Origin of the sequence: Nonomuraea sp. B19D2 (assembly GCF_040137845.1) — a bacterium.
Classification (GTDB): Bacteria; Actinomycetota; Actinomycetes; order Streptosporangiales; family Streptosporangiaceae; genus Nonomuraea.
Genome location: NZ_JBEFAK010000047.1, coordinates 1 through 55,233, shown reverse-complemented (window position 1 = coordinate 55,233; position 55,233 = coordinate 1). Strand labels below are relative to the sequence as shown.

Sequence of the window (55,233 nt, the reverse complement as noted above, 5' to 3'; positions counted from 1 at the left end):
GAGGAGGGTCGACCCGTAAACACTTCGATGTAGGCTCCGTCGGCCGCGGGCTTCGCCCGCATGTCCTGACCGCCAGATCCCGGCCCGCCAAGAGCACGGCGACACGGCGACGATACGAATACCGGCAGCTTTCGGGCCCCTGACCGGCGGCGACACGCGGATCCGCTGCGCAAGGACGCCCCGGCAGGGATATCGCGGTGTGTGAACAAGACCAACGAGCCTGCCGGGGGCGACACTCAAGCTGTCTACACCTGCCGTCTGCCGGTGTCCACCAAAACTCTCACCTTCGTCACCAGCATGCTGCGCGAGCACCTGCGTCCGGTTCTGCCTGTGGGTGTTCCCGTTTCCCGCCAGGCGGGGGCGCCGTATCTCAGGAAAAGTTTGCGACCCCGCTGTAATTTGAGGCGGCTGGAAGGGATTACTGGTGTGGACGATCCCGAATGACGATTCACCGACCTTTACGACCGTCACTACCGCAGCGTGTTGGGCTATGCCCTGCTGCGGACCGAGCACGGCCTGGCCGAGGACGTGGCGAACGAGACCTTCCTGATCGCCTGGAAGCGTCTGGACGATCTGCCCCATCCGCCGGTGCCTTGGTTGCTCGCCGTGGCCCGGAACCTGCTCGCCCGGCAGCGCGACTCACGTCAGAGGAGCCGTTCGCTGGTCGAGCGTATAACCGAGCTAAGCAGCCCCCAGGACCAGATGATGTGGGACGTCGCGGAGCATGTCGTGGACCGGCATACCGCGCTGGCGGCCCTGGCCGGCCTGCCCGAGCGGTACCTGGAGGTGATGGCCTGGCGACCTGGCACGGTCTGCCACCCGACCAAGCCGCCGTCGTCATGGGCTGCTCGACGCGCACCTACAACGTATTGCTGCACTGGGCGCGCCGCCGGTTGGGCAAGGCCATGCAAGGCGGGACGCAAAGCGCTCGAGCGTATTGGCCACGCGCCCGCCGTGGGCTCCCCGAGGAAGCGTGATGACGCCGTTCCCGATTCCCGCGTATCGCCCGCCCCACCCCCTCAAGGAGGCCTGATGTCGCATCGACCCCGCTCTCCCCACCAGGAAGCCGACCCGACCGATCGCATGTCCGCCCAGCTCAAGCCGGTCGAGCTGGATCAGCTGACCGATGAGATCTACCAGAGGCACCGTTCGGACGACCTCGCCCGCATGTTGCGCTCTCCTCGTGTCCCCGACCATTCCCGGCGGTTCTCCATGTCCCAGCGTCGCCTCCTCGTACTGATCGCCGGTACGTCCGTCGCCGGACTCGCCGCCGCCGCCGCGGTCCTCGTCCGACGGCTCATCACCGCGGACCCCGCGCCGATCGGTGCAGCCGCCACTCGACCGGCCTCGTCGGCACCGGGCATCACGCTGAACGCCCGGGACGTCCTGCTCGCCAGTGCCACCCGTGCGCAGCGCCAGCCGGCCTCCACGCCGGGGAAGTACTGGTACACCCGTGAGCGGACCTCCGAGCGGATCATCGTCCCCCGAGGCGAGCCCGGGTCGGCCAAGACCGGCAAGCCTGCCCCGTTGCCGTTCAACGCATTCGCCACCCACACACAGGACTCCTGGAACGCGCTGGACAAGGGAGACATCACCCGTACCGTGACCAACCAGGACGTGAAGGTCACCTTCGCATCCGCTGAGGACGAGGCCAAGTGGAAGGCCGCCGGATCTCAGCCGCTCTGGCCGCAGAAGCCGAGCACCAATAACGACGATGACATGCCGTACAAGTTCACGCTCGGCTCGCAGGAGATCACCTTCAGCCAGCTGGAAAATCTACCCACCCAGCCGGAGAAGCTGGAAGCCGCACTGTGGCAGGCCTACGAGAGCGAATCCGACGAGAACTGGGAGGGCGGCAGCAAGCCGAAGTTCGAGGACTACCTCTGGTCCGATGTGGCGCACAGCCTGTTGTCAGCTCCAACCACGCCTCAGACCCGTGCCGCCTTCCTCCGCGTGCTCGCCCAGCAGCCGGGAATCACGTCGCTGGGGGACGCGACCGACGCGCTGGGGCGCACCGGGACCGCGCTGGCGATGCAGTCTTCCGACCCCTCCGACGGAGGGGAATACCGCTTGGTCATCAGCAAGAATGCCGCCGAGCTCATCGCGTCGGAGTACCGCGCAAAGGGAGATGCGGAGCCGAGGCTGCGGGTGACGTACGAGAACATGAGCTGGGTTGACGAGCTGGGAGAGCGCCCGCAGGACTGAGTTCACCTGAGCCGGGGGCGGCCAGGTCGAGGAGGTCATCGGCGAATTCGTCGCCCTCGGCCTCGAATTCCATGCCGCGCTGACCCTCGGATACGGAAACTCCCCGCTCGCCAATGTCGTCGGCCAACTCGTCAACGTCGAACGCCACCCCCTATGGGCCCTGGTCAACCAGCAAGGCCTACCCGACGCCCCTCCCGCCAACGCCAGGGCGGTTCTTGAGACGGCTGGACGCAGGTTGACGGGATCTTGTTGTTGTGCGCCCAGCATGGGCGATTGCGCGAGCCAGCCGACGACGATCGCATTCGCTCGCAGGTGCCACGACGCTCGGGGACGCTGCGGCGTCGGTACCTCAAGCGGCAGTTTGCCCCTTTCTACGCGGATATCGACCGGACCCACTTCCAGCCCGTCCCGGCTGGCCGGAGCGTGCCCGGGTCCGGCCGGACCACCGGCGAACGAGTAGTTCAGCGGGCACCGACATGCTGAGTCTTGCGATGGACAGTCACCGAGCGGATCACGGTCACCGTCAGAGCCAGGGTGAGCGCAGCGGTGACGGCCAGCAGACCGAGGCCGAGGCCATAGGAGCCGAGCCGTCCGTAGATGAAGCCCATCACGAGCGGGGGTACGAAGCCGCCGAGGCCACCTGCGGCGCCGACCAGGCCGGTCACCGTGCCGACCTTGTCGGGAGGTGCGACCTGGGCGACGAGGGCGAAGGTGGCGCCGCTGCCCGCGCCGAGCGCCGCGGCCATGGAGAGGAACGCGACCGTGCCGAGCGGCATCAGTCCCGGCGTGAGTGCCTGCACCCCGGCCATGACGGCGATGAGAACGAATACGCCGGTCAGCACGGGGATGGGGCCGAGGCGGTCCGACAGCCAGCCACCGAGTGGCCGGGCCAGGACTGCCAGCACCACGAACCCGGCCATGCGGTTGGCGGCGTCAGCCTGCTCGAGCCCGTAGCCGGTCTGCAGGTAGGCGGGCAGGTAGACGGAGAAGGCGACGTAGCCGCCGAAGGCGACCGCGTACAGCACGCACGCCTGCCACGTGATCGACAACTTCAACGTGGCCGCCATGCGTGCCATCAGGGGCTGGGTCGCGACGGTGCGGCCGGGGGCGTCCCGCAGCACCAGCCACGCGACGACGGCGTAGGCGGCGAGAACCATGGCGGTGATCAGGAAGGGAGTGGCCGCGACGCTGGTTCTCACCAGGGGGACGGTCGTCAGCGCGCTGACCGCGGCGCCTCCCATCCCGGCCCCGAAGATCCCCACCGCCAGTCCGCGCCGATGCGGCGGGAACCAGGCGTTGACGAACGGCACGCCGACGGCGAAGACGATCCCGCCGATGCCGAGGAAGAACCCGCCGATCAGCAGCGCGGCCAGTGAGGTCTGCCCAGCCAGGCCGATGAACAGCACGGGCACGATGGTGGCGGCGGAGATGAGGGGGAACATCACCCGTCCGCCGAAGCGGTCGGTCAAAGCGCCGACCGGGATGCGGCCGAGCGAGCCGACGATCACGGGTACGGCGACCAGCAGCGCCTGCTGCCCAGCCGACAACCCGAGCAGCTCTTTGAAACGCGGCCCTAACGGGCTGAGCAGCGCCCACGCCCAGAAGTTCACCGCGAAGCCCACAGTAGCCAGGCCGAGCATCAAAGCGGGCCTGTGGCCGGTCGGCGTGTTCGTCATGTCGTCCTCACCTGGGCGTGGATTCATGGGTGGCCGCGGCTGAATGCCGCGCAAGTGTCCTCGTCTCATCCCAGCTGACAGGTCCTGTGGCGGCCTATGGACCAAGGTCCTGACCTTCGGGGACTTACGCAGTGCGGATGTACCCGCGCCAGCTGTACGACCTCCGACCGCTCGGTGGCATCCCCAGCCACGTGGCCCCTGAGACGCCCAGTTCCATCCACGAGGGCGGTGAGCTCGGGTATTCGCTCACGCACGCCTTCGGCGCAGCGTTCGACAACCCGCGGCTCGTGGTCGCCTGTGTCGTCGGGGACGGCGAGGCCGAGACCGGCCCGCTCGCCGCCAGCTGGCACTCCAACAAGCTCCTCGACCCCTACCGCGACGGCGTCGTCCTGCCGATCCTGCACCTGAACGGCTACAAGATCGCCAACCCCACGCTGCTCGCCCGGATCCCCGAGACGGAGCTGATCAAGCTCACGGAGGGGTACGGCTATCGCCCGCACCTCGTCGGCCCCGACCACGAGCAGATGGCGCGGACGCTGGACGAGGTGTTCGACCAGATCGCCGCCTACAAGGACGGCCTCGCGGACCGCCTTCCCGTGATCATCCTGCGGACGCCGAAGGGCTGGACCGGACCGCGCGAGGTCGACGGACTGCCGGTCGAGGGGACCTGGCGGGCCCACCAGGTGCCGCTGTCCGGCGTCCGCGACAACCCCGAACACCTGGCCATGCTGGACGCGTGGATGCGCTCCTACCGGCCCGAAGAGCTGTTCGACGCCGACGGCAGGCCGGTGCCCGCGCTGCTGCAGACGGTGCCCGAAGGGACGCTGCGGATGAGCGCCAGTCTGTACGCCAACGGAGGCGAGCTGCTGAAGCCGCTGCGGCTGCCGGACTTCCGCGACTACGCCGTGGTGGTCAAAGCACCCGCGCAGCAGACCAGCGAACCCACCAGGGTGCTCGGTGCCTTCCTGCGCGACGTGATCGCCGCCACGGCCACCACAACCTGCACGTACGCGGCTACAAAGAAGAAGGCACCACCACCACGCCCTTCGACATGGCCATGCTCAACGACATCGACCGCTACCACCTGGTCATGGACGTCTTCGACCGCGTCCCCGGCCTCGGCACCACCGCCGCGCACCTGCGCCAGCGTTCGCCGCGGCGGGGCCCGAACTGGCGCCCATCGCGGTCGGGCACCGCATCGTGCACGGCGGAACCCGCTTCACCGAGGCAGCGCTGATCGACGACGACGTGATCGCCACCATCGAGGAACTGGCCCCGCTCGCTCCCCTGCACAACCCGGTCAACCTCACCGGGGTCAGGGTCGCGCGCAAGGCGTTCCCCGAGGTGCCGCAGGTGGCCGTGTTCGACACCGCCTTCCACCGCACCCTGCCACCCGAGGCCTACACCTACGCCGTGCCCCGGGAGTGGGGCGTGCGGGGCTTCGGCTTCCACGGCACCTCCTGCGGGTACGTCTCCCGCCGCGCCGCCGCCTTCCTCCGCCGCGACCTGACCGACCTCAACCTGATCGTGCTGCACCTGGGCAACGGCGCCAGCGCCACCGCCATCTCCGGCGGGCGCAGCATCGACACCTCCATGGGCATGACCCCCTTGGAAGGGCTGGTCATGGGCACCCGCTCCGGCGACATCGACCCGGCCCTCACCGGCTACCTCGCCCGCGTGAACGGGCTGGACGCCCAGCAGGTCGAGCACGCGCTCACCCACTGCAGCGGCCTGCTCGCCCTGGCCGGCACCAGAGACATGCGCGAAGTACGCGCCCGCGACGACGACACCGCCCGGATCGCCCTGGACATCTACACCCGCCGCATCCGCAAATACGTCGGCGCGTACTACGCGCTGCTCGGGCGGGTGGATGCGATCGGGTTCACCGGCGGCGTGGGCGAACACGACGCCGCCACCCGCGCCGAATCCCTGACCGGGCTCGAACGGCTCGGCATCACCGTGGACCCGGCACTCAATCGAGCCGACGCGGCCGGCGAGCGGCTCATCTCCCCCGCGGGTGCCGAAGTGTCCGTGCTGGTCATCCCGACCGACGAGGAACGGGAGATCGCCCGCCAGGCCCACGCACTCGTTTCATCGATCGTGGTCCCGCCGACCAGCCATGCTTCAGTCCAAGGGGACGTGCCAGCGTAGCCGTGTGCCGCCCTCCTCAGGAGCCTCCAGTTCTGCGGTGCCCCCCAGGCGGGCGGCCCGTTCCTCGATATTGCGCAGGCCGCTGCGGCGTCCTTCCTCTCCCAGGCCGGCCCCGTTGTCGGTGACCACCAGCGTGAGCCGATGGTCGGCCACCTCCGCCGAAACCTCCGCCCGGGTCGCGCGGGAGTGGCGTACCACATTCGACAAGGCCTCGCGCAGCACGGCCAGCAGATGCTCGGCGACCTGCTCGGGTACCACGGTGTCGATCTGGCCTTCCATGCGCAGTCCCGGCATGAACCCCAGATGCCTGCCCGCCCCCTCCACCAGATCGACGATCCGCGTACGCAGACTCGGAGCAGCATCCTGTCGCGGGGTCTGCAGGGCGAAGATGGACGAGCGGATCTGCCGGATCGTCTCGTCCAGCTCGTCGATCGCGTGCTGCAACCGCTTGCCCGCCTCCGGCCGCTCCACCAGCCTTACCGTGCTCATCAACGTCATCGCGGTCGCGAACAACCGCTGAATGACGACGTCATGCAGATCCTTGGCGATGCGATCCCGGTCCTCCAGCAGGCCGAGCCGCTCGGCATCACGCCGAGCCTCGGCCAGCTCCAGCGCGACCGCCGCCTGCCCCGCGAACGACTCCATCATCTGCTGATCGGCCCCGCTGAACGACAGCCGTCCGCTCCGCTTGGCCAGCGCCAGCACCCCGCGCACCTGCGGCGCCGTACCCAGCGGCACCATCAGGGCGGGCCCGTAACCCAGCCGCCGCAACGTTGAGTCAGGGTAAGGACCGCTCGGCAGATCCCGCTCCGACACCGGCGCGCCCCGCCTGAACGCCTCGCCGGCCGGCGTGGCCGAGACCTCGAACGTCATCCCCAGCAGCTCGCCGGCTCCTTCGCCCTCCGCCACATCCACGGTCAGCGTCTCGCCCGATGCCTCGGGCAGCAGCACCTGCACCAGGTCGGCGTCGCACATCTGCCGGGCACGTGCCGCCATCGTGGTCAGCACCTCATGAAGGTCGGCGCCGGACAGCAGGCTCGTGGTGATCTCCGACGACGCCTTCAGCCAGGTCTCGCGCCGCCGGGACTCCTCGTACAGCCGGGCGTTCTCCACCGCGACGCCCGCTGCGGTCGCCAGTGCGATGACGACCGCCTCGTCCTCCTCGTCGAAGTCGCCGCCGCCACGTTTCTCGGTCAGATACAGGTTGCCGAACACCTCGTCCCGCACCCGTACCGGCACCCCGAGGAAGGTGCCCATCGGCGGGTGTCCCGGCGGGAAGCCGTACGACTCCGGATGGTCGGAGATGCGGCTCAGCCTCAGCGGCCGGGCGTCCTTGATCAGCAGACCGAGCAGCCCGAGCCCGTGCGGCCAGTGCTCGATCTTGGCGATCTCCCCCTCGCTCAGCCCCACCGGGATGAACTGGATGAGCGTGCGATCCTCTCCCACCACGCCCAACGCCCCGTAGCTGGCGTCCACGAGCTTGGTCGCGGTCGCCACGATCCGCCGCAGCACGGTCTCCAGGTCCAGGTCACTGCCCACCGACACCACAGCCTCGAGCAGCGCGTGCACCCGATCCCGCGTGGCCAGTACGGCGTTCAGCCTGGTCTGCAGCTCTGCCAGCAGTTCATCGAGCCGCATCTGGGGCATCAGCGGACGATGCTCACTCTCGGACATACCGATCAGTGTCGCAGCAGGGAGGGAACCAGCAACACCACCGCGGGCGTGCGGCGAGCCGAGGGCAGCGTGTTCGAGCCGTCCGCGGCCAGGCGCTTTCGGCGCCGAAGCGGGGGCCGTCCAGCCCTACCGGGGCGGGAGCGTCGGGCGCGGGAGGTGCGTCATGTCCACTCAACCCGCTACCGAGCTCGGTGTCCGGCAGCTGCTGGGCAGGCACCGTCTGCGCTCAACACCCAGCCGTGACGCTTCCGCGCCGTTCGCCACGAGTACGTCGAACTGTACGCCGAACAGGCTGATTGGTGGGAGGGCGGGAGCGCTGCTCCACGCGGGCCACTCACCCACTTGATCCGAACACCGCGACGCCCGCCTCCGATCGTTGGAGGCGGGCGCGTTGCCACGCGCACTACTTCAGGAAGGGGTTGCGCTGGACGATCGGCAGGTTGCCGAGGCCCAGCGTGGTGCCGGCGTTGGCGAGGGCGAGGCCGACCAGGACGATCGAGTAGATGATGTGGTCGTCCATGAAGGGGTTGTTGGCCAGAGGCAGCTCGGCCGCCCACATGAGGACCAGCATGATGCTGCCAGCGGCAGCGGCGATGCGGGTGCCGATGCCGAGGATGAGCGCGAGGCCGATGCCGAGCAGTCCGGCCATGAACAGCCAGTCCACCCAGGCCTGTCCGGCCAGGGAGCTGAAGAAGCCGCCGAGCGCGTTCTCGCCGGTGCCCTTGAGGAACCCCGTCGTCGGGCTGCCGCCGGAGATCAAGGCGCGGTTGGCCGGGGTGGCGAACCCCCAGCCGAAGGTCTTGTCCAGGAACGCCCACAGGAAGATCCACCCGATCGAGATCCGGGCGATCGCCCAGACGTAGTCGACCGGACGGCGCGCCGGCGTGCCCATGCTGGTCGGGGTGACGGGCCTGTTGATGGTGGCGGCCATGACGGCCCCCTTTCGCTGCGGATGCGTCATCGATCTCGCGGTCAGGCGGCTGCTGGTGGCGGCCGGGGAGGCGCGCTGGTGCTGTGCCAGCCTGACCAACTACTCCCGCGCGCCGGGACCTCGGCCTCTACGCGCGCCGACGGGATCACTGCAATGGAGTCAGCATCGAAGGAGGAGCCTGCGATGCGAGTCACCGTCAAAGACCGTCGGCCGTGGTCGAGTACTGCTTGCTGACAGAGTGGCGCCTCCAGCCGGCTCCGGGACCCCAACGGCATGCCGGCTAGGGATGGCCGTCAGAGTTCCTGTTCTCGTGGAGGGAAGGGAGGGGCGCGAGCCAGGCGGCGGGGCCGGCGGAGGTGATCACCTCGCGCTCCTGATCACCGCGAGGGGGCAGAGTGCATGATGGAGCAGTTCCTGGCTGACAGATCCCAGGAGCATCCCGGTCACTGTCCCGTGCCCGTGTGAGCCCACCACCAGCAGGTCGGCGCCGTTCGCGGCCTGCCGCAGCACCTCGACGGGATGGCCGCGCACCTCCTCTTCGACGACGTCGACGTCCGGATGCCGCTCGGCGACCGCCTCCAGTACGTCCTCCATGGCACCCGGCTCGTCGAGGCCCGCCGGGCCCCACTGGCCTGCGGCGGCATGGACGGCACGCAGCCGCGAACCGCGCAGCCGTGCCTCCGCGACCGCGAACTCCAGCACCCGGCCAGACGCCGGCGAGCCGTCGACTCCGGCGACGATCTCACCGCGTGATGACAAGGGCGGCTCGCGGACCACGACGACGTCGCACGGAGCGTGCCCGGCCACGCCGAAGGCGACCGATCCGACCAGCATCCCGCGAAAGCCGCCGATCCCGTGGCTGCCCACCACCAGCAGTTCGGCGTCCTCCGCCGCGCCTATCAGCGCACTGCGAGGGTCATCGGGCAGGAATGTGGTGTTCACGCTGATCTTCGGTTGCTCCCGGCGTGCCCGTTCCTCTGCCACCACCAGCACAGTGGGCCGCCCGCGCGCATCCGCGCGGCCACCTGGGCGTAGCGGCCGGACTCGGTCTCGTACGCCCACCGCGGCATGGCGTGCGCCACGGTCAGCGGCACCTCACGCAAGGCCGCCTCATGCGCGGCCCAGCCGACCGCTTCGAGGGCCGCCCGCGAGCCGTCCACTCCTACCAGGATCATGGCCCCTCCTCGATCTCCCTTACAGGACACGCTTGAGCAGGGCGACGAGGACAGCGCCGAACGGCCTTACAAATGAGGACTTTGGCCCTCCGCATCCAGGACCTGTTGTCTTTCGAGTCATGCCGATCGTCGGATAGCGTCGCAAGCATGATTCGTGTGTTCCTCCTCGACGATCACGAGGTAGTGCGCCGGGGTGTGGCAGCTCTGCTGTCGTCCGAGGACGACATCGAGGTCATCGGCGAGGCCGGCACCGCCGAGTCGGCGATCGCCCGCATCCCGGCGCTCAAACCGGACGTGGCTGTGCTGGACGTGCGGCTGCCCGACGGCAACGGCGTGGACGTGTGCCGCGAGGTGCGCTCCAAGCTGCCCGGGCTGGCCTGCCTGATGCTGACGTCGTTCGCCGACGACGACGCGCTGTTCGACGCGGTGATGGCCGGCGCGTCCGGCTACGTGCTCAAGCAGATCCACGGCTCCGACCTGGTCGGCGCGGTCCGCACGGTGGCGTCCGGGCAGTCCCTGCTCGACCCGCAGACCACTGCTGCCATGCTGCAGCGCCTGCGCGAGCAGGCAGCCAGGAAGGACCCGCTCGCCGCGTTGTCGGAGCAGGAGCGGCAGATTCTCGACCTGATCGGCGAGGGGCTGACCAACCGGCAGATCGGCGAGCGGATGTTCCTGGCCGAGAAGACGGTCAAGAACTACGTGTCCAACCTGCTGTCCAAGCTCAACATGCAACGCCGCACCCAGGCCGCCGCTCTGGCCGCCCGGCTCCGCGACGACCGGCGCGACTGACCGGCTCAGGCACGTGACAGCCGCGACAGCAGAGCGCCGCGAAACATCTCCAACAGCAGGAGTGACCTGCCGGGGTTGATGCACTTCGTAGGCGTCATCGATGAGCTCGGCGCCGACACTCGGTCAGGAACGGCGCCGTGGAAGTAGAACCGCCAGTCGGCCATGGCGGTGTCGAGCGCCAGGCCGCGCTGCAAACAGCTCGCCACGCTCTACGGATCCACCAAGGCGTGCACCTCCTTAGTGGCGGTGCACTCGCTGACCCCCGTCGGCAGCCCCACTGGGCCGAGCGGGGGCGCATGACGCAATGGCGCTCCACAATTTCGCGTCGTGTGCATAAATGTGCATTCTCGGGCCTTGCGACGGTGAGGCAGACTGACCACAAATGCGAGTGCCCGTGGCGGGGAAACGGGCCGGGCAACGCAACGGCGACATGAAGGCCCGCCGCATGATCATGAAATGGCGCATCACGCCGAAGACTCCCATACCGGAAGTTCGCGGAGTGGATCGGCCAGAATCACGAGCGGCACACCAACGAGCGCAAGGTCTGGGACCTCGTCGATCATCACAACAACCGCGTCGGCATGGCCGTTGCGGACCGCCTGCGGGGCCGGAAAGGAATCAACTTCTCGGCCGAAGTCTGGGCGGATCGCGGCAAGTTCGCCTGCGATTACGCCAGAGGTGACGTCAGGTTCTGCTGACCCGTGCGGCGAACGGAGGAGTGCCTTCGCTGGCCATGGACCCCCTGTTCGGCACTCTCGCCGACTTCGACCATCTGCTGGCCGAAGCACACCGCCGCAGGCTGCGCTTGATCCTCGACTTCGTGCCCAATCACACCTCCATCGACCATCCGTGGTTCGTGGCGTCCCGCTCTTCCGCAGACGACCCCATGCGCGACTGGTACATCTGGTGCGATTCAGCGGGCGGCGGGCTACCCAACAACCGGCGCGGTCACCGGCGGGCCCGCCACTCGGGAACAAGCAGATTGCTACGCCCTCACGAGGGACGCATCACCGTGCTCAGCGCCGTGGGGTATGTCTCCGAGGCCGACAAGCTCTGGCGACCTATAGATGACGCGCTCGCTGTCCCCGCCCCGACGAACACCGGAGCCAACTACCGCACAACCACGAGACACGTGACACCGAAGACAACCGCTGACCTGGATTCTCACGCCCGGACGATGTGACCGGAAGGAGAAGCCCTTCCGGTCACATCAAACCTGAGGTTCCATCGCCGTCGGACGTAGCGGCCGCCAGCCGCCGCCGTCCAACTTGGCCAACTCCGCCTCGACATCCTCGGTGATCACACCGAAGAAGTTCACGTTCTCGCTGTGCCGCCGGGGGAGATGTGGGCCAGCAGCTCGTCGGGAATGTCCCGGCCGGTCGCCCGCAACTGCCGTACAGCGAGCGAATAGCACTCCGTCGTCCAGGTAATGACAGCATTGGTCAAAACGGTCAAACACCACGCCCGGTCCGTCTGATCGGCCAAGGCCGGCTTGGTTACGGCGCCCTGCTGGGCATAGTGCAGGTCTCGGCGCAGCGCGTGTAGGCTCTCGCCTTTGTTCAGCCGGCCGGCGGTCTTGCGGCGGTAGGCCGGGTCCGACAGATACTTAGAGCTCGCGCGGGTTCGCGGGGTGGCCTGAGCCTTGGCTCACTGTCCGGCCGACAAGGCGGCCAGTACGGCATGGGCGGTGTGTTCGGGGTCAGGGGTGGCGCCGAGCAGGATCGCCATGTGGCGGTGCCAGAACCGGTGGGCCCCGATCCGGTATCGAGCACCAGGTGCCGCTGTCTCCGGCATCCGGATCAGATCTAGGTGCTCCAGTAGGTAGTCGATACAGGCGTCGACGAACGCGGTGAGCCGCTCGTCGACTGCCGCTCCGAGGCCGAGTGGTGGCGGTCCATGCAGGATTGCCTCCTGCAGCACGCGCTCCCGGGCGTCCAGCAGAGCGGCGGCCAGCCCGGACTTGTCGCCGAACCGGCGGAACAAGGTGCCCTTGCCGACGCCGACGGCAGCGGCCACCTGGTCCGTGGAGACCGCCTCTACGCCCTGTACGGCGAATGGCCGGGCTGCGGCCTCCAGTATCGCCGCCCGGTTACGTCCCGCGTCCACCCGTTCCTTGGGGGGTGGTGTGTGCAGCAGTTCCAACGGCATTGAAGAATCGGACTACGGTCCGCTATTGTCGTGAGCCACAACCGGACTACAGTCCGATCGTCTTGGAGGTAGTGACATGACCGCACTCATCACCCGAAACGAGCTGAAGGCGGCGATCGACGCGGGCACCGTGACTGTCGTCGACACGCTGGGCGGAGAGTACTACGCAAAGCAGCACCTGCCCGGCGCCATCGCACTGATCAGGGACGATGTCGACAACCTGGCAGCCACCTTGCTCCCCGACCTCGACGCCGCAATCGTCACCTACTGCTCCAACCCGGCGTGCTCCAACAGTGGACAGGTCGCCGACCGGCTCACCGCCCTCGGCTACACCAACGTCCGCAAGTACCGCGAGGGCATAGAGGACTGGGCCGGCGCCGGCCTGCCCACCGAATCCGCCTGATCCCCACCCGAGGAAGGGGCAACGCGAGAAGCTTTGCCCCTCCCCCGGTAGTCGCACATCTCTGCGTCACGCCCGAGTCGAGGTGGCCCGCTCGGTAGTCGAGCCACGAACTCGCCCAGACAGCGTGGAGGTCGGCAGCGAGAATCGCATCGTCACAGGCCACCTTTGATCACGAAGCCGCGACACTCCATGATCACTTGGCAGGCCCGTGCCTGTACTGCCGTCCTGGCTCACCGAGCCTTTATGGAACCAGTTCGCCGCGCTCCTGCCGCGGCCCGACCACGACCCGGGCCACCCCTGGGCTGTCACCGACGACGGATCAGTGACCGGATCGTCTTCGACAAGTTGTTGCAGCTTTTACAGATCGCGCTGGCCACCTACGACCGGATCGTCGGCCTGATCCTCGACCAGATCGCGGTCGACGGCTCCATCACCAAGGCTCCCGGAGGCGGCGAGGTCGCCGGACGCTCCCCGATCGACCACGGCAAACAAGGTCTGAAACGCTCGGCAATGACCGACGGTTACGGCATCCCATTGGGCCGCGTCCTGGCCGGGGCAAACCGCCACGACCCCCGGCCGCTCGCCCCGACCTTGGACCGGCTGGACGATCTGGTCCCACTGCCCGAGCCGATCCAGGCAAGCCAAAAGTGGCACGTCGAACGCACGCACGCCTGGCAGGACGCTTTCAACGCCCCGCCCGCCACTACGAACGCCGCGCCACCGTCATCGACGCCTTCTTCGACCTCGCCGACACAATCATCACCGTCCGTAGCCTGATCCGACAGGCATGGACGACCTACTGCTGGGCCCAACGCCCAAACCGCCGACCATGAACACGCGCCTACTCTGCGCGACCCCTACGGCGTAGCATGCCCCTAATGGTCAGGCGCAGGTGTAGCCGGACGGCAGGGCGGTGTTGCCGTTGGGCCTGCTCGCTTGGAAGCCGAAGCTGGTGGTGCTGGCTCCCGGCGCGAGCGTGCCGTTGTGGCTGACACTTCTGACCGTGACGGTCTGGCCGCTGGTGGTGATGGTGGCGTTCCATGAGCCGGTCAGGGTGTGCCCGGCCGGCAGGGTGAAGGTGACGGTCCAGCTGGTGATCGTCGAGGTGCTGGTGTTGGTGATGGTCAGCGGCTGGATCACATACCCGTTCCCCCACTGGGACTGCACGGTCGGGGTGGCCGAGCAGGCACCGGTCGTGCCTCCCTGTGTGGTGAAGTCTCGCTCTGCTGGCGGAAGGGCTTCCCGAGGCCGGCCGGGATCGGCTGGTGGAGTTCCTGCGGATGCACGGCCGTCTGCTGCACAAACTCACCATCGGACGGTACAAGTTCACCACTGCTGACTTCGGTGGGCTCGACTTCGCCGCCTCGTGTCCGAACCTCCGCGAACTGGCCATCCACGGCGGTCTTGTCAACGCGTCGGTGTTCACACACCCGGTGTTGGAAAAGCTGCACCTACGCGAGTCGGAGTATAAGGGCGGTGTCCAGGACATCCGCCTGGACACCGGATCACGCCTGCGAGACCTGCCCTTCGAGGACTGCCTCGTTCACGCCGAGTCGCTTTATGTCGGGCCCGCTTCCCCACTCAGCACATTCCACAACGGGATCGACGAAGACTACGGTGGCGTCTTCCCCGAACGCCTGGAGTTCGACAGCTGCCCGAACCTGAGGGACATCCACATCAACGCCGACGCGGCGGTCTGGCACCTGACTCTGTGCGGCTGCCTGCCCAACCTCTCAAACGTCCAACAGGACGCCAGCCCGTACGGCTCATACACATACGCAGTGGAAGACGCGCTGCCGGGCGACAAGAAGCACTACATGTCCCTGATCAAGCGCGGAAAGGACTACACCAAGCGTTGGTGACAGGCCATCGGGCCTTTCCGGGGGAGGACAGGCCGTAGCCGTACAGGGACAGCGGGGAGGTGGAGGTGCGGCCGGTGGTAGGCCGGCAGGCGCAGCAGTGGCTCCCGGCTGGACAGCAACCACACGCCGCGCCCGATCAGGAGGGCCCCGATGACCAGGGTCGCCCACGGGAGGTAGCCGCCAACCGATACCGCCAGCGTGGTCAGGAGGCAGTGGGCAGGATCAGGGACGTCCACAGCACGGCAGGGGCGATCAGCACCAGGGACATACCCCATGCCATCAGACCGCGGAACATCCTTTCGCGGTCCTCCTCGGCGGAGTTGGCCACGGCAAGGGCGCCCATGGTGGACAGCGGGCTGCAGTCGACGACGGAGCTGCACACGCACAGGGCCACGACCACGGCAGTGACGTTGAGATCGCCGGCCAGCAGGAGCGGGGTGGCCAACGGGATCACGGCGCCCAGCAGGGCTGTGGTGGATGCGAACGCTGACACCACGGCGCCGATGAGCAGGAGGACCAGGGCGGCGATCAGTGGCGTGCCGATGCTGACGATGCCCCGCCCAAGCCACGTGATGGTGCCCTGCTCCTCCAACATGGCGACATATGTCATGATGCCGCCGATGAGCAGGACGGTGGACCATGCCACCTTGTCGACGACCGCCTTGGCGGTGGCAGGGAAGGCCACGGTCAGCAGCACGCCGATCGTCAGTGCTACGAAACCGACGTGCAGGTCGAGTGCCAAGGTGGCCACTATCAGCGCGACGAGTCCTACAAGGGTGGCGACACGCTGCACGTCCAACGTCGGCCGCTCCTCGGCCCACTGGTCGGCGTCCTGCGTCGTCGTGGTGGCTGCGGCCGTTCCGGGGTGGTGGGGTGCCGGCGTACCGCCGGCGACGGCCGCGCCGACGGTCTCCGCCTGGGGCTTGGCCGGGCTCTCGTGCCGACGGCCGATCAGTTTGCGGCCGCCGAGGAGGAGGAACGCGGCTGCGCCGAGGACGGAGGAGGCTGCGAACGTGCCGGCGAACAGGAGCGGGGGATTCGTGGCCAGGCCTGCGCCGTCGGTGACACCGTTGACGATCACGCCGTAGATCCCGATGGGCGAGAAGCCTCCGGCCGTGGTGCCCTGGATGACCATGAGGCTCATGAGCAGTGGGTTGATCTCGTAACGGCGCGCGAACCGCAAGGCCAAGGGGATGGTGATGGCGCAGGCGGCGGGCGCCGCCGCGCCGATGGCGGTGATCGCTGCTGGGATCAGGAACATGACGAAGGGCATCAGGACGATGCGCCCGCCGACGGCGCGAGTCGCGGCATGTACCAGCCAGTCCACCGTGCCGTTGCGCATAGCCAGGGCGAACAGGTATGTGACGCCGACGAGGATGACGAACATCGAGCCGGGGAAGCCGGCCAGGATCTCCTTGTCGGACATGCCGTAGACGAACGTCCCGACGATGAACGTGGCGACCAGGGCCAGTGCGCCCATGTTGACAGGCCTGACCGTGGCTACGAGGAAGACGGCTCCCAGCACCAGGAGCGCGATCACTTCGGGGGACATGCTGCCTCGATTCATCTTGCTGATGCATGGCAGGCCATGCGATTGCCACGATGGTAGGAATGTGTGACGTGGATCACGTCAGCAGAAACTCCAAAAGAGCGGTGTCTCCGTTGGATGAATAGACGACGCCTCGGGCGGAGAGGGATCGGCTACTCTGGGGCGAATGTCGCAAATGGCATATATCTCGGTGAGGGCACCGCCAGCGAGGATCGGCAGTATCAGATGAAGCTCAGTGACCTTCTCGCCACCCTGGGTTCGGAGCAGCTGCACGGGGAGGCCGTCGTTCGTGAGGGTGCCGCGGTCGTCAGCGACGTGACCATCCACGACCCGCAGTCTCCGGTAGAACGCGGGCAACTGGTGCTCGCCGTCGGCGTGGACGCCGGCGCCCCCGCTGCCGGCGACCTCGTCGCCAAGGCAGCTGAGGCGGGAGCGGCAGCCGTGGCGTTCCGGGCCACGAACGATCCGGGGCCGGCGCAGACCGCGCGTGAGTGCGGTGTCTCCATCCTGCGCGTCGCGCCGCGACTGGGGTGGGCACAGCTCGTGATCCTGGTGCGGACGCTGATCTCGGCCACGGCCGCCGACCCCGAGTCCCGTAGTGAACGCCTGGCGCCGAGCAACGTGTATGGATTGGCCGACGCCATCGCCGCGCTGGTCGGGGGCTCGGTGGTGCTGTACGACCGCGCGCACCAGGTCGTCGCTTACTCCGTCCAGGGATACGAGATCGACAGCGTACGGCGCGACACCATTCTGGGGCGAAGGACGCCCGACCAGTGGATCGAGCGGTTCACGGCCGACCGGAGCGCTTACGAGACCTTCCGGCGCCCGGATTCCGTGGTCCGGGTGGAGGGATATCCCGGGCTGCGGACTCGGTTGCGGGTCGTGATCTCCTCCGAAGGCGAGATACTCGGCGAGATATCCGTCGCCGAAGGCCAGTACGCGTTCGGCCGGGAGGCTGAGGCGGCGCTGCTGCGGGCAGCCCGCCTCGCGGTGCCGTTCATGCTCAGGCATCGCCTGGTGGAGGACACCGACCGGGCGACAAGGACACGTATGTTGCGCGGGCTGCTGTACGGCGATGCCGCCTCGGAGAGGCATGTAGCGGCCGAACTCGGGTTGGAGGGCCAGGCGGGTTTCGCGGTGGTCGGGTTCGGGCGGAACGCCGCATCCTCGCGGGCGAGCGCTGGTGCGAAAGTGCTGGAGGAACGGGTCCTGCGCCTGCTGTCACTGCAGATGAGCAGCATCGACCCGGCGGCTGGTGTGCTGCTGGACGGGTCGACCTACTACGCCCTCATCCCCACTCCAGGCGACGGCGCGCACGCCAGGATCGTGCGGCGCGTCAAGCCGTCGCTGAACCAGCTCGAGCACATGGGCGTGGCCTTGCACGCGGCGATCGGGTCGTGGGTGCCGGATTTGGCGGCGATTCCAGCCGCGCGCCGGCTCGTGGACGACTTGCTGCACGTGGCGATGCGTGACACGCGCTCCGCCGCTCACCGAATCGTGACCGTCGAGGACCTTTGGCCGGAACTTGTGCTGCTGCCCGTAGAACGGGCAATCGGTGGCCCGGACTTCACGATATGCGCCCAGTTGCGGCGGCTGCTGGAGCACGACCAGCGGCACAGGACCGACTACCTGCGCACGTTGCGCGTCTATCTTGAGGAGTTCGGATCGGTCTCCAAGGCATCCGAACGCCTCGTGCTGCACCCGAATACGCTGCGACACCGCCTGCAGCGGCTCGGTGAGATCTCCGGGCTGGACATCGGCGACCACACTCAGCGGCTGGCGGTTGGGGTGCAGCTCCGCGTGCTCGAGGTGGAGGGTCGGGAGGGAGCCTCCACACCATGATGGCGGCCTCGCTTGCAGGGGTCTCACCGGCAGCGTCAGGCGTCACTGGAGTCGAGACCATCGGCGAGCAGCTCGGCGAGGTGTCTGCCGCGACGGCCGGCGAGCTGCTCCAACTGGGTGCGGCAGGAGAACCCGTCCGCCAGCACCTCCGTCGTGGGAGCGGCGGCGCGTACGGAGGGAAGGAGCGCGAGCTCGGCTACCGCGACGCTGAGATCGTAGTGGCCGCGCTCGGCGCCGAAGTTGCCGGCCATGCCACAGCAACCCTCGACCACGTTGACGTCGATGCCCGCCCGCTCCAGCAGCGCCCGGTCCGGTGAGAATCCCAGCACCGCCTGATGGTGGCAGTGCGGTTGCACGATCGCCGACCTGCCGCTCAGATCGGGCGGATGCCAGCCTTCGACCGTGGCGAGCAGTTGGGCGAGCGGGCTCACCGCCCGTGCGACGGCGGTGACGTCGGGGCCGGGGCCGAGCAGTTCGAGGGCGTCTCCTGCGAACACCGCGGTGCAGGATGGCTCCAGCCCGACGATGGGGACGCCGTTCCGCGCCGCCGTGGCGAGGGCTGCGACGCTGTGCCCGAGCACGCGGCGGGCGGTGCCGAGCTGTCCGGTCGACAGCCACGTCAGCCCGCAGCACAGCTCGCGGTCAGGGATGGTCACCGAGAAGCCGGCGCTTTCCAACACCCGCACGGCCGCGACACCGATGTGCGGGGCGAAGTTGTTGGTGAAGGTGTCCACCCACAGCAGGACCGGTTTGCCCGGTGCGACCGGATGCCGGGCGAACCATCGCCGAAACGTGCGCGACGCCAAGGCCGGCACGGAGCGCCGGCGATCGACGCCTGCCAGCCTCTTGCCGGCAGAGCCCAGCGGACCGGACATCACGCGATTGGCGAATCGCGGCATGCGGGAGGCCAGCCGGGCCCAGGTGGGCAGCCAGCCCAGCGAGTAGTGCGTGGCCGGCCGCAGTCGGCCACGGTAGCGCTGGTACAGGGCCTCGGCCTTGTACGTGGCCATATCCACCCCGGTGGGGCACTCGGCGGAGCACGCCTTGCAGGCGAGGCACAGGTCGAGCGACTCGAGCACCTCGGATGACCGCCAGCCCGTCACGAGTGCTCCGTTGGCCAGTTCCTGCAGCACCCTCGCCCTGCCGCGGGTGGAGTCCTTCTCGTCATGGGTGGCGCGGTACGACGGGCACATCGCCCCTCCGGAGGAGCCGGCCGCGCGGCACTTGCCTACCCCGGTACACCGATGCGCGGCCGCGCGGAAGTCTCCGCCGTCCGCGTCGTACGCGAAGCCCAATGCTGCGCGGTGCGGTCGCGCGGACACCAGTCGCAGGTCGGCGTCGACGGGCCGGGGCCGCACGATGACTCCAGGGTTCAGCACATCCAGCGGGTCGAACACGCTCTTGACCGCGGTGAAGGCATCCAGGACGGCCGGCGAGTACATGTGGGGCAGCAACTCGCTCCTGGCACGGCCGTCTCCGTGCTCTCCGGACATCGAGCCGCCGTACCTGGCCACCAGCTTCGCGGCGTCCACGAGGAAAGCCCGGAACGATTCCCGTCCGGTTGCGTGGCCCAGCGGGAAGTCGATGCGCGCGTGCACGCACCCGTCTCCGAAATGCCCGTACGGGACTCCCGTCAGCCCGCGTTCTGCCAGGAGCGCCTCGAAGTCGCGCAGGTAGGCCCCCAGACGCTCGGGAGGCACGGCGGCGTCCTCCCAGCCGGACAGGCCAGGCCTTGCGGCGGAGATTCGCGCGGCCAGGCCGGCGCCGTCCTCCCGGATCCGCCACAGCGCTGCCGCCTCGCCGCTGGTCGGCACCGTGCGCGAGCCGAGCGCGCCGGAGTTGCGGACGAGCGCCGCAGCCCGTCCGTCGAGGTCGTCCTCGCCCAGCTCGACGAGCAGCCAGCCGCCACCACGTGGCAGTTCCGGCACGGCTGGGGCTCCTCTGCGCCGACGGACGACGTCCACGATCCGCGAGTCCAGCCCTTCGAGGGCGACAGGGGCGAAGGGGAGGAGCGACGGCACCGCGTCGGCGGCGGACGCGATGTCGGGATAGCCGAGCACGACGAGCCGGGTGGCGGCGGGCGCGCGAACCAGACGTACAGTTGCCCGCCGCACCACCGCCCAGGTGCCTTCGGTGCCGACCAGCGCCTTGGCCACGTCGAACCCCCGCTCCGGCAGCAGGTGCTCCAGCGAGTAGCCGGACAGTTGCCGGGGGAACCGGCCGAGCTCGGTCCGGATCACCGCCAGCCGCGACCGGACGACACCGTCCAGGGCAGCCAGCACGGGTGCGGACTGCGGATCGGCGTCCGGGCCTACTCGGAGGTGGTCGCCGGTGCCGGTCACCACGTCGAGCCCGACCACGTTGTCGGCGGTGCGGCCGTAGCCGAGGGCGCGGGAGCCACACGCGTTGTTGCCGATCATGCCGCCGACGGTGCACCTGCTGTGAGTGGACGGATCAGGGCCGAAGCGCAGAGCGTACGGGGCCGCCGCCCGTTGCAGATCGTCCAAGACCACCCCGGGATCGACCACGGCGACCGCCGACTCCGGGTCGACCTCGTGAATCCGGTTGAGGTGCCGGGAGAAGTCGAGCACGACACCCGGTCCGATGGCGTTGCCGGCGATGGACGTCCCGGCGCCTCTTGCGGTGAGGGGCACCCCGAGCGAGCGGCATACCTCCACCGCCGCGGAAACCTCGTCACCTGCGCGCGGGAACACCACGACGGCCGGCACCACCCGATACAACGAGGCGTCCGTGGAGTACTCGGCGCGACGTCGCGTGGAGTCGTCCACGTCGGTGACACCGGCGCGTCGCAACGCGGCGACGACGTCGGCGCGGGGGCTTTCCGCTGCGCTCATTGGCCGGCGTCCCACGACAGGCCCGCCAGCACCTCGTCGGTGTGCTCGCCGAGCGCTGGAACGCTCGCGCGGCGGTCGGGCAGGCCGCTGAGGTTGAACGGCGGCTTGAGCGCGCGCACCGGCCCGGCTGGGGAACCGATCTCGATCCATCGGGAACGGGCTTCGAGCTGGGGGTGCGCCACCAGGTCCCTCAGGTCGTTGACATCGCCGGTCGGCACGCCCGCGGCGATGAGCCGGGTGGTGACCTCGGCGATCCCGAGCGCCCTGAGCCGGTCCTCGATGAGCGGCTCGAGTTCGTGCCGGTGCCGTACGCGCGCCTCGTTGCCGGCGAACCTCGGATCGTTGACGAGGTCGGGCAGCTCCAGCACCTCCCTGCACAGCGCGCGCCATTGCGCGTCCGTCTGCACCGCGAAGTTGACGTGTTCCTCGTCGCCGACCTTGTAGACGCCGTAGGGCACCATCATGTTGTGCCGGGCACCGGCGCGGCCTGGCTGCCTGCCCGCGTAGAGCTGGTGGTACGCCGGCGCCATCATCCACTCGGCGAGGCAGTCCAGCATGGATATGTCGATGAATCGGCCGCCGCCGTCACGTGACCTGTCCAGCACCGCGGCCAGGATCGACGACAACGCGTAGACGGCCGCACACATGTCCGCGATCGAGATGCCGACCTTCGCCGGACCGTCCGGCTGTCCGGTGAGCGAGAGCAGGCCGGCCTCTCCCTGGATCAGCAGGTCGAACGCTTTGCGGTTCTGATAGGGCCCGTCGGCCCCGTAGCCGGAGATCGCGCACACGATCAGCTCCGGCCACCTGCTCGCGACGGCGTCATGGCCGAAGCCGAGCCGGTCGACCGCTCCCGGGCCAAGGTTGTGCACGAAGATGTCGGCTCTGCCGAGGAGCTCGGCGAGGACCATCTGTCCCCGTTCGCTCTTCAGGTCGAGCGTCACGCTGCGCTTGCCCCAGTTCGCCCACACGAAGTACGCGGACTCGCCGTCGACCACCGTGTCGTACGCCCGGGAGAGATCCCCGCCCTCCGGATTCTCGATCTTGATCACGTCGGCGCCCAGGTCCGCCAGGTGGCGGGTGCACAGCGGCGCGGCAACGGCGTGTTCCAGGGTCACGACCATGAGCCCGGCCAGTGGAAACGCCTTATGAGTGTTCGTCATCGTTACCCTCCTTGTCGCCGCTCCGGTTCCGGAAGACGAATTCTCCCGACGCCACCGGACGGCCGTCCTGCTGGATTTCCGTGCGTGCGAACGATGTTCTACGGGTCACGTGCGTGACCGTGGGCGATGCGGACAGCGGCGAGACCGGCCGGGCCGCCGACAAGAACTGCAGCCGGCCCGACACCAGCCTCGGCCTGCCACCGGCGGCTGCCCCGGCCAGTGCCGCCGTCGCCGCCAGCCAGAACAGAACCCCTCCCTGCACCTGTCCCGAGCGGTTGAGCATCGCGGCGTTCGGGGAGAGCAGGGTGTCACCCGGCATGTCGGGATCATCGGTGCACGCGGCCGCGAGCAGCGCGTCTGTCCAGGAGAAGTCCTTGCCGAGCTCCGGCGCCCCACGGGCGGGCAGGGCGGCAAGCATCGCCCGCTCCGTCTCCGAGAGCGTTTCCGCCGCCCGCCCCTCGGCGCTCCTCGCACCACCTGGCGTCTCCCATGGCATCGGGGCGAGATCCGGTGCCGATTCCGCCACGGCGAAGAGCGCGAGGCAGCGACCGATCGGCCTGCCTTCGTGCAAGATCACGCCGTACGTGCGGCCGAGCCCGGCGGTGACGGGCTCGCTCCAGCCACGCACCGACGTCCCTGTGGGCAGTCGGACCGGGTCGAGCTCGAGCGTGAGGGTCAGCGTGGGCAGCGGGCGCCCGGCACCGAGCCGTGAGCGCAGTGCCGCGCCCAACGCGAGATCGGCCAGCATCGCGATGTCCAGCAGCCCGAGGGACGCGCTGCCGAGCGCGTCGCCTGCCTCGCAACGCAGTTCGTGGGTGGCCGGCCCGACGGTCGGCATCGCTTCGACTCCCATCATGCCGGCGAACCAGGGAGCGCCGGTCACCCGGGTGAGCTCGAAGGCGCGGAGCGCCCTGGCGGCGATGTCGCCTCCTCTGTCGCGTGACTGCATGTGCTCCACGCTTCATCACCCCGCGGCGGAAGGGCCACGTGGGATCTCCCAACGCGACGCGCCTGGGATTGCACGAACACCCGATGTCAGGGCACGTGCCGGCCGCCTAGCTTCGGCTGGACCAACAGTCGTTCTCGCCTTCCAGGAGTATTCGCCATGGAGAACAGGGAAGACGCCGTCCGCGGAGTCAAAGCACTGATGTTCGACTTCTACGGGACCGTCGTGGACATGCAGCGCGGGCTCACCGAGGCCATCGCGCCGTACCTCGCCGCCAAGGGCTACACCGCCAACCCGCCGTCCCGCGTGGTGACCTGGTGGCGGCGGACCCACTTCGAGAACTCGATGATCGACGCCTTGCTCCACCGCGAGCACACCCCGTACCGGGAGATCGGCCGCCAAGCCGTCCACTACACCCTGGACCGGGCCGGCATCGAGCACACCGACGAGGAGGTGCGCGGGCTGGTCTCCCAGATCGAACGGCTCAAGCCGTTCCCGGACGTCGTCGACGCGCTGTCCGACATCAAGGCACACGGCCTCGATCTGGTCATCCTGTCGAACGGCGACGTTGACATGCTGGCCAGCGGCGTGCCGTATTCGGGTACCGAGCACCTGTGGGATCGGGTGATCTCGGTAGCGGAGGCGAAGTCGTTCAAGCCGCACGCCGACACCTACCGGACGGGTGCGCGGCTGATGGAGTTGGAGCCGGAGCAGGTCCTCTTCGTGGCGAATCACGCGTTCGACTGCGTGGGCGCGAAGGCCGCGGGCATGAAGACCGCGTTCATCGACCGGCGCAAGCGGCCCTTCGGCAACTCGACCTACCCGCCGGACCTGGTGGTAGAGGACCTCGCGCACCTGGCCCAGATGGTCATGCGGGGAAGGGCAGGCAGTGGTTTGACCGCTGACCGCTGACGGCGGCGCCCCTGGATGCGGTGCGGCTGGGACTGGCCGACGACGCCACCCAACTGCGAGGGGTGATCGAGCGGCTGATCGCAGTCGGCCAGTGGCGCAGCGGAGATCCGGACATGCTCGTCGTGGCCGACGCCGCTGCGACGTCACACGCCTGGCCTACGTCCTGCGCGACCTGCCCGTCGAATTGCTCGGACGCATCCGCTCCGACTGGGTGCTGCGCCTGCCCGCGCCACCACGACGTTACGACCCCAGGGGCGGGCGGCCTCCCAAGCGTCGCGGCGAGTTCGCCCTGGCCGATCCCACCACCTTGCCCGAGGCCTTGGTGACCACGGTCACCGACACCACCCACTACGGCAAGGCCGAGGCGAGCGCCTGGGACCGGCTCCGCCTCCGGCTGACGCATCGCGTGGCCTGGCTCGACCACGAAGGTGAACTGCCCACCGTCGACGGCACCTTTATCCGGCTGAAGGTCGAGCACGTGCCCGGCGACCGGGACGCCCCACCAGTCTGGCGCTGGTCCTCCACGACCAGCACCAGCACGGACGTGGACCGCTGCCGGCAGGCGTGACCGATGGAAAAGGGCCCTACCCTTGGGTGCCTCGCCAGCGGTCGACTTCACTCGACGGCCGGGACTGGAAACGGAGCAACGAATCTGGCCGCCGTCACTGGGGTGGCACAACCGACCGGGAAACCGGCGGAATGAAGACCCCAGGCCGTAACAGCAGGAGACGCCACCGCGCCAGCCCCCGACCCTACACGGCGTTCGTCTTGGAGGACGTACTGGTGAAGCCCGTTCCTTTCGTCGGCGCGGCGTCCCTGGGGACGATCTGGAGGGTGATGCACGGATGGATCATGACCTCGAGCAGGTGGTCAAGGTGTTCGCGCATCACCGCGATCCGCCGATGGAGCGGGTCAAGACTCCCTCGCCGATCACGGCGGTGTAGAGCGGCGGCTCGGGCCGGTCGAACACTGTCTGCCTGGCCAGCCGCGCCTCGGTCGCCGCGTCGCCGCGTTCGTCGGTGATGGCCGGCTGGCGGCTCCGGCCGTCTCGGGGCAGGTGGCGATCAGGCCGGGGACGGTGAACGCGAGCCATCGAGCGCCGCCCGAAATCCGGGCGGCGCTCGAGTCGAGATCGCTAGTTGACGACGGCGAGGCGGGTGATGCCGTTCCAGCCGCTGCCGATGGCGGCGTTGGTGGAGATGTTGGGGGCGCCGGGAGTGCCCTTGTTCAGGTAGGCGCGCAGGGTACCGTCGCTCGCCTGGCCGAGCACGTCGGTCTTGCCGTCGCCGTCGAAGTCGCCGACGTTGACCCGGGTGACGCCGTTCCAGCCCTCACCGATGGTGACGCGGGTGGAGAAGTCCAGGTTGCCGTTGTTCAGGTACGCGTACAGCATCCCGTCAGAAGCGCGGCCGACCAGATCGACCTTGCCGTCGTTGTCGGCGTCCAGGACCGTGATCCGGGTGATCGACGTCCAGCCGGTGCCGACCACGGTGCCGCCGTCGATCGACGGCGTGCCCGGCGTGCCGGTGCCCCGATAAGCCCGTAACGTCCCGTCGGTGGAGACGCCGACCAGGTCGGCCTTGCCGTCACCGTCAAAGTCCACCGCCGCACCCGTCGCGTCCTCCGCCTCGACCGGGCCCGTGCCGGCGTCGACGGGGGCGCTGTAGCCGACGATATCGACGTTGCCGCGCGCGTAGCTGTTGGCCTTCGTACGGTCGCTGCTATTGCCCTCGATCGTGTACACGGTGCTGGCGTTGGCCGAGGTGACGATGCCGACGTGGTCGATGTCGCCGCTCTGGTCCCAGTCGAAGACCACGGCGTCGCCGGGCTGGGGCGTGTACCCGCTGGCCCCGGTGTGCCAGGTTCCGTACCGGGTGCCGTAGTCACGGAACGAGGAAGCCCACCCCGTCAGGGGGTCAGCCCACATAAGCCCAAAACCCACATTGAGTGGATCTTGAGTGGGTAGGCGGGTGGGTTGATGAAGCTGTGATCTTCTTCGCCTGTTGTATGCGTGTTCGTCTCGCTACGGTTTGTTCCGTCCGTTGGCGGGTTGAGCCGGGAGGCACGTGCGGTGACGTCGGTCGAACGGACCGCTTATCGGGCGTTATCTTGGGTTCTTGATCTCTTCTCGCAGGTCAGAGAGAGATGATCTTTTCAGGCACGTAAGGCACGTTGGCTGGCGTTGAAGGCATGTTGCCTCGCGGGCGTGTCTCGGTGTTGGCCGAGCTCGCAATCCGACACGCCGCCGTTCGGCTGGCCGATCAGGGGCGGGTGGCGGCTGCCATCGGATAACCGCTGGAAATGTGAGGCGACGCGCTTCCGGCCGGTGCACCGCGTCCCTCGATGGCCTCGCGCCGGCCGTTGTGCACTCGAAGGAAGACGATCCCGGCTTGCGGCGAAGGATGAGTGAGAGTAACCACCGCCCCGGAAGGCAGCATCCGAGCAGCGAAGTGACGACGTCCTCTCTCTGATCGCGCTGATCATGGAGTTGCCGGCGCCTTCGGAGGTCCGTTCCGCGGCGTTTCGGGCCCTGGCCACGATGCCGGAAGTCAAGAGGACGAGCACGGTCGACGACGGGGAGGAGCTGCTGATCGCTGATGCTGACGGCGAGCCGGAGATCAAACTGGTCGTCGATCCCGACACCTCTCGCGTGATGCGCACTAACTATCTCCTCGCCGACGACGGGAGCCTGGCGGGGGACCCCAACGGATTCATCTCGGTGACCACCGGCTGGACGGACCAGCCGCCCCAGTAGGGGCTGGGGGTGACTCCCCGCCCCGCGCAGGAAGAGACCATGTCCCCAAGCACACAAGGTAGATCATGATTTTAGGTAAGGCGCTTCTTGCCGCTGTCCTGGCGGGAACGATCGTGGGCAACACGCCGACGCCGGCACGGGAAGCAAAGGCTCCCGCCCAAGAGGCGAACGGGGTGACGCTGATCACCGGTGACCGTGTCGTCCTCGCCGGTCGCGGGCACCGAGTGGATCCCGGACCCGGACGGCAGGACGTCGGCTTCACGAGCCAGGTACGCGACGGGCACCTGTACGTGATTCCGTCCGACGCCCAGACCATGGTCACTCAGGGGGTGCTCGACGGACGGCTGTTCGACGTCACCCAGCTGCTGCAGTGGCGATACGGCGACGCCGACGCCCGCGACATCCCGCTGATCACGCAGTCGGCATCGGGCCCGGCCCCTGCGCTGCGGGGCGCGCAGCGTACCCGGCAGCTCGCCAGCCTGGGCATGACCACGCTTCGCCTGCCCAAGGACAGCGCGGCTCAGACGTGGAAGGAGGTGGCGAGCGGCGCCCGCGCCCTGGCAGCCGGGCGTACCAAGCTGTGGCTGGACGGCCGCAGGTCGTTCTCACTGGACCAGAGCGTTCATCAGATCGGCGCCCCGCAGGCGTGGCAGCAGGGCATGACAGGCAAGGGCGTCACCGTCGCGGTCCTCGACTCCGGCTACGACCCCGATCATCCGGCCCTGAAGGACGCAGTGGCGCGTAACTTCAGCGACGATCCCGACATCCGTGACACTCTCGGCCACGGCACCCATGTCGCCTCGATCGTGGCGGGCAGGGATGAGAAGTACCGGGGTGTGGCGCCGGAGGCGAAGCTGGCCATCGGGAAGGTGGGTGGCGCCGCGGGCCCGACCGAATCGGCAGTCCTCGCCGGCATGGAGTGGGCGGCCGTCGAGATCAAGGCCAAGGTCGTCAACATGAGCTTCGGCGACACGGACGGCCCCGATCTGGACCCGCTGGAGCAGGCGGTCAACACGCTGTCGGAGCGTACCGGCACGCTGTTCGTTGCGGCGGCGGGAAACGGCGGAGCCCGCGGCAGGGTGTCCAGCCCCGGTAGCGCGGAGGCGGCGCTGACCGTGGGCGCGGTGGACAAACAGGGCCGGCTGGCCGACTTCTCCAGCCCGGGGCCGCGAGTGAGCGACCACGCGATCAAACCCGAAGTGACCGCGCCGGGCGTGGACATCGTGGCCGCGGCCGCCGCGGGCACCGCCGACGGCCTCCACCGGCCGCTCAGCGGCACCTCGATGGCCAGCCCGCACGTGGCAGGGGCAGCGGCGATCCTGGCCCAGCGCCATCCGGAGTGGACGGGCGCGCAGCTCAAGGCCGCGCTGATCGGCAGCGCCGCGCCCGCTCAGGGATCGACGCTCTATCAGCAGGGAGCCGGGCAGATCGACCTGGTACGCGCGCTGAAGCAGCAGGTCGTGGCCGCGCAGGGCAACGTCTGGGCGGCCTTTCCCTGGAACGCCACCGGCGAGCGGGTGACGACCAAAACGATCACGTACGCCAACGCGAGCGACGCTCCGATCACCCTGGAGCTGTCGGCACAGGGCGAGGTGCTGAACCTGCCGGCCGATCAGGTCACGGTCCCGGCCAAGGGCGAGGCTCCGATCACGCTCACCATCGACGCCAGCGGCAAGGCGCCGGGCGACTACCCGGGAACGGTCACCGCCAGATCAGGCGAGACGGTGATCCGCACCCTGGCCGGCGCATACGTCGAGCCCGAGTCCTACGACGTCACCATCACCGTCCTCGGCAGGCAGGGCCAGCCGGTCACCCCCAGGATCGGCCAGATCTATGACGCGAAGACCGGGACGATCCATTCGCCGGCCTTCCGCGACGGCGTGGCGCGAGTCCGGCTGCCCAAGGGCGACTGGAACCTCTACAGCGACATCGTGGAGAAGATCGACGGAAAATTCCCCAGGACGATCACTGTCTCCACGCTGACGATCGACAGCGGCGACCAGTCGCTCACGGTGGATGCGCAGCAGGGCAAGGCGGCCAAGGTCACGCTTGACGACCCCAGCGCCCTGTTGAAGAACAGCTACCAGACCGGGCTTGTCCATGGCGCATGGAACACCTGGACCATGGCATTCCGCGCGGACGTCAACTCCGAATTCTTCGCCATTCCCGCCCGCGTGCCAGGTCTGACCTACAGTCTCGCGACCAAGTGGCTCAGCAAGGACGTGTCCCCCAGCCCGTACATCTACGATCTCGTCGACCAACGCAGGGACGGCCTCCCCGAGGATCCTAGCTACAACGCCAGACAGAAGGATCTAGCGAAGGTCACCGCGACCTACCGGGCCTCAGGAGCGGCGGCCACGGGCACTCCGCTGGCCGGACTGCGCGACCCCGATTTCCCCAGCTCGACTCTGGGGCCGCTGATCGGCGACATCACTTTGCCCGGTACGCTCATCCACTACCGCACCCCGGGGCTGACCTACGAGAGCGGGTTCAAGGCCGGCACCTCGCTGATGTTCGACGGCGGGAGGCTCATGAAGCGCGGCCAGACCCGCGAGGTCTGGAACACCGCGGTCACCGGGCCGTCGTTCCTGCTGCCGGGCGGCAACCGTACCGGCGACAAGCTGACCTTCTCCGGAGTCGGGCTGTTCTCCGACGGGGGAGCAGGCCGGACGGGGTCGGACACAGCCGCCACCGGCACCGCTACCCTCGCCAAGGACGGTCGGGTGCTGGCCACCGCCGACCTCGCCGACTGCTCGGTCTACGAGCCGCGCGGGTGCGAACTGCACGCCGACCTTCCCTCCGGGCGCAGCTCATACACGCTGACCACATCGATGCACAGGCAGGTCACGCACTCGGCGCTGTCCACCGGCGTGGAGTCCGTGTGGACGTTCCCGTCCGCAACCACCGCCAAGGCACAGTCGCTGCCGCTGACCGCGGTCCGTTACAGCCCCGAGGGGCTAGACGACTCGAACCGCGCCAAGCCGGGCAGCGTGACCCGCCTGCCCGTCCGGATCGAGCGCAACCCCGGGTCCACGCCGGTACAGGCGACATCGGTCCGGCTGGAGATGTCCGTGGACGACGGCGCGAACTGGCGCAAGATCCCGGTCGCCCGCACCGGCTCGGGCTGGACCGCCACGGTTCCGAACCCGGGTACGGCCGGGTTCGTCTCGCTCCGCGCGGTGGTGACCGACGCGGCGGGCCTCGGACTGACCCAGACGATCACCCGCGCCTACGCCATCGGCTGACAGCGAGGCGGAATGGCACCTTGAACGTGGGGCTAGCGTGTTCGAACCAAAAAACGCTAGCCCCAGGCAGGAACGTTTCGGTCGAAACGTTCTCTGGACATCCATTCGAGGACCGGGTACGACCGTGACGATCGCTGCGGATGGCTGGGCTTCAGGACGGGCTAGGCGATCGCCGCCGCAGACCTCCGTTCCCGCGCTTGATGATGACCCGCGAGTTATACCTCTTCTACTCCCCCTCGCAGGAGGAGATGGCGTGGGCGCGGGAGAAGACCGACACCGATGAGCACCTGCTGGCGTTGACGCTCGCGCTGAAGTGTTTTCAGCGGCTGGGCCGTTTCGCCACGGCCCGCGAGGTGCCGCCCCTGGTGGTGGAGCACGTGCGACGCTGCCTGGAGCTGGGCGAGGACGTGGCGCCGGTGTATGCCTCGCCGCGTACGGCGGAGTCGCATCGGGTGCTGGTACGGCGCCGGGAGGGCGTGGCGTACGCGCCGGGCAAGGCTCGCAAGATCGCGGCCAAGGCGACCAGCAGGTTCCCGCGCTGCGCTCCTTCGCCGAAGGCCTGCTCATCGACCACGACGCCGTGGCCGCCGCGCTCGCCCTGCCCTACAGCAACGGCCCCACCGAGGGCATCGTCAACAAGATCAAACTCCTCAAACGACAGACATACGGCAAGGCCGGGTTATCGCTGCTCCGAAAACGGATACTCCTCGCCCAGAAGCACCACGGTTAGCTACCACAGGAATCTTGGCAGAGCCCTTGGAGTGATACCCCTTTCAGCGACCCGGCCATGCGCGTTCCCGCAGGTTGTAGAGCCTCCTGGTGAAGAGTCCTGATCTCTGTCTGGAGATGAGATCTGCGTCATGGGCCACAGGTGCGGTCAGGCTGGGTTGGGCGAGCAGGCGGTTTCGTGTGACCGTCCGTCTTCGACTCTTGCGATGGGCTCGCCGATGAGCTGTTGTAGCGCGCTCTGCAGAGCGTTCCGAGTCGCGGGGGCGAGGTCGGCCAAAAGCTGGTCCTCGATCGCCTTGATGTCGCTGCGGGCGGCTTTGAGGACGCGGCTGCCTTCGGGGGTGACCTCGATGATGCGGGCCCTGCGGTCGGCGGGGTCCGGTCGGCGGCGCACCAAGCCGTCGTTTTCCAGTTCGTCGAGGATGAGGACCAGCTTGCTCTTGTCCACCGATACGGCTTGGGCGAGGGCGAGTTGGGAGCTGGCGGGGGCTTCAACGATGGCCATCAGCACCGTGTAGCCCCACAGGGTCATGCCGTGCTCGCGTACGGCCGCGGTCTCGGCTGTGGCCAGGCCCTGCTTCAGCCGCGCGAACAGCCAGTGCAGGTCTCGGTGCAGCCAACTGTCGGGCGAGCCTTCGGATGCGGAAGCGTTGGCCATGCCCAGCATGATACCAAGCCAAGATGTTCTTGACTCACAACTATATTGTTCTATATTGATTGCGATTCCAGACCATCTTGATTGCGAGGCAATCTTGTGACGCATCTTCTCCATCTGGACGCCAGCGGACGCCGCGACTCGTTCTCCCGCAAGCTCGGCAGCACCTTCGTGGCCCACTGGCGGGCCACCCATCCCAACGGGGTCTACACCTACCGCGACCTCGTGGCCGACCCGGTGCCGCCCATCGACGAGGACCGTGTCCACCTCGCCACCCAATCGTCCGTAAAGGGCGTGCGCGACATCGATGCCATGGACAAGGTGGCCGCCGGCGCCCCCGAACTGGCCAGGAGCTGGGCAGCCACCCGCCCGCTGGTGGAACAACTCCTCGCGGCCGACGTCCTGCTCCTGGGCGTGCCGATGTACAACTTCACGGTGCCCGCCGCGCTCAAGGCATGGATCGACCGCGTGACCCTGCCCTGGCTACCGCTCAAGGGAAAGTCGGCCGTGGTGCTGAGCGCGCGCGGCGGCGGCTACGGGCCAGGCACACCCCGGGAGCAGTTCGACTTCCAGGAGCCCTACCTGCGCGCCTACTTCTCCGTACTCGGATTGGACGACGTGGAGTTCGTCCATGCCGAACTCACCCATGCCACGGTCATGCCCTTCCTCGCGCAGTTCCGCGACCAGCACGAGGCATCCCACGCCGCGGCGCTCGCCGCGGTGCACACCCTGGCGACTCGCGTGCGCGCCGAGACGCCGTCCTGACCACGACTCCCTACCCGATCAGCGAAGACAAGAGGACAACCGCACCATGAACACAGATCTCAACGGCCGCGTGGTCCTGATCACCGGCGCGTCGACCGGGATCGGAGCCGCGACCGCCCGCGCCTACGGACGCGAAGGTGCCCGGGTGGCGATCACCTACCGCAACAACCCCGACCGTGCCGAGAAGGTGGCCGCCGACGTCGAGGCCGCAGGCGGGCAGGCGCACGTCGTCCGGCTGGACCTCGAAGACCTGCCGACCATAGACCACGCGGTCGCGACCGTCATCGAGCGCTGGGACGGGATCGACGTTCTCGTCGCCAATGCCGTGCGCTGGGGCGGCGACGGCCCGCCTGACCCCAGCCTCCGGTTCGAGGACGTACCGCTGCAGGAGTGGGACGCGATGATCAGTGCCAACCTGCTCGGAACGGCGGCCACGGTCCGCGCGGTCCTGCCCAGCATGCGTGCCAAGGGCTGGGGGCGGATCGTGCTGATCTCCTCGAGCGTCGCGGAGGAGGGCCTGCCCGGGCCGGGCCCTTACGGCACCGCGAAATCGGGCCTGTACGGGCTCGCCCGCAGCCTGGCCTGGAACGGCGGCCGGAACGGGATCCTGGTCAACGTCGTGGCACCCGGCTTCACCCTCACCGACAGCCGCCCTGACATCCCGGCGTTCGTCACCGACGCCCTCGCCGCCGCCACCCCCACCCACAGGCTCTCCGACTCCGACGACGTGGCCAACCTCATCGTCTTCCTGGGCTCGGGAGCCAACGGCAACCTCACTGGCGAGGTGATCCGGGACGGCTCTGCCGCCGCCCGCGCACCGCATATCGGCGGGTAGCAGGCCCAACCCGCACCACACGAAGTTGCTCCTCGCCCGCCGGCCGTGCGGGTGGGGAGCGGTTCTCGCCCGCCGCCCGGGATGGGCATCGTCGTCGCGTAGCGCAGGCAGAACGTCGCGACTGCGTTTTGACGCGGTACAGGCCTGGACCCTGTGGAGAGGCCAGGCCCGGCGGCCCGCCACGACCCGCATGACGCGCCCGCCACGGGTCTCCTAAGGAAGGTGGCCCTACTGAACTGATCGGAGACCACAGCCTGTCACCGCATCCCGGAGATCGCGCCAGGGCCCAATATCAAGATCGTTCACAGTTCTTCGGCGGGGACCTCGGGGCGGGCCTTGGGATGACTGTTGCGGCTGATCTGGAACGGCAGCGCGGTGCCGGCGTCGGCGGCTTCGGGGCGCACCCGCAAGAAGGTCGGGTCGAAGGGGTCGGAGTCCAGCTTGACGCGGCGGCCACGCCCACATCCTGCTCGGCAGCGGGTAGCTTAAGGGCCGATACGTCAACTATGGCTTGGGCAACTTCGGCAGACCAGCACCACGGGCGTGCTGACGCCGACGATCGAGGGCCACAAGGTCCTCAAGGACCAGTGGACTCCGGCGCGCATCAGCGGCGGCATCCCGATCCCGGTGACCGGACCCGCGCGGCAGCAGGCGGTGGCGAGCTGGAAGGCCCCTGCGCGGCTGCGCCGGGCTGAGCGCGAGCCCGGCCGCGGCGGCCGGCTGAGCCCCGAACGTGCCCGCGCTGCCCGCGTGTCACCGCTTCGCGCAGGTGGTCTCCACTACTTCAGAGGCGTTCGAATCGATGGTGATCTGTCCACGGGCCTTCACGCATCCCTTGTCGGTGCGGAGCATTCCCGCCCAGTGCTGATCCCTGACGAAAGCCTCGTCGACACGGCTGGCGGTGCTGTCGTCCGGACGGAACGTCTCCAGCCGGATGCGGATGTCCTGCGACGAGTTGTTGATCAGAGAACCGTAGGGGTTCAACCGGGCCCAGGCCGAGCCGCACTTCTGTGAGTATCTGAGCTCGAGGGTGCCGTAAGTCACCGAGCCGAGCCACACCTCCTGGCCGACCAGCGTCACCGCATCCGGGCAGCCCGCTCGCTTGGGGTCGGCGCCGTCAACCCAGGCTCGGCCGAATTTGTCGAAGGACGGCAGCACGTTCGACGCGTTGGTCCAGCTCATGGGGGGTGGGCCGGCCGGCCGGACGATCAGTGTGACGGTCGCGCCGGCGGCGAGGAGAGCGGCGGCGCCCAGCAGCAGCCAGGGCCGTCGTCCACGTCGGCCTACCGGTCGCTGCGGCGTCACTTCGGTCGGTGGCGGTGTCTCCTCGGGAGGTGCCTGTTCGGGAGACGGTGTTGTCGAGGAGCGGGGTGAGATGTGTTCGGCGGTGGTTGGAATTCTTTGCTGATTCTCGATGGCGTGCCAGCGCTGTTGCCATTCCTCGATATCGCCGCCGCAGGCCGTCACATAGGCAAGGGTCAGTTCCAGGGTGGGGAGTGCGTTCCCGGCCGCGGCACGGGCGAGTGCGGCGGCGGAGTAATGGGCGTGCTCGGCGAGTTTGCGGTAGGACGGGTTGCCGGCCTTTTCCCTGAGTCTCCGCAGATCGAAGGCGAAGGCTTGTACGGGCCCCGCGTCCGGGTCCAAGGGGGTCTCAGGACGAGCCATCTGCGGAGTGCTCCTCGTTGTCTACTGTTCTCTTGTGCCATCCATACGCTAGGCGACAACAGTGCGGATCTCCACCATCTCCCGCCGAGGCTCACGAAGGCTTCTATTTCCTGTCAGATGCGCTGCTCATCCCTGATTTTCGGCTCGGCCGTCCACCTCGTTGTCTCCACGTTGTCTCGCGACATCCACATGCTGGGCGACAACCACGTGGAACACCAGAATCGCCAATCGACGCACTGCGAAGCTCGGCACCACACGTCGAGCGAATGGTGCCTTCGAGAGGAGTGGCTCATGTCACGGCGAGGTGCCTCGCTCGTACTCAAACTGTTCGGGGTGATGCTGGCGGGGTCGGTGGTCATGGCCTCCGGGCCGGCGTTCGCACTGGACGACTCCCCGGGACGGCGCGCGGCCGCAGCGGACGCCGACTGCTACGCCAGCCCTTCGGCGGCGACGTGCGACAACACCGACCCGGAGGCGTCCGGGTGCAGCAACGACGCGTTCACGGTGTCGCAGGCCTACCTCTGGCACCACACCGAGGGCGGGGAACCCACCGCTCGAGAGAACGCCGTCGTCGAACTACGGTATTCGCCGCACTGCGGAACGAACTGGTCGAAAGTCAGAGTCTTCGACGGTGCGGCGCCCATACAGGTTCACCTCTGTCGGGAGGGTTACAACACCTGTACCGATCTGTACACCGGATACGGCACTTTAGCCTATTCCGATCAGCTCTACGCCCCCAATGTCACCGCGACCGCATACGGCGCGTGCTGCTGGGGGTATGGAGCCGGTCCGGCCTGGGCCGAGGTATCCGGCTGACCGGATAAGGATGCAGCCGGCGTCAATATTCGCAGCACGTGACGGTGTTACCGGGGACTCTGCGACGGTCCCCGCTCACACCGCATGCCCGCGAACAGCACCGGCGAACAATCGCATGCCTGGCCGACCGCTTACTCGTGCCTGTACCGGCCGGTCCATCCGACTGTGAGTTCTCGTCGTACGGCCCCCAGCAGGCACGCCACTCATCGGCCTCGAACGCTGCCAGGCACTCGCCCGTCGATCAGCAGGCGCTGAGACCAGGCCGCAAGAAGCTCCTCTCGTCGCCGCCTGCCGCCGGCTCCGGGGACGTCGTCGTGGCGGCCGCCGCGGCGCAGGTGCTGGCGCGGAAATGGAATCAGCTCGGCGCGGCCGGCATCACCGTCGACGCCGGCGACCCCGGCAGCCTGGAGAACTGGTATTTCGCCGTGTGGGCGTACAACAGCGGTGTGAACCCCCAGGGAAGCACCGGCAACACCTCGGGGTGCACGCCGGGTCCCGGTTGCACCGATGAGGACGGCAACTGGGTATGGAGTGGACCAACAATCCGGCCAACCCTGACTACGATCCCCAGCGGCACCCGTTCCTGCATGTCGGCGTCGAGGGCGCGGCGGTGCGCACGTTCGACGACGCTCGTCATCCGCAGGACTGGCCCTACCAAGAAAAGATCTTCGGCTGGATGGAGAGCGGCCAGCAGGACCTCTACGACGGAGGGCTGAAGTTCGAGGGCACCTACGACTACGCCACCCAGACAGGCGCCCTGATGGCGCTACCCGACCTGTTCCCATGTGCGACCAGACCAGCTCCTGCGACTCGCAGGTGCTGAATCCGCTGCCGCATGCGGGAATCTGCCAGCGCGCCGACTATCACTGCTGGTGGCATCGTCCCATCATCGTCTGCGCGGTCGTTCTGTGCCACGGAGGCACCGATACCGTGGCCGACGATGCGCCGGAGCCCTCGGCCTTCAACCCCTCGCCGCCTGTATGCGGTCATCTGGAGAGCGGCCTTCCTCCGGACGCGGTCGGTCATGCTGACCCTCGGCGGAAACGACGCCGGGTTCGCCCGCGTCCTCGCCAACTGCTACCTGAACAGGTGGACCAGCGACTGCCGCAACAAGTACACCGAGACAGGCACCGGCGTGGACCTAGCTGTGCACGGATCAGAGCTGGATGACGGGGATCTGGGATGCCAGAGCACGTCTGGCGTTCATGAACAAGCCGGCTTCGCCGACCATGATATGAAGACCTCCAGCAGAGCGCTGGGGTCTTCGTGCGCTGTCAGGACCGGATGACGTTGACGCTCCGGTGGAGGGCGCGGGTGTTGCGAAGTACCTGGGCGTTGTCCACGAACACGGTGAGGTTCCGCATGTTCGCGAGGGCGGACAGATCGAGCGTGCGTGCCGCGCCGTTGAGGCTGACGCCGACCAGGGCCGGGAGGGAAGAGAGCGGGCCGAGGTCACTGATCCCGGAGCAGCCGTACAGGTTCAGATGGCGAAGGCCGGAGAGGCCGGAGAGGCCGGCGAGCGGGCCGAGATCGGTGACGCCCGTGTGCCGGAGTGACAGGGTGTGGAGGTTCTCCTGGCCTGCCAGCGGGCTCAGGTCCCGCACGTTCGAGCATTCACCCAACTGCAGCTCGCGCAGGCGGCGGTCACCTAGCGGGCCCAGGTCGTCCACCCAGTCGCAGTGCCAGAGCCTGAGGTCCTCCAGCCCGGGGACGGCCGAGACGAGAGCTTGCAGGCCGCCGTCGAGCGCGGAGCCTCGCAGCATGACCTGTTCCAGCTCGGGGAAGCTCGCGAAGAACGCCGGATCGCGCAGCTGTGCCCGGTAGAGTGAGAGGCTTCGCAGCCCCGCGTGGCGGGTGACGGGGGCGAAGTCCCGCACCCGGCTCAGGTCCTCCAGCAGCAGCGAGTCGAGGGACGCGACCGTGTCGAGGAATCCCAGGTGGGTGAAGTCGACTCCGCGCAGCTTCAGCTCCCTCAGCTTGGGCAACCTGGAGAGCACCTCGAAGTCCACCTGCCGCGCGGGGGTGAAGTGGATCCAGAGCCAGCACAGCTCGGGGTGGCAGGCCAGATCCTCCAATGAGGCGTCGCGCAGTTCTCGCAGCGCCAACCAGGACAGCAGCGCGGTCGTCCTGAGGAAATCCAGGTCGTCGACGGGGCAGTCAACGTCGACCGCATCGACCTTCCTGAGCCGGCCGAGGCCGTCCAACAGTCGGGGAGTTTCGATGACCACGCGTCCGTACGGCGGCTCCACCGTGGCGAGGACCTCGGCGGCATAGGTGTCAGGATCGAAGTAGCCCCAGCCCGCGACCAGCTCTCTCCTGACGTCCCTGCGGGTGTCACCGGCGTACCCGGCCAGCTTCGCGAGCGCTTCGGAGCCGTTCACCAGCCAGCAGGTGCGCACCGTCGCGACCGCTTTGGCCGTCGTCAGCCCCCGCAGGTCGTGCGGCAGGCGGCGGAGTGCCTCCTTACCGGCCGACGCCAGCGACCTGGCCTCGGCGTCGTTCCTCGGCGGAATGACCTCGGTGAGGCAGGCGTCGATGCGCTCCTTGAGGTCGGTGGGAAGCTCCTGGACGGTCTCCAGGCAGCCCGCGACCAGCAGCCGCCGGGCGTGCCGACCGTCCCTGTCCACCCGGTCCAGCAGTCCGGCGAGGAGCTCGCGGCGTACCGGGGCGTTCGCGTGCCCGGCGGACATCACCACAGCCTCGCGCCACTGGTCCAGGTGCGCCCGCTCGACCAGCGGTTCCACGTCGGCGTCGGCCGCCGCCTGTTTGGCGGCGAGGTACTCCTGCACGGTGCGGCCTGGCGAATCCGCTTGGTCAGCACGATCGGGTCGGCCGCCGCGTCGAACACGGCCCGATCGGAGAAATCGGACCGCTTGAGGGTGTCCACGGCCTCGAGCAGCGCGGCGGCCCTGTCGTTCTCGGACAGGCCGCCGTACTCCTGCTCGACGAGGGTCATCAGCCGCCGGTCGACTCCGTCGGCGATCGCCTCCACCTGGCGCTGGAAGCTGCGTCTGACCAGGCGGTCCGGGAGTTCGCTCCTGATCAGCGCGGTCAGGTCCGAGTTCCGCTCGCCTGCGGCGGAACGGACCGACAACCATTCCTGTGCTGCGCGCTGCGCGACGGCCTTCGCAGCCGTGACGACTGCGGCTTCCAGTGCGGGCATGGCGCTCCTCATGGGTGGGGACACTTCAATGATCGCCGCTTCAGGTGGGAAAGTGAGCGTTTCCCGGGCGGAATGCGGCGGTCCCGCCGGAGCCGCGCCTTCCCCGGAACCTCGTTGTTGCCATTCCTCGGTATCGCCGCCGCAGGCGGTCACGTAGGTGAGGGGCGGTTCCAGGGTGGAGAGTGCGTTGCCCGTCGCCAATCGCTGCGGTGCGCGGCTTGGTGCGTGGAGTGGTCGCGGGCGGCTGGGCCGTCCATCTCGTTGTCTCCACGTTGTCTCGCGACATCCACATGCTGGGCGACAACCGTGCGGAACACCAGAATCGCCAATCGACGCACCCGGAGCCCGGCACCACACGTCGAGCGAATGGTGCCTTGAAGAGATTCACAATCAGATGGGAGTACCACAGTGCGTATCAGATCGCTGGTCATGATGGCGGGTCTGCTGCTGCTGGCAGTCGCCCCCTTCCCGGCCGCCGCCCAGGCGCGGCCCACCGTGGCCACCGGCCCGTCGACCGTCGAAGGCACCGTCTTCGGCGGCTCCGAAGCCTTCGTGGTCGTACGGGCGCGGCCCGAGAAGGGAGCCAAGGACGGCCCCTATATTCAGGGCGGCACGCGTGTCGAGGTCGAGTGCTACGTCGACGGTGGCTCGAATGTCTCCGGTTGGTTCCACCCGTCCAACCCCTACTGGGACAAGGTCGCCGTGTACGGCCCGGGAAGCTCTCCGGGCAAGCCGTTCGCCAGAGGCTGGATGGCCGACGTCTGGGTGAACACCCATGGTGACATCACCAAGCAGTCCCGGCCCTGCTGGGGTGCAGGCGGCTGACCGCGGCCCACTCGTTCCCCGACTGGTCGAGGCGGCACTCGACCTTCAGCAGGAAGGCCGGATCGAGCGCCGCCACGCCTCAACCCGCACCGTGCGGGCCCTCGGCGGTGCCGAACAGGCACGGCCACCAGATCTCCTGTGGGGTCGGTGACGCGTGGAAACGGCAATCGTGAAGATCGAAGGTAGCGACGAATCCCATTCGGCAGGACGGAGTGAGCGGGGTGTTATGGACCGAGCAGGCAAAGGTGCGGGCCGAGGCCGACCGGCAGGGGCTGGGATCGGTCGAGCGGTGGTTTTCGACGGGATTTCACTACTGGGATTGGCGTAGGTTTGTGTTGGGGGTGTTCATGCTCGGCTGTGCCGCCATCCTTGGTGCCGGGGACGCTCTCTCCATGCCGTTGCTCGTCGCCGGCTCCGCGGTGCTGGTGTGGGCGATTCTGCCGCGTGTTCTGTCGATCGGCCGACGGCTCTATGTGTGTGAACGCGGCCTTGTCGAAACGCGGGGAGGAAGGGTGTACGTCCTGCCCCTTGAGCGCATCACCGGAGTCCGCCGCGCGGTGACCGAGCTCTACATCAACGGCGTGCACCACGCGACGGCCCACGCCGCGACCATCGAGACCGTGGACGGAGACAGCTTCACTTACAACAACCGGTTCCAGAATATCGAGGACCTCGTTGAAATTCTCCGGCAGAAAGTGGTGGCCGACCATCTGCTGCCCATATTGATGGAGCGTTTCAACGCCGGGGAGACCGTCGCTTTCGGCCCGCTGTCCGTCAGCCCTGAGGGCATCGTCCGGAAGAAGAAAATGCTTACCTGGGACGAACTCGGCAGCACGGCAATCGAACAGGGGCGTCTGGCCCTTCACAAGAAGAACGCGCTCTTCTCGTGGGCGACCTGCGACACCTATGACATCCCTAACCTTTCGATCCTCCTTGCCATCATCCACACCGCCGCAGGCTGGTCGCCTTCGCCGGATCGGTGAGCCACCTCGAGGTTCGGGGCAAGGGGTGGTGAGGTCGTTCCTGAGCGGCTCAGGCTCGGTCTTGTTCCAGGCCAGCGGGCAGGACCAGGGCCGCTATTCGCCGGGCCATGCCCCCTGCTCGTCGGCGGAGAATCCGGCGAGCAGTCGACCGCCTACGCCGCCGAAGATCGGGAAGATGGAGGGCAGCAGCGCCAGGCCCGCCTCGGTGGGGTCGATGAGAACAGATCTCCGGTCCTCCGGCTGCCTGGCGCGTGCCACGAGGCCCTTGGCCGCAAGCGCCACCCGCATCAGCACCGCGCCCTGCTGAGTGGTGATCCCCAGCGACGCCGGCTGACCTTCCAGGATTGTGCGCAGTTCCTTGGCGAGCTGCGGGCGACGGCACGCCTTCGCCGAAAGGTTCCATGCCTAGAAAGTAACTGTCATGACAGCTAATGTCGAAATCATGCATATCGTGATCATTGGGTGTGGCATCGGTGGACTCTGTCTGGCCCAGGGCCTCAAGAAGAGCGGCATCAGCGCGACCGTCTACGACCGTGACCCGGCCACGCGCTTCCGCAGTCAAGGCCGGCGGATAACGATCAAGGACGAAGGCACAGCCGCACTGCGCGCAGTTCAGCAAGCCGATCCCGCCGGCGACTCGTGCCGGAGGCCGGACTCGAAGATCTCGGCTCCTGCCTGTACGGAGTCACCCCTTTCGACACGCTCGACTGGGTGCCCGGCTCTCTTGTCGACACGTTCAATCGGGTCACGGTCCCGCCATGGCCGTAGCCACCTGCCGTCCCGGCGACTACTTCACCTGGGCGCTCGGCGACCTTCCCGAGGGTTCGGAGACGGCCGAGGACCCGCGCCGCCTCGCATGCGACCTGGTTGCGCGCCGGCATCCGGACCATGTCGCCCGGGCGCGGCGACGGAGCCCACACCGCTCTGCGCGACGCCCGCCTGCTCACGATCGCGCTCACGGAGGCAGCCACCGGGCGCGTGCCGGCGGACGGCACCGACAAACCCGTGCGGGAGAGTGCCCCAACCGGCAGCCGGCGCGTTTCGGTTCCGTACGCCATGCCGCGGTGACATGTGCTCGGCCCTTCGGTGAGCCTTCGAAGTGTGCTGTCGAAGCGGTCAGGGGCTGGGCCGCGTGATGACGGGTGCAGTTGGGCCAGGCTGTCGATTTCGGCGGATGTCATTCATCGGATTGATGAGGGCCCGGTATCGGGTCCATGGTCGAATGAAGGAAGGATGCGTCATGCCGCAGTACCTGATTCTGATCTACGACGATGAGGCCGTACGTGCAGGGGCGAGCCCGGAGGAGTTCGACAGCCTGCTGAAGGCGCACGAGGAGTTCGGCGCCGCCTACGCTGCGGTCCTCCGCGGCGGTCAGGCTCTTCAGGGCGCTGACACCTCGACGTCGATCCGGTCGGACTCCTCCGGCGGGTTCACCGTCACCGACGGTGCGTTCGCCGAGACCAAGGAGGTTCTGGCCGGCTACTACCTGATCGAGGTCGCGCACCTGGACGAAGCGCTGGCCGTGGCCAAGCGGGTGCCGGCGCCCTTCGGCGGGGTCGAGGTGCGGCCTATCCGGGTGTTCGAGTGATGGACGCCGCTGGGCACGACCGTGTCGAGGCCGGCCGGCGTACCCGATGGTCCGATGGCGCCTCGGTTGCCGCTGCGGTGGCCGACGCGCACCGCCGTGAGTGGGCCTTCGTGCTCGCCGCGGCGGTGCGCGTCACGCGGGACCTGGATCTGGCCGAGGAGTGCGTGCAGGACGCCTACGCGCAGGCCTTGGCCGCATGGTCCCAGCGCGGTGTGCCGGCCAAGCCCGGGGCATGGCTGACCACGGTTGCCCGGCGGCGAGCGCTGGAACTGCTGCGCAGGGAGGCGACGATGCGGCGCCTCCTGCCGTACCTGCTCACCGAGCAGACCGAGCCGGGGCCGGGAGGCGGCGGCGACCCGGCCATCCCCGATGACCGGCTACGGCTGATCTTCACGTGCTGCCATCCTGCGCTGTCCGTCGAGGCGCAGGTGGCGCTCACGCTGCGGTTGCTGTGCGGGCTCAAAACAGCCGAGGTGGCGCGCGCCTTCTTGGTCGGCGAGGCCACGATGGCGGCGCGGATCACCCGGGCCAAGAAGAAGATCGCCGCGGCCGCCATCCCCTACCGCGTGCCCGCAACGGACGAGTTGCCGGCCCGCGTGGATGCTGTCCTCACCGTTGTGCACCTGCTGTTCACCACTGGGCACACCGCTCCGGCAGGGGCGGAACTCATCCGCCGGGACCTCGTCGAACGCTCGCTCGAACTGGCCCGCATGCTGCGGACGCTACTGCCTGATGACGCGGGCGTCGCGGGTCTGCTGGCTCTCATCCTGCTCACCGACGCCCGCCGCGGTGCCCGGACAGGCGCGGACGGCCGACTGGTCCTCCTGTCCGAGCAGGACAGATCGCGGTGGGACCGGCGCGCGATCGACGAGGGTGTCGCGCTGGTCAGGCACGCCTTACGGCACCGGCCACCGGGCCGCTTCGCCCTGATGGCCGCCATCGCGGCCGTGCACGCCGAGGCGTCCGCCTGGCAGGACACCGACTGGGCCGAGATCGTGGCGCTGTACGACCTGCTGGTGCGGTTGTGGCCCTCTCCCGTGGTCGCGCTCAACCGCGCGGTCGCCGTGGGCTTCGCCCGTGGCCCCGCCGCCGGCCTGGCCGCGCTCGACGCGCTGGCCGCCGAACCGCAGCTCGCCGGGTACGCCTACGCCGCCTCCTCGCGCGGCGCGTTCCTGGCCCGCCTCGGGCGCGTCGCGGAGGCCCGTGCGGCCTACGAGGAGGCGGTCCTTCTCACCGAGAACGCCGTGGAACGGGCCTACCTGGCTGCCCGCCTCCACCATCTACCGCCCGTGGCGCAGGATGAGCCGTCATGGTGAGAGCCGGATTGCCCCGCAGAGGAACGACGCGGACCAACATGGAGCACACGAGGTATCCGCTGAGGTCGTTGCCTCTCGTCTCGTGCTGGCCTTGGGTGAGCCGCCCGTTCAGAGAGCCCTGCTGGTTTGCTATGCGCCACCAGCAGCGCGCGCAGCAGCATGGCCGGCGCTTTGTAATCTCGGAAGCGGATTTGGACAACCTGCCCGACCCGGCGTGAGTCGCCAGCCGGAATCGTCAGAAACGGTAGTGCGCGACCGTGGTGCCCAGCCTGGAGAAGGCCGCGCTGAGCGCCGACAGGCGGGTCCACAGGCGCAGGGCCCTCGGGAACTGGTCGACCTCGGGCTCCCGGGTGAGCAGGATGTGCCGGATCAGGGTCAGTCGCGGGTTCCACCGTACGGGGTCGAGGCGGTCGAATCCCGGAGACTTCAAGTGGGGCGCCAGGAATTTGCTGCCGGAGTAGTGTTTCGCGGCCCAGATGGTGAATCGGGTGTAGACGTTGAACGCGATCTCCCCGCTGGGGAAGTGGCTGGTGAGACGGTCCAGCAGCGTGATCATCTCTTCCTGGGAGAGGAAGGGCAGCACGCCGTCGGCGACGATCACGGCGGGGCGGTCGGCGGGGAGCGCCTCCAGCCAGCCGGGCTCGGTCAGGTCCGCGCCGATCGTGTGCGTGTGCGGCCGATCGGGGATGACCCGGTGCCGGGCGTCCACGACTTCGGGGAAGTCGACGTCGTACCAGTCAGCCGTGGGCGGCGGGTCGATGCGGAGGGCCCGGGTGTCGAAGCCGGCCCCCAGGTCGATGCCGATCGCGTCGGGGTGGCGGGCCATGAACTGCTGGGCCACTTCGTCCAGCTTCTTGGCGCGCTGGGCGACGTCGATGGCCGAGGCCGCGCTCCAACGGAGTTTCCGGTGATCGTAGCCGGTCTTGCGGACGATCTCGTAGGCCATGCGGTCGCCGAGTATGGGGCGTGGCAGGCGGCTGTCGAGTGCGCGTCCGCACAGCGTCACCCACAGGGTTTCCTGCAACGGGGTCAGGGTAGGAAGGGTCACTCCCATGATGTCCTCCAGGCTCAGGCGGTGGGCATGTCGCGTCGGGTGAATCCGACCAGGCCGGCCGCGACGAGGGCCGCCGCGACGACGGTCATAACGATCAGTGGCGTGGCCGTCATGACCCCGCCGGGAAGTTTCGGTACGTGCTCGAAGACCGACAGGTTGATGACCCACTGGTCGAGCTGCAACTCCAGGCCGACCCAGCCGAACAACATGCTCACCATGGCCACCGCGAACGTGCCGGCGACCAGCCGGGGCAGCAGCCCGAACAGGGCGAACGCGACCCCGGTGAACACCCACACCACCGGGAGCTGCACGAGAGCGGCGGCCAGGAGGCGGGACAGCTCACGGGCGACGTCGCCGGCGTTGAGGCCGCGCGCCAGACCGACGGCCGTCCCAAAGGCGATCAACCCGAGCGCCGGGCCGAGCAGTATGAACGCGAAGTGGCTGCCCGCCCAGCGCAGCCGGCGCACCGGGGTGGCAAGCAGGGGCTCGGCCCGCCCGTCGCGCTCCTCGTTCCTGAGCAGCAGCGCCGCCTGGATGGCGAAACCGGCGCTGACCAGGCCGAGCATGGTCATCATGGGGGCGAGGAACTGGTCGACGAGCGTGCCGGGACCGCCGAGCCGGGCCAGCGCCTCCCGGGCCGCGGCGCCGCTGTTGTCCATCAGCGCCGCGAGGCTCGCCGACATCGCGCCGACCACGAGCCCGACCACGGCGAGTCCTACGATCCTGCTGATCAGCGGGCCGCGGTGCAGCCGCCAGGCCAGCGCCAGCGGGCTGCTCAGGCGAGGTCCGGCGGCGGCTGGGCCCAGGCGGGCCTGGAACATGCCGGCGCCGAGGTCGCGCCGCTCCGACAGCGCCACGGCCAGCGCGATCAGCGCCATCACGGCGCCGGCCGCGAGCACGAGGACCCACCAGCGTTCGCCGGTGTAGGGCCGCAGCGCCTCCGCCCAGCCGAGCGGCGTCAGCCAGGACACCCAGGCGGGCCCGTCACCGGACTGCGTGGCGACGTCGCCGACGCCGCGCAGCAGGATCGCGGCGCCGAGCGTGCTGATCCCGATGGCGCGCGCGCCGCCCGCGCCGGTCGTGAGCTGCGCTGTCACCGCGCCGATCGAGGCGAACACGCAGGCGGCCACCGTGAACCCGAGTCCGAGCGCCAGGGAGCCGGCGGCGGGCAGGCCCTGGCCGATCAGCGCCAGCGCCGAGGCCACGCCCAGGACGAGGGCGGCCCCGCAGGTGACGATCAGAGTGGCGGCCAAGTCGGCGTGCCGGGACACCGCGGTGGCCCCGACCAGTTCGCGCCGTCCGGCCTCCTCTTCCGTACGCGTGTGCCGGATGACCATGAGCAGTGCGAACAGCGCGACCATGAACGTCACGAACCCCGACCGCCAGGCGACGAGCTCGCCGAGGCTGGAGCCGTTCAGCACGCCGTAGGCGACGGTGAAGGCCCTGGTGTGGACGCTGGTCTCGTAGTAGTGCTGGCGGGCCTCGGCCGTGGGGTACGCGCCGGTGAATGCGCCGACGAACACCACCGGGATCATGCAGATGAAGGCCACCCAGAGCGGCAGCAGCACACAATCGCGCCGCAGCACCAGGCGGATGAGCTTTCCCGTGCCGACGAACGCGTTCATCGCCCTGCCTCCGCGTGCCGGCCCTTGACATTCGCGGTCGCGCGGTCGTAGTGCCGGAGGAACAGCTCCTCCAGCGTCGGAGGCCGGCTGACCAGGCTGCGCACGCCGGCCTGGGTGAGATGGCGAAGTGCGAGGTCCAGCGCGGCGGCGTCGACGCTGAAGCGTACCCGGCCGCCGTCGGCGCGCAGGCCGTGCACGCCCGGCAGGTCGGCCAACCCGTCCGGTGGGGCGGCCAGCTCGGCGTCGATAGAGGTGCGGGTGAGGTGCCGCAGCTCGGCCATGGTGCCGGTCTCAACGGTACGGCCGTCGCGGATGATCGTGATCCGGTCGCACAGCGCCTCGACCTCGGAGAGGATGTGGCTGGACAGCAGCACCGTACGGTCGCCCGCGCGCCGCACCTCCTGGACCGTCTGGCGGAAGATCTCCTCCATCAGCGGGTCCAGTCCGGAGGTGGGCTCGTCGAGGATGAGGAGTTCGGCGTCGGAGGCCAGCGCCGCGACCAGTGCCACCTTCTGGCGGTTGCCCTTGGAGTAGGTGCGGCCCTTCTTACGCGGGTCGAGGTCGAAGCGCTCGATCAGTTCGTCCCGGCGCCGCCGGTCCAGCCCGCCGCGCAGCCGGCCGAGCAGGTCGATGGCCTCGCCGCCGGACAGGCCGGGCCACAGGGTGACGTCGCCGGGCACGTAGGCCAGGCGGCGGTGCAGCTCAGCGGTCTGTGTCCAGGGGTCGCCGCCGAGCAGCCAGGCGGTGCCCGCGTCGGGGCGCATCAGGCCCAGCAGGATCCGGATCGTGGTGCTCTTGCCCGCGCCGTTGGGCCCGAGGAAGCCGTGCACCTCGCCAGTCCGTACGACGAGGTCGAGGCCGTTCAGTGCCCGTGCCGGGCCGAACGACTTGACCAATCCGGCCATGGAAATGGCATCGGTCTTAGTCATCATGGGTGTCCTTGTGTGGTGGTGATGAGGAGAGGGCTAGAGATCGTCTCCCCGCTGGTCCTCCCAGGCGGTCTGGGCGGCTTTGAGCATGGTGTCGTCGGCGTACAAGCCGTGGGTGTAGATCTCGAGCATGGGCAGCCCGATGCGCTGCAGCACGTCGGGGCCCATGCGTTCGAAGCCGAGTGCGCGGGTCAGGGGCGGCGCCATGGTCAGCGTGGCCAGGCTCACCAGCACGGTGAGCACGGCCAGCGCCCGCACGTCGGAGGACTGGCGCATCGAGCCGCTGGCGATCCCGTCCCGGAAGAGCTGCTCGGTCTCCTTCACCAGCGTGTTGACGAACGTGGTGGCCGCGGAGGAGTCCTCCTCGATCGCGCGCACCATGTACTGCACATGGAGGCGGTACTCCTCCGAGTCCGACAGATATTCCTGGGACAGATCCCGCACGCCGGCCAGGTCGGCCACGGTCCGGGCCCTCCGCACCAGGATCTGCAGGACGTGCTCGTCGCAGACTCTCCGCAGGTTGTCCTTGCTGCCGAAGTGCCGGATGACCAGGGCGGCGCTCACCCCCGCGGTGGCCGCGACAGCGCGCAGGTTCGTTTTCTGGAAGCCGTCGCGGGCGAAGTGCGCGATGGCGGCGTTACGGATCTTGGCCTGGGCGGTCAGATCCGCCGAAGGAGCTGAACACACGTTTACTATAGTAAACATATGTTCAGCGCCGCGGCAACAGAGGTCAGAACTACGCTTCGAAGCGGTACGTATTCGGCCAGGCTCAGTGCCTTCTGATCGCCTCTGTCTCAGCTTCGCGCCTTGCCCGTATGCAGAGCTGCCGAGCGACCTGGCTCATCCCAGTTCGGCCATGACTCGCCGCATGTCGGAGACGGCGCGCAGCGTGCCGCGCACGGTTCCGGTCACCTTGGAGCGCCCTACTCGGGGTAGGTAGTCCACATCCACCTCGGCGATTCGCCAGCCGGCTGCGGCGGCCCGCAGGACCATCTCCAGCGGGTAGCCGAACCGGCGGTCGGTCAGCCCCAGCTCCAGGAGCCGGCTGCGCCGGGCCGCCCGCATCGGCCCGAGATCGTGCAGCACCACCCCCGCGCGGCGGCGCAGGGTGCGCGCCAGGACGGCGTTGCCGAGCCGGGCGTGCCAGGGCCAGGCACCCGCGGCTTGCGGCCGACGGGCGCCAAGGACCAGGTCGGCGTGACCGTCGATGACGGGCGCGGCCACGATGGGCAGCCGCTCGGGGTCGAGCGAGGCGTCGGCGTCCATGAAACAGACGATGTCGGCGGACGAGGCCAGCAGGCCGGCGTGGCAGGCGGCGCCGAAGCCGCGCCGGGGTTCGTGGACAACCTGGGTGCCGAACTCGCGGGCGACGTCGGCCGAGCGGTCGGTGGAGCCGTTGTCGACCACGAGCGCACGGTAACCGTCAGGCATGCGCTCGAGCACCCAACCGAGCGCAGCCTCCTCATTCAGGCAGGGCAGAATCACGTCCACCGTCATGACCACGCGAACTCCTTCATCCCGTCCTCGAAGCCGATCCCAGCGCGGAAGCCGAGCTCGAGCGCGGCCCGTTCGGGAGAGGCCACGATGTGGCGCACGTCCCCCAGCCGGTAACCGCCGATGATCCTTGGGTCCGGTCCACCCCGTGCGGCAGCCAGCGCGAGCGCCATCTCGCCCACGGTGTGCGGGATGCCGCTGGCGATGTTGTAGGCCCTCAGTTCGCCGGGTCGCGAGGGAGCCAGGACAGCGGCCAGGTTCGCCTGGGCAACGTCGCGTACGTGCACGAAGTCGCGGAGCTGGCGGCCGTCCTCGAACACCTTCGGCGGCCGACCTGACTCCAGCTCGGAACGGAAGATCGCGGCCACTCCTGCATAGGGCGTGTCGCGAGGCATGCGCGGCCCGTAGACGTTGTGGTACCTGAGCGCAACAGCACTCCCGCCGGTCTCCCTGGCCCAGTTGGCGGCCAGGTGCTCCTGGGCGAGCTTGCTGGTGGCGTAGGCATTGCGCGGATCGGGCGGCGCGTCCTCCCCGATGGCGGCGAAGCGCACCGGCTCGCCGCACCGCGGGCAGGCCGGATCGTACAGGCCCCGCTCCAGGTCCTGTACGGCACGCGGGCCGGGCCGGACCTGGCCGTGCTCGGCGCACGCGTAGCGGCCCTCGCCGTAGACCACCATCGAGGAGGCGAGCACCAGCCGCCCGACCTGGTGCCGCGCCATGGCCGCCAGGAGTACGGCCGTGCCGTACATGTTGGCCGAGGCGTAGTCCGGCAGGTCGGAGACGTCGACGCCGAGACCGACCTTGGCCGCCTGGTGCGCCACGAGGTCCACGCCCGGCAGCAGCCGATCCAGCGCCGCGCCGTCGCGTACGTCGGTGCCGGTGCGCAGGTCGAGGCCGACGACCTCGTGCCCCGCGGCCTCCAGGACCTCGACGACGTGGCTGCCGATGAAACCGGCCGAGCCGGTGACCATCACTCTCACCCGGCCGACGCTAATGCGCAACGAGATGGCGCTGAAGCCCTCGTTCGCACTCCGTAAGAACTAGCGGGCCGAGATTCTTACGGAGTGCATACGGCCTGCGCCGCGGTAGCCGCGAACCCGGGTCCAGGTGCGACGCTGCCAGGTGTGAGCCGTCACATGCTGTTCGTGGGCGGGGTGCTCCTGGCACTGGCCGCCGTCGTGGCCCAGATGGTGGCCGGGCCGCCCCGCCTGGGCTGGTATCTCCTGGCCTGGGCGCTGTTCGCCGCGGCCTTGTGGCTGGCCCGGCGAGTGCCGGAAAGGCAGCTGACTGCCCTGGTCGTCGCGGGCGGCGTCGTGTTGTCCGCGATCGGGCTGGCGGCGCCGCCGAGCAGCAGCACCGACTCCTACCGGTACGCGTGGGACGGCCGGGTGCAGGCGGCGGGCATCTCGCCCTACGACCACGTGCCGGCCTCTCCCGCCCTCGCCCCGCTGCGCGACGACTGGCTGTTCCCGCCGGAGTGCACGGCCCCCGAGCTCTGGCCGCTCCCCGGTGGCGGCTGCACCCGGATCAACCGCCCCACGGTGCCCACGATCTACCCGCCGGTCGCGCAAGGCTACTTCCTGCTCGTCCATTGGCTCTCGCCGGACGGCGTCCGGCACAAGGTCCTCCAGCTCGGCGGCTGGGTGATGGCCGTCCTGGTGCTGCTCGCGCTGTGCCGCCAGGCCGGCGTCCGGACGGCCGCCTACTGGGCGTGGTGCCCCTCCGTACCCGTCGAGGCCGTGAACAACGCGCACGTCGACATGCTGGGCGTGCTGCTGGTCGTGCTCGCCTTCTGCACCGTGCGCCCTCGCGGCGCGCTGCTGGGCGCGGCCGTGGCGGCCAAGTTGTTGCCCGCCACGGCGCTGCCCGGCGCGTTGTCCGGCGCGCTGGCAAATGGGGTGGCATGGCGGCGCGTCCTCCGGATCGCCGTGCCCGCCGCGCTCGCCGCGGGCCTGGCGTACCTGCCGTACGTGCTGACCGCGCGGGCCCCGGTCGTGGGCTACCTGCTGGGCTATCTCCGCGAGGAGCGGTACGAGGCACCCGGCGACGGGAACCGCTATGTGGTGCTGCGGCTGGTGATGCCCGATTCGTGGGCGCCGTACGCCGCGATCCTGCTGCTCGCCCTCATCGTCCTGTACGTTCTGCGCCACGGCGACCCGGAACGTCCCTGGCACGGGGCCCTGGTGGTCACCGGCTCGCTCCTGCTGCTGTTCACCCCGGGGTACTCCTGGTACGCGCTCCTGGTCGTCGCGCTGGCCGCCATGGACAACCGATGGGAATGGCTGGGCGTGGCCCTGGCGGGCGCGATCGCCTACGTCGCCGGCCCGGCGGCGCACCCCAGCCCGGCGATGCCGTTCTACGCCGCTGCCACACTGGCCGTGCTGATCGGCTGGGCCGTGCGCCGGCCCTGCGAAGCGGGGATCAGAAAGACCATGCTCGCACTGGCCGAACGGCTGCAGTCGCGGACTCGGCGACATCAGGAGTCGTCAGTATCTCGTAAGGATTGAGCACGGTCCGTCGCCCTACTGTCGAGCACATGACCCAGATCGTGATCATCGCCAAGGAGCCGGTAGCCGGGAGGGTCAAGACCCGGCTCACCCCGCCGTACAGCCCGGACCAGGCCGCGGCGCTCGCAGAGGCCGCTCTGCGTGACAGTCTGATCGCCGTGTCCGAGACACTCGCCACCCAGCGGGTGCTCGCCCTGGACGGGCTGCCGGGCAGTTGGCTGCCGCCCGGCTTCGTGGTGATCCCGCAGCGCGGCTCGGGACTGGACGAGCGTCTGGCGGCGGCTTTCTCGGACGCCTACCGGCTCCGGCCGGAACCCGTTGTGCTGATCGGCATGGACACCCCGCAGGTGACTCCCGCTCTGCTGGGAGAGGCGGTGGACGCCCTGGAACGCCGCGACGCCGTGTTCGGCCCGGCCGCCGACGGCGGCTTCTGGCTGCTCGGCCTGCGCGAGCCGGACCCTTCGCTGCTCCGCGCGGTGCCCATGTCGCACCCGGAAACCGGCAAGCTCCAGCTCGACCGGCTGGACCGGGCCGGGCTCACCATCCACCTGCTGCCCGAGCTGACCGACGTCGACACCGCGGCCGACGCCATCGCGGTGGCCGCGCAGGCACCCGATTCCCACTTCGCCAACACGCTACGGAAGCTGGGCCGATGATCGGGCAGCTCTACGCCGACGCGCTCGCCGGAGCCACCGCCGAGATCGAGTACGTCGACGGCACCCGCATGGTGCTGGAGACCGCCCGCTGGTTCGAGCCGGTCGACGGCGACGAAACACTCCTCAGCAGGTGCACCAGCCCGACCCTGGACATCGGCTCCGGCCCCGGCCGGCTCACGGCCGCACTGGCCCGCCGCGGCGTTCAGGCGCTCGGCATCGACATCACGCCTCGCGCCGTCGCCCTCACCCGCAAGGCGGGAGGCTTCGCCATGCTCCGGAACGTCTTCGACGAGGTGCCAGGCAGCGGTCAGTGGGCGACGGCGCTGCTCGCCGACGGCAACATCGGCATCGGCGGCCACCCCGAGACGCTGCTGCGGCGGGTCAGGCAGCTGGTCCGGCCGGGCGGCCAGGTCCTGGTCGAGCTCGCACCGCCCGCGACGAGAAGCCGGATCGACCGGGTACGCCTGCGCCGCGGCCCGCACATCGGTGACTGGTTCGGGTGGGCGACCGTGTCGGTGAGCGACATCCAGCGCGTGGCAGGCGCCGGTGGCTTCCCGATCGTGGACTGCTGGACGACTCACGGCCGCTGGATGGCCCGTCTGAGCTAGACGGCGCAGCCACAGGTAGGGGGCGACCAGGGCGACGGTGACCGCCGTGACGATCAGGCCGTACCTGGTGAACTGCCAGAAGCTGATCGGAGTCCCGTTGCGGGCGGCGATGCCGAGCACGACGACGTTGGCCGCGGCGCCTACGGCGGTGGCGTTGCCTCCTAGATCCCGGTCACGGTCATGGCCGCAGGGGCTGCCGGCACTCGGCCGGCGAGCCGGGCTGCGGGTCCGGCAGTCGCAGCGCCAGCACCGCGACATCGTCATCGAACACCTGGCCGCTTGGGACCATCAGGGCGTCGCACAGGTCGTCGAGTGGAGCTCCGGCCAGGCGGGCGGCCTGGTCGGCCAGGTCGTCCAAGCTGGCATCGATGTTCTGACCGCGGCGCTCCACCAGCCCGTCGGTGAACAACAGCAGGGTGCTTGCCGGCGGCAGCAGGTGTTCATGGTTGAACCGGGGCACGGTCGTATCGATGCCCACCGGAATCCCGTGATGGGTGGGCGCGAGGTAGCAGGTGCTGCCCTCCGCGTGGATGAGTAGCGGAGGCAGGTGCCCGGCGTTGCTCCAGTGAAAGGTGTACTGTCCACGGTCGCACTCGATGCGGCCGAGCACCAAGGTGGCCGTTGGGGGGTCATCCAACATCGACAGGACATGGTCCAGTTTGCACACGATCAGGCTCGGCGGCCCGCAATGGTCGAAGGCCAGCGCCCTCAGCATGTTGCTGATCTGCCCCATCAGCGGGGCGGCCTCGATGTCGTGGCCGGTGACGTCGCCTACCACCACGCACGTAGCGCCGTCGGGCAAGACCATGGCGTCGTACCAGTCACCGCCGAGCCTGGGCAGTTCGGAGGCCGGCTCGTAGCGGGCTGCCGCCTGCAGCGGCGTCAGGTCGGGCAACGCGGGCAACATGCGGCGCTGGAAGTGCTCGGCGGCGTGCTTGAGGCGCTCGTACAGGCGGGCGTTTTCGAGGCTGACGCTCGCGGCGCTGGCCAGCGCGGTCAGCAGTGCCTCGTCGTCGTCGCCGAAGGGTGTGCCGTCCTTCTTGTCGGCGAGGTAGAGGTTGCCGTAGACAGTGCCACGCACCATCAGCGGAACACCCAGCAGGGTATGCATGACCGGGTGCCCGGGCGGAAAGCCAACGGAACGAGGGTCGACCGCCACGTCTGGCACCCGCAACGCCTGCTGGTCTGCCACCAAGGTGTGCAGCAGGCCGTGGCCCTGTGGCAGGCCGGCAACGGTCATCAACCGCTGGTGGTCGACGCCCACGGTGATCAGATCGGTGAACTCACCGCTCTGCCCGAGCACGCCCAGCGCCCCGTAGCGTGCGCCGACCAGGTCGGCGGCCGCTTCCACAATGCGGTGCAGAACAGTGCGAGTATCCATGTCGGCGCTGACCGACACGACCGCGTCCAGCAGGCGTTGCAGCCATTGCTGGCCGAGGGCACGCTGCGACGCTCCCGCGCTCATGGCATCCCTGGTCTTTCCCCGCGATGGCTGCTGAGCTGCGGCTCGTCGAGTGGCGCGGCCCCCTGGCTCCCAGCGGGCGTCTGGCCAGCGCCGATCGTGCGCCATCCTGCTTCCTTCCGGCATCACGTCGCCCCGTTTTCAGACTACGCGCACGTGCTGAGGAGGCGTGGAGGGCGAGCGGGGGCACCGGCCGACGCGAGCTACGGTACGGGTGCGCGTGACGTGACGACGTTCGTCGGGGCCCAGCCCACATACGCATCGGGTGCTGGCCCGCAACCGCCAGGTCGTCAGTCTCGATCGCCGCGAGCGTCGGGTGACCCTGGCCCGAGTTGCAGGATGCTGCCGAAGCAGCCCGCATCGGGTGCCGGACCCACGGGGTGGGTCGTCGTGATCATCGCTGCGCGGAGCAGGGAGATGGCGTTCCGTTTCCGTTGAGGTGCGGGCTGATGATGCGGCGGCCGGAGATCTGCTCTGCTTCGACGACGATGTAGTGGTCGCGGCTACCGGGGGCCCAGGTGGTGAGGGGAAGTGCGGTCAGTCGGTTGATCTCAGTGGGGTCGGTGACGGCGCGGGCGTGTCCTACGGCGGTGACGGACCAGCCGGTGTGCAGTTCGGTGTCGAATTGGTCGGCTTCGAAGGCCACTATGGCGTGCCGGGTGGCGGCGGCCAGTTTGGATCCGATGGAGGTTCGGATCACGATGGAGTGGCCGTCGAGATGAAAGTTGACCGGTTGTACGGCCGGCAGGGCGCGATCGGTGAAGACGATGCGCCCGATCGGTGTGGTGGACAGCAGGCCGAGACACTCCTCGGGGGAGAGCACCTGTAGTCCGGACGAGTCGAGCTGCATACTTCTCAAGATCCCGCTCACGCCCCCACTACGGTAGGGGCGAAAGTCCCATCATTCTCGCCGAACAGGTCGCGCCTCGTGGCATTCGTATTCCTCGTCCAGCTAAGGGGCGGATCTCGCTTCTCTGGGACTTCGGCGCTGGAATTGTTAACGTACGCCCTGATGAACGGCCTGCTCAGGGCGCCTAGTCTGGTTCACGGCCAGCGGTCGCATGTCCAGCTTCCGCATGCTCTGGAGGGTTCATCCTGTCTGGAATCAGCCGCGATCGTCCGTACACCCGCCTGTAACCGGCGCGTCGCCCGGCCGCGCCCAGGGAGATGGTGTTTGAGAAGGTCACCCGTAATCGGTGACTATTAGGAAGCAATCGCCTCAATAGTCACTTTAGCATCGTTTGTCTTGTTTTTGGAATCGGGTGAATCGGTGTTCT

Annotated in this window: 51 protein-coding genes and 8 pseudogenes; 31 read left to right on the top strand and 28 right to left on the bottom strand. The window is 68.8% G+C overall.

Features of this window, described 5'->3' with window-relative positions; genetic code table 11:
* Positions 1-201: 201 nt before the first annotated feature.
* The 3 genes and pseudogenes from ABN273_RS48270 (at position 202) to ABN273_RS48260 (ending at position 2,205) form a co-directional block, all read left to right on the top strand.
* The gene (locus tag ABN273_RS48270; protein WP_349456357.1) at positions 202-444 is read left to right on the top strand and encodes a hypothetical protein; all 243 of its coding nucleotides are present in this window, start codon (positions 202-204) and stop codon (positions 442-444) included.
* Between the two features lie 24 nt (positions 445-468).
* Positions 469-639 (top strand): annotated as a pseudogene (locus ABN273_RS48265) (sigma factor); the annotation flags it as partial.
* A gap of 63 nt (positions 640-702) precedes the next feature.
* Positions 703-2,205 (top strand): CU044_5270 family protein, encoded by a 1,503-nt coding sequence (locus tag ABN273_RS48260; protein WP_349456390.1) that lies wholly within the window; start codon positions 703-705, stop codon positions 2,203-2,205.
* Between the two features lie 461 nt (positions 2,206-2,666).
* Here the strand turns inward: ABN273_RS48260 and ABN273_RS48255 are convergent, their stop codons facing one another.
* Complete coding sequence (locus ABN273_RS48255; protein ID WP_349456356.1) at positions 2,667-3,881, bottom strand: MFS transporter; 1,215 nt, start codon at positions 3,879-3,881, stop codon at positions 2,667-2,669.
* 173 nt (positions 3,882-4,054) lie between these two features.
* Here ABN273_RS48255 and ABN273_RS48250 point away from each other — a divergent pair.
* The 3 genes and pseudogenes from ABN273_RS48250 to ABN273_RS48240 form a co-directional block, all read left to right on the top strand.
* Positions 4,055-4,867: pseudogene (locus ABN273_RS48250) on the top strand (phosphoketolase family protein); the annotation flags it as partial.
* Between the two features lie 14 nt (positions 4,868-4,881).
* Entirely contained in the window at positions 4,882-5,118 is a 237-nt protein-coding gene (locus ABN273_RS59925) for a phosphoketolase family protein (protein WP_502911254.1), read from the top strand.
* Positions 5,052-6,032: an acetate/propionate family kinase gene (locus ABN273_RS48240; protein WP_349456389.1), complete on the top strand. Its 981-nt coding sequence runs from the start codon at positions 5,052-5,054 to the stop codon at positions 6,030-6,032. Before ABN273_RS59925 ends, ABN273_RS48240 begins: the two co-directional genes overlap by 67 nt.
* Here ABN273_RS48240 and ABN273_RS48235 read toward each other — a convergent pair.
* From ABN273_RS48235 to ABN273_RS48220, 4 genes are all read right to left on the bottom strand, one after another.
* Entirely contained in the window at positions 6,006-7,679 is a 1,674-nt protein-coding gene (locus ABN273_RS48235; protein WP_502911250.1) for a sensor histidine kinase, read from the bottom strand. The two genes, ABN273_RS48240 and ABN273_RS48235, sit on opposite strands and share 27 nt — an antisense overlap.
* Positions 7,680-8,109: 430 nt before the next feature.
* The gene (locus ABN273_RS48230; RefSeq protein ID WP_349456353.1) at positions 8,110-8,637 is read right to left on the bottom strand and encodes a DoxX family membrane protein; all 528 of its coding nucleotides are present in this window, start codon (positions 8,635-8,637) and stop codon (positions 8,110-8,112) included.
* 360 nt (positions 8,638-8,997) lie between these two features.
* Entirely contained in the window at positions 8,998-9,579 is a 582-nt protein-coding gene (locus tag ABN273_RS48225; protein WP_502911249.1) for a universal stress protein, read from the bottom strand.
* Positions 9,576-9,812 carry a universal stress protein gene (locus tag ABN273_RS48220; protein ID WP_349456351.1) on the bottom strand — a complete coding sequence of 79 codons (237 nt, stop codon included), beginning with the start codon at positions 9,810-9,812 and terminating at the stop codon, positions 9,576-9,578. Before ABN273_RS48220 ends, ABN273_RS48225 begins: the two co-directional genes overlap by 4 nt.
* A gap of 147 nt (positions 9,813-9,959) precedes the next feature.
* Here ABN273_RS48220 and ABN273_RS48215 point away from each other — a divergent pair, with 147 nt between their 5' ends.
* A complete protein-coding gene (locus ABN273_RS48215) occupies positions 9,960-10,601 on the top strand; it encodes a response regulator (protein WP_349456350.1) in 642 nt (213 codons plus the stop codon).
* A gap of 5 nt (positions 10,602-10,606) precedes the next feature.
* Here ABN273_RS48215 and ABN273_RS48210 read toward each other — a convergent pair whose 3' ends face one another.
* Positions 10,607-10,807: a hypothetical protein gene (locus ABN273_RS48210; protein ID WP_349456349.1), complete on the bottom strand. Its 201-nt coding sequence runs from the start codon at positions 10,805-10,807 to the stop codon at positions 10,607-10,609.
* Positions 10,808-11,334: 527 nt separating this feature from the next.
* Between ABN273_RS48210 and ABN273_RS48205 the strand changes: the two genes are divergently transcribed.
* Positions 11,335-11,784, top strand: coding sequence for an alpha-amylase family glycosyl hydrolase (locus ABN273_RS48205; RefSeq protein ID WP_349456348.1), 450 nt, complete (start codon positions 11,335-11,337; stop codon positions 11,782-11,784).
* Positions 11,785-11,915: 131 nt separating this feature from the next.
* Here the strand turns inward: ABN273_RS48205 and ABN273_RS59920 are convergent, their stop codons facing one another.
* Both ABN273_RS59920 and ABN273_RS48200 read right to left on the bottom strand, forming a co-directional pair.
* Positions 11,916-12,203, bottom strand: a complete 288-nt coding sequence (locus ABN273_RS59920) for a Tn3 family transposase (RefSeq protein ID WP_502911253.1) — start codon at positions 12,201-12,203, stop codon at positions 11,916-11,918.
* Positions 12,204-12,248: 45 nt separating this feature from the next.
* Positions 12,249-12,749: a TetR/AcrR family transcriptional regulator gene (locus ABN273_RS48200; RefSeq protein WP_349456347.1), complete on the bottom strand. Its 501-nt coding sequence runs from the start codon at positions 12,747-12,749 to the stop codon at positions 12,249-12,251.
* 76 nt (positions 12,750-12,825) lie between these two features.
* Between ABN273_RS48200 and ABN273_RS48195 the strand changes: the two genes are divergently transcribed.
* The gene (locus tag ABN273_RS48195) at positions 12,826-13,152 is read left to right on the top strand and encodes a rhodanese-like domain-containing protein (protein WP_349456346.1); all 327 of its coding nucleotides are present in this window, start codon (positions 12,826-12,828) and stop codon (positions 13,150-13,152) included.
* A 208-nt stretch (positions 13,153-13,360) separates the two neighbouring features.
* Positions 13,361-13,985: pseudogene (locus tag ABN273_RS48190) on the top strand (transposase family protein).
* Positions 13,986-14,034: 49 nt separating this feature from the next.
* On the opposite strand, the pseudogene ABN273_RS48185 reads toward ABN273_RS48190, so the two are convergent.
* Positions 14,035-14,325, bottom strand: a pseudogene (locus tag ABN273_RS48185) (cellulose binding domain-containing protein); the annotation flags it as partial.
* Between the two features lie 92 nt (positions 14,326-14,417).
* On the opposite strand from ABN273_RS48185, the gene ABN273_RS48180 reads away from it, so the two are divergent.
* Positions 14,418-15,014, top strand: coding sequence for a hypothetical protein (locus ABN273_RS48180; protein ID WP_349456344.1), 597 nt, complete (start codon positions 14,418-14,420; stop codon positions 15,012-15,014).
* Between the two features lie 202 nt (positions 15,015-15,216).
* Here the strand turns inward: ABN273_RS48180 and ABN273_RS48175 are convergent, their stop codons facing one another.
* Positions 15,217-16,566 carry an SLC13 family permease gene (locus ABN273_RS48175; RefSeq protein ID WP_349456343.1) on the bottom strand — a complete coding sequence of 450 codons (1,350 nt, stop codon included), beginning with the start codon at positions 16,564-16,566 and terminating at the stop codon, positions 15,217-15,219.
* 222 nt (positions 16,567-16,788) lie between these two features.
* On the opposite strand from ABN273_RS48175, the gene ABN273_RS48170 reads away from it, so the two are divergent.
* Positions 16,789-18,405 carry a PucR family transcriptional regulator gene (locus ABN273_RS48170; protein ID WP_349456342.1) on the top strand — a complete coding sequence of 539 codons (1,617 nt, stop codon included), beginning with the start codon at positions 16,789-16,791 and terminating at the stop codon, positions 18,403-18,405.
* Positions 18,406-18,440: 35 nt separating this feature from the next.
* On the opposite strand, the gene ABN273_RS48165 is transcribed toward ABN273_RS48170, so the two are convergent.
* Genes ABN273_RS48165 through ABN273_RS48155 form a run of 3 tightly spaced genes read right to left on the bottom strand, consistent with a single transcriptional unit; the run spans position 18,441 to position 23,372 of the window.
* Complete coding sequence (locus ABN273_RS48165) at positions 18,441-21,260, bottom strand: FAD-binding and (Fe-S)-binding domain-containing protein (protein ID WP_349456341.1); 2,820 nt, start codon at positions 21,258-21,260, stop codon at positions 18,441-18,443.
* The gene (locus tag ABN273_RS48160; protein ID WP_349456340.1) at positions 21,257-22,423 is read right to left on the bottom strand and encodes a CaiB/BaiF CoA transferase family protein; all 1,167 of its coding nucleotides are present in this window, start codon (positions 22,421-22,423) and stop codon (positions 21,257-21,259) included. Before ABN273_RS48160 ends, ABN273_RS48165 begins: the two co-directional genes overlap by 4 nt.
* On the bottom strand, positions 22,407-23,372 hold the full coding sequence (locus ABN273_RS48155) for a PaaI family thioesterase (RefSeq protein ID WP_349456339.1): 966 nt from the start codon (positions 23,370-23,372) through the stop codon (positions 22,407-22,409). The genes ABN273_RS48160 and ABN273_RS48155 overlap by 17 nt, the downstream gene beginning before the upstream one ends.
* Before the next feature lie 156 nt (positions 23,373-23,528).
* Between ABN273_RS48155 and ABN273_RS48150 the strand changes: the two genes are divergently transcribed.
* Positions 23,529-24,281 (top strand): haloacid dehalogenase type II, encoded by a 753-nt coding sequence (locus ABN273_RS48150; protein WP_349456338.1) that lies wholly within the window; start codon positions 23,529-23,531, stop codon positions 24,279-24,281.
* A gap of 91 nt (positions 24,282-24,372) precedes the next feature.
* The gene (locus tag ABN273_RS48145; RefSeq protein ID WP_349456337.1) at positions 24,373-24,849 is read left to right on the top strand and encodes a transposase; all 477 of its coding nucleotides are present in this window, start codon (positions 24,373-24,375) and stop codon (positions 24,847-24,849) included.
* A gap of 184 nt (positions 24,850-25,033) precedes the next feature.
* Here the strand turns inward: ABN273_RS48145 and ABN273_RS48140 are convergent.
* A pseudogene (locus tag ABN273_RS48140) lies at positions 25,034-25,374 on the bottom strand (Scr1 family TA system antitoxin-like transcriptional regulator).
* Between the two features lie 42 nt (positions 25,375-25,416).
* The gene (locus ABN273_RS48135; protein WP_502911247.1) at positions 25,417-26,208 is read right to left on the bottom strand and encodes an FG-GAP-like repeat-containing protein; all 792 of its coding nucleotides are present in this window, start codon (positions 26,206-26,208) and stop codon (positions 25,417-25,419) included.
* A 612-nt stretch (positions 26,209-26,820) separates the two neighbouring features.
* On the opposite strand from ABN273_RS48135, the gene ABN273_RS48125 reads away from it, so the two are divergent.
* The 4 genes and pseudogenes from ABN273_RS48125 to ABN273_RS48110 all read left to right on the top strand — a co-directional run.
* The gene (locus ABN273_RS48125) at positions 26,821-27,036 is read left to right on the top strand and encodes a hypothetical protein (RefSeq protein ID WP_349456336.1); all 216 of its coding nucleotides are present in this window, start codon (positions 26,821-26,823) and stop codon (positions 27,034-27,036) included.
* A gap of 65 nt (positions 27,037-27,101) precedes the next feature.
* Positions 27,102-30,281: a S8 family serine peptidase gene (locus ABN273_RS48120; protein WP_349456335.1), complete on the top strand. Its 3,180-nt coding sequence runs from the start codon at positions 27,102-27,104 to the stop codon at positions 30,279-30,281.
* Positions 30,282-30,421: 140 nt separating this feature from the next.
* A pseudogene (locus ABN273_RS59915) lies at positions 30,422-30,724 on the top strand (DUF4158 domain-containing protein); the annotation flags it as partial.
* 86 nt (positions 30,725-30,810) lie between these two features.
* Positions 30,811-31,011 (top strand): annotated as a pseudogene (locus tag ABN273_RS48110) (transposase); the annotation flags it as partial.
* Between the two features lie 147 nt (positions 31,012-31,158).
* On the opposite strand, the gene ABN273_RS48105 reads toward ABN273_RS48110, so the two are convergent.
* Positions 31,159-31,677, bottom strand: a complete 519-nt coding sequence (locus ABN273_RS48105) for a MarR family winged helix-turn-helix transcriptional regulator (RefSeq protein WP_349456334.1) — start codon at positions 31,675-31,677, stop codon at positions 31,159-31,161.
* Between the two features lie 87 nt (positions 31,678-31,764).
* On the opposite strand from ABN273_RS48105, the gene ABN273_RS48100 reads away from it, so the two are divergent.
* Both ABN273_RS48100 and ABN273_RS48095 read left to right on the top strand, forming a co-directional pair.
* Positions 31,765-32,430 (top strand): FMN-dependent NADH-azoreductase, encoded by a 666-nt coding sequence (locus tag ABN273_RS48100; RefSeq protein ID WP_349456333.1) that lies wholly within the window; start codon positions 31,765-31,767, stop codon positions 32,428-32,430.
* A 46-nt stretch (positions 32,431-32,476) separates the two neighbouring features.
* Positions 32,477-33,265, top strand: a complete 789-nt coding sequence (locus ABN273_RS48095; RefSeq protein WP_349456332.1) for an SDR family NAD(P)-dependent oxidoreductase — start codon at positions 32,477-32,479, stop codon at positions 33,263-33,265.
* A gap of 753 nt (positions 33,266-34,018) precedes the next feature.
* Here the strand turns inward: ABN273_RS48095 and ABN273_RS48090 are convergent.
* The gene (locus ABN273_RS48090) at positions 34,019-34,909 is read right to left on the bottom strand and encodes a helix-turn-helix domain-containing protein (RefSeq protein WP_349456331.1); all 891 of its coding nucleotides are present in this window, start codon (positions 34,907-34,909) and stop codon (positions 34,019-34,021) included.
* A 312-nt stretch (positions 34,910-35,221) separates the two neighbouring features.
* Here ABN273_RS48090 and ABN273_RS48085 point away from each other — a divergent pair, with 312 nt between their 5' ends.
* Positions 35,222-35,746, top strand: coding sequence for a DUF2690 domain-containing protein (locus ABN273_RS48085; protein ID WP_349456330.1), 525 nt, complete (start codon positions 35,222-35,224; stop codon positions 35,744-35,746).
* Between the two features lie 526 nt (positions 35,747-36,272).
* Positions 36,273-36,569, top strand: coding sequence for a hypothetical protein (locus ABN273_RS48080; RefSeq protein WP_349456329.1), 297 nt, complete (start codon positions 36,273-36,275; stop codon positions 36,567-36,569).
* Between the two features lie 451 nt (positions 36,570-37,020).
* On the opposite strand, the gene ABN273_RS48075 is transcribed toward ABN273_RS48080, so the two are convergent.
* Together ABN273_RS48075 and ABN273_RS48070 are read right to left on the bottom strand one after the other, a co-directional pair.
* Positions 37,021-38,535, bottom strand: coding sequence for a leucine-rich repeat domain-containing protein (locus tag ABN273_RS48075; RefSeq protein WP_349456328.1), 1,515 nt, complete (start codon positions 38,533-38,535; stop codon positions 37,021-37,023).
* The gene (locus tag ABN273_RS48070; protein ID WP_349456327.1) at positions 38,436-38,909 is read right to left on the bottom strand and encodes an NACHT N-terminal Helical domain 1-containing protein; all 474 of its coding nucleotides are present in this window, start codon (positions 38,907-38,909) and stop codon (positions 38,436-38,438) included. The genes ABN273_RS48075 and ABN273_RS48070 overlap by 100 nt, the downstream gene beginning before the upstream one ends.
* A gap of 408 nt (positions 38,910-39,317) precedes the next feature.
* Between ABN273_RS48070 and ABN273_RS48065 the strand changes: the two genes are divergently transcribed.
* Positions 39,318-39,734 (top strand): hypothetical protein, encoded by a 417-nt coding sequence (locus ABN273_RS48065; RefSeq protein WP_349456326.1) that lies wholly within the window; start codon positions 39,318-39,320, stop codon positions 39,732-39,734.
* Positions 39,735-39,946: 212 nt separating this feature from the next.
* On the top strand, positions 39,947-40,717 hold the full coding sequence (locus ABN273_RS48060) for a DUF6585 family protein (RefSeq protein WP_349456325.1): 771 nt from the start codon (positions 39,947-39,949) through the stop codon (positions 40,715-40,717).
* Between the two features lie 93 nt (positions 40,718-40,810).
* Here the strand turns inward: ABN273_RS48060 and ABN273_RS48055 are convergent, their stop codons facing one another.
* Positions 40,811-41,005 carry a hypothetical protein gene (locus tag ABN273_RS48055; RefSeq protein WP_349456324.1) on the bottom strand — a complete coding sequence of 65 codons (195 nt, stop codon included), beginning with the start codon at positions 41,003-41,005 and terminating at the stop codon, positions 40,811-40,813.
* Positions 41,006-41,138: 133 nt separating this feature from the next.
* Here ABN273_RS48055 and ABN273_RS59910 point away from each other — a divergent pair.
* From ABN273_RS59910 to ABN273_RS48040, 4 genes and pseudogenes are all read left to right on the top strand, one after another.
* A pseudogene (locus tag ABN273_RS59910) lies at positions 41,139-41,255 on the top strand (NAD(P)-binding protein); the annotation flags it as partial.
* A 350-nt stretch (positions 41,256-41,605) separates the two neighbouring features.
* Positions 41,606-41,785, top strand: coding sequence for a hypothetical protein (locus ABN273_RS48050; protein WP_349456323.1), 180 nt, complete (start codon positions 41,606-41,608; stop codon positions 41,783-41,785).
* Between the two features lie 172 nt (positions 41,786-41,957).
* Positions 41,958-42,305, top strand: a complete 348-nt coding sequence (locus ABN273_RS48045) for a YciI family protein (protein WP_349456321.1) — start codon at positions 41,958-41,960, stop codon at positions 42,303-42,305.
* Complete coding sequence (locus ABN273_RS48040) at positions 42,305-43,621, top strand: RNA polymerase sigma factor (RefSeq protein WP_349456385.1); 1,317 nt, start codon at positions 42,305-42,307, stop codon at positions 43,619-43,621. The genes ABN273_RS48045 and ABN273_RS48040 overlap by 1 nt, the downstream gene beginning before the upstream one ends.
* A 235-nt stretch (positions 43,622-43,856) precedes the next feature.
* On the opposite strand, the gene ABN273_RS48035 is transcribed toward ABN273_RS48040, so the two are convergent.
* The 6 genes from ABN273_RS48035 to ABN273_RS48010 all read right to left on the bottom strand — a co-directional run bounded on the left by ABN273_RS48035 (position 43,857) and on the right by ABN273_RS48010 (position 49,703).
* Positions 43,857-44,645, bottom strand: coding sequence for a class I SAM-dependent methyltransferase (locus tag ABN273_RS48035; RefSeq protein WP_349456319.1), 789 nt, complete (start codon positions 44,643-44,645; stop codon positions 43,857-43,859).
* Between the two features lie 44 nt (positions 44,646-44,689).
* The gene (locus tag ABN273_RS48030) at positions 44,690-46,300 is read right to left on the bottom strand and encodes an ABC transporter permease (RefSeq protein ID WP_349456317.1); all 1,611 of its coding nucleotides are present in this window, start codon (positions 46,298-46,300) and stop codon (positions 44,690-44,692) included.
* Complete coding sequence (locus tag ABN273_RS48025) at positions 46,297-47,232, bottom strand: ABC transporter ATP-binding protein (RefSeq protein ID WP_349456316.1); 936 nt, start codon at positions 47,230-47,232, stop codon at positions 46,297-46,299. The genes ABN273_RS48030 and ABN273_RS48025 overlap by 4 nt, the downstream gene beginning before the upstream one ends.
* 33 nt (positions 47,233-47,265) lie before the next feature.
* The gene (locus ABN273_RS48020; protein ID WP_349456315.1) at positions 47,266-47,916 is read right to left on the bottom strand and encodes a TetR/AcrR family transcriptional regulator; all 651 of its coding nucleotides are present in this window, start codon (positions 47,914-47,916) and stop codon (positions 47,266-47,268) included.
* Positions 47,917-48,069: 153 nt separating this feature from the next.
* Entirely contained in the window at positions 48,070-48,726 is a 657-nt protein-coding gene (locus tag ABN273_RS48015) for a glycosyltransferase family 2 protein (RefSeq protein WP_349456384.1), read from the bottom strand.
* Positions 48,723-49,703: an NAD-dependent epimerase/dehydratase family protein gene (locus ABN273_RS48010; RefSeq protein ID WP_349456314.1), complete on the bottom strand. Its 981-nt coding sequence runs from the start codon at positions 49,701-49,703 to the stop codon at positions 48,723-48,725. Before ABN273_RS48010 ends, ABN273_RS48015 begins: the two co-directional genes overlap by 4 nt.
* A 144-nt stretch (positions 49,704-49,847) precedes the next feature.
* Here ABN273_RS48010 and ABN273_RS48005 point away from each other — a divergent pair, with 144 nt between their 5' ends.
* From ABN273_RS48005 to ABN273_RS47995, 3 genes are read left to right on the top strand one after another with little or no spacing between them, the layout of a single operon-like run.
* The gene (locus tag ABN273_RS48005; protein ID WP_349456313.1) at positions 49,848-51,230 is read left to right on the top strand and encodes a hypothetical protein; all 1,383 of its coding nucleotides are present in this window, start codon (positions 49,848-49,850) and stop codon (positions 51,228-51,230) included.
* Between the two features lie 29 nt (positions 51,231-51,259).
* Positions 51,260-51,886 (top strand): TIGR04282 family arsenosugar biosynthesis glycosyltransferase, encoded by a 627-nt coding sequence (locus ABN273_RS48000; protein WP_349456311.1) that lies wholly within the window; start codon positions 51,260-51,262, stop codon positions 51,884-51,886.
* Positions 51,883-52,494: a class I SAM-dependent methyltransferase gene (locus ABN273_RS47995; protein ID WP_349456310.1), complete on the top strand. Its 612-nt coding sequence runs from the start codon at positions 51,883-51,885 to the stop codon at positions 52,492-52,494. The genes ABN273_RS48000 and ABN273_RS47995 overlap by 4 nt, the downstream gene beginning before the upstream one ends.
* 178 nt (positions 52,495-52,672) lie before the next feature.
* Here the strand turns inward: ABN273_RS47995 and ABN273_RS47990 are convergent, their stop codons facing one another.
* Positions 52,673-53,959 (bottom strand): PP2C family protein-serine/threonine phosphatase, encoded by a 1,287-nt coding sequence (locus ABN273_RS47990; RefSeq protein WP_349456309.1) that lies wholly within the window; start codon positions 53,957-53,959, stop codon positions 52,673-52,675.
* 391 nt (positions 53,960-54,350) lie between these two features.
* On the bottom strand, positions 54,351-54,806 hold the full coding sequence (locus ABN273_RS47985) for a pyridoxamine 5'-phosphate oxidase family protein (protein ID WP_349456308.1): 456 nt from the start codon (positions 54,804-54,806) through the stop codon (positions 54,351-54,353).
* Between the last annotated feature and the right edge of the window lie 427 nt (positions 54,807-55,233).

What these genes read in the sequence shown, in the direction of transcription:
- ABN273_RS48260 (WP_349456390.1), top strand. Translation starts at nt 703, where the DNA reads ATGATGTGGGACGTCGCGGAGCATGTCGTGGACCGGCATACCGCGCTG.
- ABN273_RS48255 (WP_349456356.1), bottom strand. Translation starts at nt 3,881, where the DNA reads ATGACGAACACGCCGACCGGCCACAGGCCCGCTTTGATGCTCGGCCTG.
- ABN273_RS48235 (WP_502911250.1), bottom strand. Translation starts at nt 7,679, where the DNA reads ATGCCCCAGATGCGGCTCGATGAACTGCTGGCAGAGCTGCAGACCAGG.
- ABN273_RS48230 (WP_349456353.1), bottom strand. Translation starts at nt 8,637, where the DNA reads ATGGCCGCCACCATCAACAGGCCCGTCACCCCGACCAGCATGGGCACG.
- ABN273_RS48220 (WP_349456351.1), bottom strand. Translation starts at nt 9,812, where the DNA reads ATGATCCTGGTAGGAGTGGACGGCTCGCGGGCGGCCCTCGAAGCGGTC.
- ABN273_RS48215 (WP_349456350.1), top strand. Translation starts at nt 9,960, where the DNA reads ATGATTCGTGTGTTCCTCCTCGACGATCACGAGGTAGTGCGCCGGGGT.
- ABN273_RS48205 (WP_349456348.1), top strand. Translation starts at nt 11,335, where the DNA reads ATGGACCCCCTGTTCGGCACTCTCGCCGACTTCGACCATCTGCTGGCC.
- ABN273_RS48200 (WP_349456347.1), bottom strand. Translation starts at nt 12,749, where the DNA reads ATGCCGTTGGAACTGCTGCACACACCACCCCCCAAGGAACGGGTGGAC.
- ABN273_RS48195 (WP_349456346.1), top strand. Translation starts at nt 12,826, where the DNA reads ATGACCGCACTCATCACCCGAAACGAGCTGAAGGCGGCGATCGACGCG.
- ABN273_RS48175 (WP_349456343.1), bottom strand. Translation starts at nt 16,566, where the DNA reads ATGTCCCCCGAAGTGATCGCGCTCCTGGTGCTGGGAGCCGTCTTCCTC.
- ABN273_RS48170 (WP_349456342.1), top strand. Translation starts at nt 16,789, where the DNA reads ATGAAGCTCAGTGACCTTCTCGCCACCCTGGGTTCGGAGCAGCTGCAC.
- ABN273_RS48165 (WP_349456341.1), bottom strand. Translation starts at nt 21,260, where the DNA reads ATGAGCGCAGCGGAAAGCCCCCGCGCCGACGTCGTCGCCGCGTTGCGA.
- ABN273_RS48160 (WP_349456340.1), bottom strand. Translation starts at nt 22,423, where the DNA reads ATGACGAACACTCATAAGGCGTTTCCACTGGCCGGGCTCATGGTCGTG.
- ABN273_RS48155 (WP_349456339.1), bottom strand. Translation starts at nt 23,372, where the DNA reads ATGCAGTCACGCGACAGAGGAGGCGACATCGCCGCCAGGGCGCTCCGC.
- ABN273_RS48150 (WP_349456338.1), top strand. Translation starts at nt 23,529, where the DNA reads ATGGAGAACAGGGAAGACGCCGTCCGCGGAGTCAAAGCACTGATGTTC.
- ABN273_RS48135 (WP_502911247.1), bottom strand. Translation starts at nt 26,208, where the DNA reads ATGTGGGCTGACCCCCTGACGGGGTGGGCTTCCTCGTTCCGTGACTAC.
- ABN273_RS48125 (WP_349456336.1), top strand. Translation starts at nt 26,821, where the DNA reads ATGCCGGAAGTCAAGAGGACGAGCACGGTCGACGACGGGGAGGAGCTG.
- ABN273_RS48120 (WP_349456335.1), top strand. Translation starts at nt 27,102, where the DNA reads ATGATTTTAGGTAAGGCGCTTCTTGCCGCTGTCCTGGCGGGAACGATC.
- ABN273_RS48105 (WP_349456334.1), bottom strand. Translation starts at nt 31,677, where the DNA reads ATGCTGGGCATGGCCAACGCTTCCGCATCCGAAGGCTCGCCCGACAGT.
- ABN273_RS48095 (WP_349456332.1), top strand. Translation starts at nt 32,477, where the DNA reads ATGAACACAGATCTCAACGGCCGCGTGGTCCTGATCACCGGCGCGTCG.
- ABN273_RS48085 (WP_349456330.1), top strand. Translation starts at nt 35,222, where the DNA reads ATGTCACGGCGAGGTGCCTCGCTCGTACTCAAACTGTTCGGGGTGATG.
- ABN273_RS48080 (WP_349456329.1), top strand. Translation starts at nt 36,273, where the DNA reads ATGGAGTGGACCAACAATCCGGCCAACCCTGACTACGATCCCCAGCGG.
- ABN273_RS48070 (WP_349456327.1), bottom strand. Translation starts at nt 38,909, where the DNA reads ATGCCCGCACTGGAAGCCGCAGTCGTCACGGCTGCGAAGGCCGTCGCG.
- ABN273_RS48055 (WP_349456324.1), bottom strand. Translation starts at nt 41,005, where the DNA reads ATGCGGGTGGCGCTTGCGGCCAAGGGCCTCGTGGCACGCGCCAGGCAG.
- ABN273_RS48050 (WP_349456323.1), top strand. Translation starts at nt 41,606, where the DNA reads ATGTCGCCCGGGCGCGGCGACGGAGCCCACACCGCTCTGCGCGACGCC.
- ABN273_RS48045 (WP_349456321.1), top strand. Translation starts at nt 41,958, where the DNA reads ATGCCGCAGTACCTGATTCTGATCTACGACGATGAGGCCGTACGTGCA.
- ABN273_RS48040 (WP_349456385.1), top strand. Translation starts at nt 42,305, where the DNA reads ATGGACGCCGCTGGGCACGACCGTGTCGAGGCCGGCCGGCGTACCCGA.
- ABN273_RS48030 (WP_349456317.1), bottom strand. Translation starts at nt 46,300, where the DNA reads ATGAACGCGTTCGTCGGCACGGGAAAGCTCATCCGCCTGGTGCTGCGG.
- ABN273_RS48025 (WP_349456316.1), bottom strand. Translation starts at nt 47,232, where the DNA reads ATGATGACTAAGACCGATGCCATTTCCATGGCCGGATTGGTCAAGTCG.
- ABN273_RS48015 (WP_349456384.1), bottom strand. Translation starts at nt 48,726, where the DNA reads ATGACGGTGGACGTGATTCTGCCCTGCCTGAATGAGGAGGCTGCGCTC.
- ABN273_RS48000 (WP_349456311.1), top strand. Translation starts at nt 51,260, where the DNA reads ATGACCCAGATCGTGATCATCGCCAAGGAGCCGGTAGCCGGGAGGGTC.
- ABN273_RS47995 (WP_349456310.1), top strand. Translation starts at nt 51,883, where the DNA reads ATGATCGGGCAGCTCTACGCCGACGCGCTCGCCGGAGCCACCGCCGAG.
- ABN273_RS47990 (WP_349456309.1), bottom strand. Translation starts at nt 53,959, where the DNA reads ATGAGCGCGGGAGCGTCGCAGCGTGCCCTCGGCCAGCAATGGCTGCAA.
- ABN273_RS47985 (WP_349456308.1), bottom strand. Translation starts at nt 54,806, where the DNA reads ATGCAGCTCGACTCGTCCGGACTACAGGTGCTCTCCCCCGAGGAGTGT.